54 protein-coding genes, 1 tRNA gene and 1 pseudogene (1 of these 56 cut by a window edge) are annotated in these 55,282 nt (G+C 74.4%); 32 read left to right on the plus strand and 24 right to left on the minus strand.

Annotated features, from left to right (window positions below; translation table 11 throughout):
- On the plus strand, positions 1-1,300 hold a 1,300-nt coding region (locus AB0H57_RS20525), incomplete at its 5' end, for a hypothetical protein (protein WP_357508674.1).
- A 4-nt stretch (positions 1,301-1,304) separates the two neighbouring features.
- Here AB0H57_RS20525 and AB0H57_RS20530 read toward each other — a convergent pair.
- A complete protein-coding gene (locus AB0H57_RS20530; RefSeq protein ID WP_357508676.1) occupies positions 1,305-2,015 on the minus strand; it encodes a class I SAM-dependent methyltransferase in 711 nt (236 codons plus the stop codon).
- A gap of 116 nt (positions 2,016-2,131) precedes the next feature.
- On the opposite strand from AB0H57_RS20530, the gene AB0H57_RS20535 reads away from it, so the two are divergent.
- Entirely contained in the window at positions 2,132-2,353 is a 222-nt protein-coding gene (locus AB0H57_RS20535; RefSeq protein ID WP_357508678.1) for a hypothetical protein, read from the plus strand.
- 41 nt (positions 2,354-2,394) lie between these two features.
- Here AB0H57_RS20535 and AB0H57_RS20540 read toward each other — a convergent pair whose 3' ends face one another.
- The 6 genes from AB0H57_RS20540 to AB0H57_RS20565 all read right to left on the minus strand — a co-directional run bounded on the left by AB0H57_RS20540 (position 2,395) and on the right by AB0H57_RS20565 (position 8,962).
- A complete protein-coding gene (locus AB0H57_RS20540; protein WP_357508680.1) occupies positions 2,395-3,816 on the minus strand; it encodes a carboxyl transferase domain-containing protein in 1,422 nt (473 codons plus the stop codon).
- A gap of 22 nt (positions 3,817-3,838) precedes the next feature.
- Positions 3,839-5,065, minus strand: coding sequence for a beta-ketoacyl-ACP synthase II (gene fabF, locus AB0H57_RS20545; RefSeq protein ID WP_357508682.1), 1,227 nt, complete (start codon positions 5,063-5,065; stop codon positions 3,839-3,841).
- Positions 5,066-5,067: 2 nt separating this feature from the next.
- Positions 5,068-5,307: an acyl carrier protein gene (locus AB0H57_RS20550; protein WP_088972559.1), complete on the minus strand. Its 240-nt coding sequence runs from the start codon at positions 5,305-5,307 to the stop codon at positions 5,068-5,070.
- A gap of 85 nt (positions 5,308-5,392) precedes the next feature.
- The gene (locus AB0H57_RS20555; protein WP_357508684.1) at positions 5,393-6,337 is read right to left on the minus strand and encodes a beta-ketoacyl-ACP synthase III; all 945 of its coding nucleotides are present in this window, start codon (positions 6,335-6,337) and stop codon (positions 5,393-5,395) included.
- A 120-nt stretch (positions 6,338-6,457) separates the two neighbouring features.
- Positions 6,458-7,627: an acyltransferase domain-containing protein gene (locus AB0H57_RS20560; protein WP_357508686.1), complete on the minus strand. Its 1,170-nt coding sequence runs from the start codon at positions 7,625-7,627 to the stop codon at positions 6,458-6,460.
- 135 nt (positions 7,628-7,762) lie between these two features.
- Positions 7,763-8,962, minus strand: coding sequence for a helix-turn-helix domain-containing protein (locus AB0H57_RS20565; protein WP_357508688.1), 1,200 nt, complete (start codon positions 8,960-8,962; stop codon positions 7,763-7,765).
- A gap of 203 nt (positions 8,963-9,165) precedes the next feature.
- On the opposite strand from AB0H57_RS20565, the gene AB0H57_RS20570 reads away from it, so the two are divergent.
- A complete protein-coding gene (locus AB0H57_RS20570; protein WP_357508690.1) occupies positions 9,166-9,483 on the plus strand; it encodes a hypothetical protein in 318 nt (105 codons plus the stop codon).
- A gap of 49 nt (positions 9,484-9,532) precedes the next feature.
- On the opposite strand, the gene AB0H57_RS20575 is transcribed toward AB0H57_RS20570, so the two are convergent.
- Positions 9,533-10,195: a hypothetical protein gene (locus AB0H57_RS20575; protein ID WP_357508692.1), complete on the minus strand. Its 663-nt coding sequence runs from the start codon at positions 10,193-10,195 to the stop codon at positions 9,533-9,535.
- A 298-nt stretch (positions 10,196-10,493) separates the two neighbouring features.
- Here AB0H57_RS20575 and AB0H57_RS20580 point away from each other — a divergent pair, with 298 nt between their 5' ends.
- The 5 genes from AB0H57_RS20580 to AB0H57_RS20600 all read left to right on the plus strand — a co-directional run bounded on the left by AB0H57_RS20580 (position 10,494) and on the right by AB0H57_RS20600 (position 14,597).
- On the plus strand, positions 10,494-11,033 hold the full coding sequence (locus AB0H57_RS20580; protein ID WP_357508805.1) for a copper resistance CopC family protein: 540 nt from the start codon (positions 10,494-10,496) through the stop codon (positions 11,031-11,033).
- Between the two features lie 111 nt (positions 11,034-11,144).
- Positions 11,145-11,984: an ABC transporter ATP-binding protein gene (locus AB0H57_RS20585; protein ID WP_357508694.1), complete on the plus strand. Its 840-nt coding sequence runs from the start codon at positions 11,145-11,147 to the stop codon at positions 11,982-11,984.
- Positions 11,981-12,799, plus strand: coding sequence for an ABC transporter permease (locus AB0H57_RS20590; protein ID WP_357508696.1), 819 nt, complete (start codon positions 11,981-11,983; stop codon positions 12,797-12,799). The genes AB0H57_RS20585 and AB0H57_RS20590 overlap by 4 nt, the downstream gene beginning before the upstream one ends.
- Positions 12,796-13,983 (plus strand): sensor histidine kinase, encoded by a 1,188-nt coding sequence (locus tag AB0H57_RS20595; protein WP_357508698.1) that lies wholly within the window; start codon positions 12,796-12,798, stop codon positions 13,981-13,983. Before AB0H57_RS20590 ends, AB0H57_RS20595 begins: the two co-directional genes overlap by 4 nt.
- The gene (locus tag AB0H57_RS20600) at positions 13,980-14,597 is read left to right on the plus strand and encodes a response regulator transcription factor (RefSeq protein WP_357508700.1); all 618 of its coding nucleotides are present in this window, start codon (positions 13,980-13,982) and stop codon (positions 14,595-14,597) included. Before AB0H57_RS20595 ends, AB0H57_RS20600 begins: the two co-directional genes overlap by 4 nt.
- Before the next feature lie 27 nt (positions 14,598-14,624).
- Here AB0H57_RS20600 and gltX read toward each other — a convergent pair whose 3' ends face one another.
- From gltX to AB0H57_RS20615, 3 genes are all read right to left on the minus strand, one after another.
- A complete protein-coding gene (gene gltX / locus AB0H57_RS20605) occupies positions 14,625-16,034 on the minus strand; it encodes a glutamate--tRNA ligase (RefSeq protein ID WP_357508702.1) in 1,410 nt (469 codons plus the stop codon).
- A 93-nt stretch (positions 16,035-16,127) separates the two neighbouring features.
- Positions 16,128-17,405: an MFS transporter gene (locus AB0H57_RS20610; RefSeq protein WP_357508704.1), complete on the minus strand. Its 1,278-nt coding sequence runs from the start codon at positions 17,403-17,405 to the stop codon at positions 16,128-16,130.
- On the minus strand, positions 17,402-18,736 hold the full coding sequence (locus tag AB0H57_RS20615; RefSeq protein ID WP_357508706.1) for a GH1 family beta-glucosidase: 1,335 nt from the start codon (positions 18,734-18,736) through the stop codon (positions 17,402-17,404). The genes AB0H57_RS20610 and AB0H57_RS20615 overlap by 4 nt, the downstream gene beginning before the upstream one ends.
- 188 nt (positions 18,737-18,924) lie before the next feature.
- On the opposite strand from AB0H57_RS20615, the gene AB0H57_RS20620 reads away from it, so the two are divergent.
- Both AB0H57_RS20620 and AB0H57_RS20625 read left to right on the plus strand, forming a co-directional pair.
- Positions 18,925-19,371: an SRPBCC family protein gene (locus AB0H57_RS20620; protein WP_357508708.1), complete on the plus strand. Its 447-nt coding sequence runs from the start codon at positions 18,925-18,927 to the stop codon at positions 19,369-19,371.
- 219 nt (positions 19,372-19,590) lie between these two features.
- Complete coding sequence (locus AB0H57_RS20625; RefSeq protein ID WP_357508710.1) at positions 19,591-20,289, plus strand: MBL fold metallo-hydrolase; 699 nt, start codon at positions 19,591-19,593, stop codon at positions 20,287-20,289.
- 189 nt (positions 20,290-20,478) lie between these two features.
- On the opposite strand, the gene aceE is transcribed toward AB0H57_RS20625, so the two are convergent.
- Positions 20,479-23,223, minus strand: coding sequence for a pyruvate dehydrogenase (acetyl-transferring), homodimeric type (gene aceE / locus AB0H57_RS20630; protein ID WP_357508711.1), 2,745 nt, complete (start codon positions 23,221-23,223; stop codon positions 20,479-20,481).
- Positions 23,224-23,412: 189 nt separating this feature from the next.
- On the opposite strand from aceE, the gene AB0H57_RS20635 reads away from it, so the two are divergent.
- Complete coding sequence (locus tag AB0H57_RS20635; protein ID WP_357508713.1) at positions 23,413-23,817, plus strand: secondary thiamine-phosphate synthase enzyme YjbQ; 405 nt, start codon at positions 23,413-23,415, stop codon at positions 23,815-23,817.
- Between the two features lie 40 nt (positions 23,818-23,857).
- Here the strand turns inward: AB0H57_RS20635 and AB0H57_RS20640 are convergent, their stop codons facing one another.
- Entirely contained in the window at positions 23,858-24,676 is an 819-nt protein-coding gene (locus AB0H57_RS20640) for an AraC family transcriptional regulator (protein WP_357508715.1), read from the minus strand.
- Between the two features lie 86 nt (positions 24,677-24,762).
- Between AB0H57_RS20640 and AB0H57_RS20645 the strand changes: the two genes are divergently transcribed.
- The 7 genes and pseudogenes from AB0H57_RS20645 to AB0H57_RS20675 all read left to right on the plus strand — a co-directional run bounded on the left by AB0H57_RS20645 (position 24,763) and on the right by AB0H57_RS20675 (position 30,759).
- Positions 24,763-26,181: an MFS transporter gene (locus AB0H57_RS20645; RefSeq protein WP_357508717.1), complete on the plus strand. Its 1,419-nt coding sequence runs from the start codon at positions 24,763-24,765 to the stop codon at positions 26,179-26,181.
- Between the two features lie 53 nt (positions 26,182-26,234).
- Entirely contained in the window at positions 26,235-26,714 is a 480-nt protein-coding gene (locus tag AB0H57_RS20650; protein WP_357508719.1) for a MarR family winged helix-turn-helix transcriptional regulator, read from the plus strand.
- A 51-nt stretch (positions 26,715-26,765) separates the two neighbouring features.
- Positions 26,766-27,116: pseudogene (locus tag AB0H57_RS20655) on the plus strand (transketolase); the annotation flags it as partial.
- Positions 27,090-29,507, plus strand: coding sequence for a thiamine pyrophosphate-dependent enzyme (locus AB0H57_RS20660; protein ID WP_357508807.1), 2,418 nt, complete (start codon positions 27,090-27,092; stop codon positions 29,505-29,507). The pseudogene AB0H57_RS20655 and the gene AB0H57_RS20660, both read left to right, overlap by 27 nt.
- A 112-nt stretch (positions 29,508-29,619) precedes the next feature.
- Positions 29,620-30,057 (plus strand): DUF3052 domain-containing protein, encoded by a 438-nt coding sequence (locus AB0H57_RS20665; RefSeq protein WP_357508721.1) that lies wholly within the window; start codon positions 29,620-29,622, stop codon positions 30,055-30,057.
- 80 nt (positions 30,058-30,137) lie between these two features.
- Positions 30,138-30,605: a peroxiredoxin gene (locus AB0H57_RS20670; protein WP_357508723.1), complete on the plus strand. Its 468-nt coding sequence runs from the start codon at positions 30,138-30,140 to the stop codon at positions 30,603-30,605.
- Positions 30,606-30,684: 79 nt separating this feature from the next.
- Positions 30,685-30,759: transfer RNA gene (locus AB0H57_RS20675), tRNA-Val, on the plus strand.
- A 31-nt stretch (positions 30,760-30,790) separates the two neighbouring features.
- Here the strand turns inward: AB0H57_RS20675 and rox are convergent.
- On the minus strand, positions 30,791-32,215 hold the full coding sequence (gene rox, locus AB0H57_RS20680) for a rifampin monooxygenase (protein ID WP_357508809.1): 1,425 nt from the start codon (positions 32,213-32,215) through the stop codon (positions 30,791-30,793).
- A gap of 228 nt (positions 32,216-32,443) precedes the next feature.
- On the opposite strand from rox, the gene AB0H57_RS20685 reads away from it, so the two are divergent.
- A complete protein-coding gene (locus AB0H57_RS20685; RefSeq protein WP_357508725.1) occupies positions 32,444-32,659 on the plus strand; it encodes an FAD-dependent oxidoreductase in 216 nt (71 codons plus the stop codon).
- Between the two features lie 14 nt (positions 32,660-32,673).
- On the plus strand, positions 32,674-32,952 hold the full coding sequence (locus AB0H57_RS20690) for a hypothetical protein (protein ID WP_357508727.1): 279 nt from the start codon (positions 32,674-32,676) through the stop codon (positions 32,950-32,952).
- Here AB0H57_RS20690 and AB0H57_RS20695 read toward each other — a convergent pair.
- Both AB0H57_RS20695 and AB0H57_RS20700 read right to left on the minus strand, forming a co-directional pair.
- Entirely contained in the window at positions 32,949-33,311 is a 363-nt protein-coding gene (locus AB0H57_RS20695; RefSeq protein ID WP_357508729.1) for a hypothetical protein, read from the minus strand. The genes AB0H57_RS20690 and AB0H57_RS20695 overlap by 4 nt on opposite strands.
- A gap of 97 nt (positions 33,312-33,408) precedes the next feature.
- Positions 33,409-34,071, minus strand: a complete 663-nt coding sequence (locus AB0H57_RS20700; protein ID WP_357508731.1) for a maleylpyruvate isomerase family mycothiol-dependent enzyme — start codon at positions 34,069-34,071, stop codon at positions 33,409-33,411.
- A gap of 128 nt (positions 34,072-34,199) precedes the next feature.
- Between AB0H57_RS20700 and AB0H57_RS20705 the strand changes: the two genes are divergently transcribed.
- Positions 34,200-34,997, plus strand: a complete 798-nt coding sequence (locus tag AB0H57_RS20705; RefSeq protein WP_357508733.1) for an alpha/beta fold hydrolase — start codon at positions 34,200-34,202, stop codon at positions 34,995-34,997.
- Positions 34,998-35,011: 14 nt separating this feature from the next.
- Here AB0H57_RS20705 and AB0H57_RS20710 read toward each other — a convergent pair whose 3' ends face one another.
- Genes AB0H57_RS20710 through AB0H57_RS20725 form a run of 4 tightly spaced genes read right to left on the minus strand, consistent with a single transcriptional unit; the run spans position 35,012 to position 38,574 of the window.
- On the minus strand, positions 35,012-36,454 hold the full coding sequence (locus tag AB0H57_RS20710; protein WP_357508735.1) for a hypothetical protein: 1,443 nt from the start codon (positions 36,452-36,454) through the stop codon (positions 35,012-35,014).
- Positions 36,451-36,954, minus strand: coding sequence for a SigE family RNA polymerase sigma factor (locus tag AB0H57_RS20715; RefSeq protein ID WP_357508737.1), 504 nt, complete (start codon positions 36,952-36,954; stop codon positions 36,451-36,453). The genes AB0H57_RS20710 and AB0H57_RS20715 overlap by 4 nt, the downstream gene beginning before the upstream one ends.
- Positions 36,955-37,005: 51 nt before the next feature.
- Entirely contained in the window at positions 37,006-37,944 is a 939-nt protein-coding gene (locus tag AB0H57_RS20720) for an aminoglycoside phosphotransferase family protein (protein WP_357508739.1), read from the minus strand.
- 51 nt (positions 37,945-37,995) lie between these two features.
- Positions 37,996-38,574: a dihydrofolate reductase family protein gene (locus tag AB0H57_RS20725; protein ID WP_357508741.1), complete on the minus strand. Its 579-nt coding sequence runs from the start codon at positions 38,572-38,574 to the stop codon at positions 37,996-37,998.
- Between the two features lie 91 nt (positions 38,575-38,665).
- Between AB0H57_RS20725 and AB0H57_RS20730 the strand changes: the two genes are divergently transcribed.
- Positions 38,666-39,265: a TetR family transcriptional regulator gene (locus AB0H57_RS20730; protein WP_357508743.1), complete on the plus strand. Its 600-nt coding sequence runs from the start codon at positions 38,666-38,668 to the stop codon at positions 39,263-39,265.
- 154 nt (positions 39,266-39,419) lie between these two features.
- Positions 39,420-40,565 (plus strand): polysaccharide pyruvyl transferase family protein, encoded by a 1,146-nt coding sequence (locus AB0H57_RS20735; RefSeq protein ID WP_357508745.1) that lies wholly within the window; start codon positions 39,420-39,422, stop codon positions 40,563-40,565.
- 23 nt (positions 40,566-40,588) lie between these two features.
- On the opposite strand, the gene AB0H57_RS20740 is transcribed toward AB0H57_RS20735, so the two are convergent.
- Together AB0H57_RS20740 and AB0H57_RS20745 are read right to left on the minus strand one after the other, a co-directional pair.
- Positions 40,589-40,792, minus strand: coding sequence for a hypothetical protein (locus tag AB0H57_RS20740; RefSeq protein ID WP_357508747.1), 204 nt, complete (start codon positions 40,790-40,792; stop codon positions 40,589-40,591).
- A 182-nt stretch (positions 40,793-40,974) separates the two neighbouring features.
- The gene (locus tag AB0H57_RS20745) at positions 40,975-41,847 is read right to left on the minus strand and encodes a carbohydrate kinase family protein (protein ID WP_357508749.1); all 873 of its coding nucleotides are present in this window, start codon (positions 41,845-41,847) and stop codon (positions 40,975-40,977) included.
- A 95-nt stretch (positions 41,848-41,942) separates the two neighbouring features.
- Between AB0H57_RS20745 and AB0H57_RS20750 the strand changes: the two genes are divergently transcribed.
- Both AB0H57_RS20750 and AB0H57_RS20755 read left to right on the plus strand, forming a co-directional pair.
- On the plus strand, positions 41,943-45,143 hold the full coding sequence (locus AB0H57_RS20750; protein ID WP_357508751.1) for a DEAD/DEAH box helicase: 3,201 nt from the start codon (positions 41,943-41,945) through the stop codon (positions 45,141-45,143).
- Entirely contained in the window at positions 45,140-46,033 is an 894-nt protein-coding gene (locus AB0H57_RS20755) for an SWIM zinc finger family protein (protein WP_357508753.1), read from the plus strand. Before AB0H57_RS20750 ends, AB0H57_RS20755 begins: the two co-directional genes overlap by 4 nt.
- A gap of 188 nt (positions 46,034-46,221) precedes the next feature.
- On the opposite strand, the gene AB0H57_RS20760 is transcribed toward AB0H57_RS20755, so the two are convergent.
- Entirely contained in the window at positions 46,222-46,479 is a 258-nt protein-coding gene (locus AB0H57_RS20760) for a DUF3040 domain-containing protein (RefSeq protein ID WP_357508755.1), read from the minus strand.
- A gap of 395 nt (positions 46,480-46,874) precedes the next feature.
- On the opposite strand from AB0H57_RS20760, the gene AB0H57_RS20765 reads away from it, so the two are divergent.
- Genes AB0H57_RS20765 through AB0H57_RS20785 form a run of 5 tightly spaced genes read left to right on the plus strand, consistent with a single transcriptional unit; the run spans position 46,875 to position 53,012 of the window.
- Entirely contained in the window at positions 46,875-48,821 is a 1,947-nt protein-coding gene (locus AB0H57_RS20765; RefSeq protein ID WP_357508757.1) for a DUF1800 domain-containing protein, read from the plus strand.
- Between the two features lie 8 nt (positions 48,822-48,829).
- Positions 48,830-50,209: a DUF1501 domain-containing protein gene (locus AB0H57_RS20770; RefSeq protein WP_357508759.1), complete on the plus strand. Its 1,380-nt coding sequence runs from the start codon at positions 48,830-48,832 to the stop codon at positions 50,207-50,209.
- The gene (locus AB0H57_RS20775; RefSeq protein ID WP_357508761.1) at positions 50,206-51,624 is read left to right on the plus strand and encodes a ferric reductase-like transmembrane domain-containing protein; all 1,419 of its coding nucleotides are present in this window, start codon (positions 50,206-50,208) and stop codon (positions 51,622-51,624) included. Before AB0H57_RS20770 ends, AB0H57_RS20775 begins: the two co-directional genes overlap by 4 nt.
- Before the next feature lie 15 nt (positions 51,625-51,639).
- On the plus strand, positions 51,640-52,245 hold the full coding sequence (locus tag AB0H57_RS20780) for an FMN-binding protein (protein WP_357508763.1): 606 nt from the start codon (positions 51,640-51,642) through the stop codon (positions 52,243-52,245).
- Positions 52,246-52,289: 44 nt separating this feature from the next.
- Complete coding sequence (locus AB0H57_RS20785; RefSeq protein WP_357508811.1) at positions 52,290-53,012, plus strand: FAD:protein FMN transferase; 723 nt, start codon at positions 52,290-52,292, stop codon at positions 53,010-53,012.
- Positions 53,013-53,025: 13 nt separating this feature from the next.
- On the opposite strand, the gene AB0H57_RS20790 is transcribed toward AB0H57_RS20785, so the two are convergent.
- On the minus strand, positions 53,026-53,697 hold the full coding sequence (locus tag AB0H57_RS20790) for a bifunctional DNA primase/polymerase (protein WP_357508765.1): 672 nt from the start codon (positions 53,695-53,697) through the stop codon (positions 53,026-53,028).
- A gap of 249 nt (positions 53,698-53,946) precedes the next feature.
- Between AB0H57_RS20790 and AB0H57_RS20795 the strand changes: the two genes are divergently transcribed.
- The gene (locus AB0H57_RS20795; RefSeq protein WP_357508767.1) at positions 53,947-55,179 is read left to right on the plus strand and encodes a helix-turn-helix domain-containing protein; all 1,233 of its coding nucleotides are present in this window, start codon (positions 53,947-53,949) and stop codon (positions 55,177-55,179) included.
- Positions 55,180-55,195: 16 nt separating this feature from the next.
- Positions 55,196-55,282, plus strand: the 5' end (the start) of a protein-coding gene (locus AB0H57_RS20800) for a flavoprotein (protein ID WP_357508769.1). Its footprint extends 492 nt past the window's final position; 87 of the gene's 579 nt are visible here — the first part of the coding sequence; it begins with the start codon at positions 55,196-55,198; its stop codon lies beyond the right edge, outside the window.

Consider the following 55,282-nt stretch of genomic DNA (forward strand, 5'->3'; position numbering starts at 1 on the left):
GCTGGGCCGGGGCGCGTGGGTGCTGGTGGTGCTTTTTCTCGCCGCCTCGACCGGGGCCAAGGCCAGCTCGGTGCCGGTGGTGCTGGCCGCGCTGGCGTTCACCGCCGCCGGGCTGCTGCTGACCCGGCGGTTGACCTGGACCGTGCCGCTGCTCGTCCTGCTCGCCCTGGCCGCGCAGCTCTTCGCCACCGCGGTGCTGTTCGCCTTCGCCAACCACGGGGTGGCGGTCGATCCGTTCTACAGCCTCCGGGTCTACACCGCTGCCGCCGAGGAACATTCGCCGGCGGCCCTCTGGGCCGGCACCGTGCTGGCCTTCCTGCTCAGCCTCCAGCTGCGCCTGGCCGGCATCCCGGCGCTGCTGTGGCGGCGGCGGCTCCGGCTGGAACGGGCGCAGCTGTTCCTGCTCGGCGGCGCGCTTGCCGGCCCGGCCATCCACCTGATGCTGCGCCATCCGGGCAACAGCAACCAGTACTTCACCCGGGCCGGGTTCGCCTTCGGGGTGCTCCTCTCCGCCTGGGGCTTCGTGGAGGTGGCCGACCGGGCCGCGCTGTCCCGGCGCGGCCGGGTGGCGCTCGGCGTGGCCGCGGCCGGGTTCGCCGCGCTGCTCACCGCCGTCCAGCTCGGCTACCCGGTGGCGCCGGCCGTCGGGCCGCGGTTCGACCGGCTGCTGCCGTTGCTGCGCTGGGCCGGCGCGCTGACGCTGCTCGCGCTGCTGCTGGGGGCGCTGTGGTGGCTGCTGGCCCGGCGCTGGCGGAGCCTGGCCGGCCGGGGCGGGCTGGTGCTGCTCACCGGGGTGCTGGTGGCCGGGGCACCGGGCCTGGTGCTCGACGTCGCCGCGGCCCGGGCCCAGCCCAACGGCGGGGCGTACGCGCTGGCGTCGATGCCGGCCTCCCTCGTGGAGGGCGCCCGCTGGGTGCACCGGCACAGCGCGCCCGGCGACGTGCTGGCCACCAACGCGCACTGCCGGCAGGTGCTGCGGGACGGCCGGTGCGACGCGCGGCTGTTCTGGCTGAGCGGGTACGCGCAGCGGTCGGTGCTGGTGGAGGGCTGGGCCTTCGCCCCCCGGATGGTCGGCCTGCCGGGCGGGGTGGCGGCGCCGTTCTGGGACCAGGACCTGCTGCGCCGCAACGACGCCGCGTTCACCGCGCCCACCGCCGCCGGCCTGGCCGAGCTGCGCGACCGGTACGCGGTGCGCTGGCTGGTCGTCGACCGGCAGGTCGCCCCGGAGGCGCCGGCCCTGGCGAGCCTGGCCGACCTCCGCTTCGCCAACTCCCGGGTGGCCGTCTACCGGCTGCGCTGAGCGGTCAGGACGGGCGGTGGGCGCGCAGCATCAGCGACACCCCGGGCAGCGACCGCACCGGCAGGTACCGCTCGGCGGTGATGATCGTCCGCAGGCCCAGGTTCACCACCGGGTGCAGGTCGTCCAGGTCGCTGCCGGTGGACCGGCGGCGCCGCCAGGCGGCCACCGGGCGCAGCACCACGTTCCAGCTCCACAGCCCGTCGACCACCAGGCCGGCCTTCTCCACCACCGCGCGCAGCGACTCCCGGTCGTACCGGCGGACGTGCCCGACCGCCACGTCGTGCGCCGACCACAACCGCATGTCACAGGGGACCGCGATCAGCGCGGTGCCGCCCGGGCGCAGGGTGCGGCGGATCTCGGCGGCGGCGAGATGGTCCTCGTCGAAGTGTTCGAGGATGTCGAAGGCCACCACCAGGCCCAGCGCCGCCGACGGCACAGGCAGGTGCCGGGCGTCGGCCCGGATCACGTCCAGCCCGCGCTCGCGGGCCACCCCGGCGCCGTCCGCGCTGTATTCCAGGGCCAGCGGGCGCCAGCCGTGGGCGCGCAGCACCCGGGTGTTGCCACCGCCGGCCGCGCCGATGTCCAGCGCCCGCTCCGGCCGCACGCCAGCGGCGGCCAGCCGGCGCAGCGCCCGGGCCAGCAGGGCCCGCCGCTCCCGGTACCACCAGTGGGTGTCCTCGAGCGCGGCGAGCTTGCGGATCTCGGTTGCTTCCACGGCGTACTCCTCGGCGGGGTGCTCGGCGGCCCTCACCCTAACGGCCGGAGCCCCGTCGCGCGGGCCCGGTGGAAACCGGGATGCGGCCCGGCGCCGGCGCTGGCACCCTGACCGTCATGGGACGGCAGGCGGACGGCTTCGAGTACGTCGAACGGGCGGACGGCACGGTGGTGATCACCCATCATGGCCGGCCGGCCGGCACGCTGCGTGGCGCGCGGGTCGCCGAGTTCCTCGCCGAGGTGGCCGACGATCCGCAGCTGGTGATGGCCCGGTGGACCGGCAACTACCGCCGGGGCAACGAGCGGCAGGCCCGTCAGCACCCGCGCAACCGCGGCTGACCCGCGCCCGGGTCAAACCGTCGGCGGGGTACGCGCGACTGCTACAGCGGGATGTTGCCGTGCGCGCCCCGGGCGGCGGGCGCGTCGGCGAGCGCCTCGGCGATCCGGCGCCGGGTCTCCGCCGGCTTGATCACGTCGTCCACCACGCCGATCTCCAGCGCCCGGTCGACCCCACCGGCCACCCGGATCTGCTCGGCGACCAGCTGCGCCCGCAGTGCCTCGCGTTCCTCGGCGGGGGCGGCGGCGAGCCGCTTGCGGTGCAGCACGTTCACCGCGGCGCTGGCCCCCATCACGGCCACCTCCGCGTTCGGCCACGCGAACACGGCGGTGGCGCCCAGCGAGCGGGAGTTCATCGCGATGTACGCGCCGCCGTACGCCTTGCGGGTCACCAGGGTCACCCGCGGCACCACCGCCTCGGCGAAGGCGTGCAGCAGCTTCGCGCCGCGCCGCACCACGCCGTCCCACTCCTGGCCGAGGCCGGGCAGGTAGCCGGGGACGTCGACCAGCACGACCAGCGGCACACCGAGGGAGTCGCACATCCGCACGAACCGGGCGGCCTTCTCGGCGCTGGACGCGTCGAGGCAGCCACCCAGCCGCAGCGGGTTGTTGGCCACCACGCCCACCGTGCGGCCGGCGAACCGGCCCAGCGTGGTGACCACGTTCGGCGCCCACTTGGCGTGCAACTCCACCCCGGGGGCGTCGAGCAGCGCCGTCACCACCGGCCGCACGTCGTACGCCCGGTTGGCCTGCGCCGGCATCCGCGCGGTCAGGTCGTGGTCCTCGTCGCCGACCGGCACGTCGTCCGGGGAGAACCGGCCCTGCCGGCCGAGCAGCGCGGCGAGCCGGCGGGCCGCCACCAGCGCGGAGTCGTCGTCGGCGGTGGTGACGTGGACGACCCCGGAGCGGCGGCCGTGCGCCTCCGGGCCGCCGAGGCGTTCCATGTCGACCTGCTCCCCGGTGACCGAGCGGACCACCTCTGGGCCGGTGACGAAGATCCGCCCCGCTCCGCTCATCACCACGATGTCGGTCAACGCCGGCCCGTACGCGGCACCACCGGCGGCCGGGCCGAGCACCACAGAGATCTGCGGCACCCGCCCCGAGGCGCGGACCATCGCGGCGAACACCTGCCCGACCCCGTCGAGGGCGACCACACCCTCCTGGAGGCGGGCGCCGCCGCAGTGCCACAGCCCCAGCACCGGCACCCGTTCCCGAACCGCGGTGTCGATCGCGTCCACGATGTGCCGGCAGCCGTCGACGCCCATCGCGCCACCCATCCGGGTGGCGTCGGTGACGTACGCGACCGCCGGCGTCCCGTCGACCTCACCCCGCGCCCACCGCACGCCGGAGGCGTCCCGCGGCCCGGAGAGCCGGAGCGACCCCGCGTCGAACAGGGCCCGCAACCGCACCTCGGGATCGCGATGATCCGCGGTGGACGTTCCCCGGCCGACAGCGGTGCTGGTCACTCCGGCCTCCAAGGCTGTGGTCTCAGGCCCGCGTGAAGACGAGAGCCACGTTGTGCCCGCCGAAACCGAAGGCGTTGTTCAGCGCGACGGGGATCTCCAGGTGACGCGGCTTGTGCGCGGCCACGTCCAGGGTCAGGCCGTCGTCCGGGTCGTCCAGGTTGATCGTCGGGGGGACGACCCCGTCGCGGATGGCCAGGATGGTGGCGATCGACTCCAGCGCCCCGGCCGCGCCGAGCAGGTGCCCGGTCATCGACTTGGTCGCGGACAGCACCGGGTGGTCGCCCACCGCCTTGCGCAGCGCGCCGATCTCCAGCATGTCGCCCACCGGAGTCGAGGTGGCGTGCGCGTTGACGTGCATGACATCCATCTTCGCGACGTCGGCGTCGGCGAGCGCCTTCTGGATTGCGCGGATCGCCCCCTCGCCCTCGGCGTGCGGCTGGACGATGTCGTACGCGTCAGAGGTGATCCCCGCGCCCGCCAGCCGGGCGTACACCCGGGCGCCGCGGGCGGCGGCGTGCGCGGCGCTCTCCAGCACCACCACACCGGCGCCCTCGCCGAGCACGAAGCCGTCCCGGCCCTTGTCCCACGGGCGGGAGGCCTTCTCCGGCTCGTCGTTGCGGGTCGACATCGCCCGCATCGAGGCGAAGCCGGCGATCGGCAGCGGGTGGATGACCGCCTCGGTGCCGCCGGCCACCACCACGTCGGCCCGGCCGGCGCGGATGATGTCCAGGCCGAGCGCGATGGCCTCCGCGCCGGTGGCGCAGGCGCTGGCCACCGCGTGCACGCCGGCCTTCGCGCCGAGCTCCAGCCCGACCCAGGCGGCCGGGCCGTTCGGCATCAGCATCGGCACGGTGTGCGGGGAGACCCGCCGCGGGCCCGAGGCCTCCAGGATGTCGTCCTGGGCGAGCAGCGTGGTGGCGCCGCCGATGCCCGAGCCGACGCTGACCGCCAGCCGCTCCGGGTCCAGCCCGGAGTCGGCCAGGCCGGCGTCCGCCCACGCCTGCTGCGCGGCGATCAGCGCGATCGCCTCGGAGCGGTCCAGCCGGCGCAGCCGGACCCGGTCGAGCACCTCGGACGGCTCGACCGCGAGCTGGGCGGCGATCCGGACGGGCAGTTGACCGGCCCACTCCTGGGTGAGCGCACTCACCCCGGAGCGGCCGGCGAGCATGGCGTCCCAGGTCGACGCGACGTCCCCGCCCAGCGGGGTGGTCGCGCCGAGCCCGGTGACGACGACGTCGGTGCGCGCCATGATCAGGACTGCGCCGCGATGTAGCTGACTGCGTCCCCGACGGTCTTGAGGTTCTGCACCTCGTTGTCCGGGATCTTCACGCCGAACTTCTCCTCGGCCGCCACCACGACCTCCACCATGGAGAGCGAGTCGACGTCGAGGTCGTCGGTGAAGGACTTCCCCTCGGCCACGTCGTCCGGGTTCACCCCGGCAACCTCTTCGAGAATCTCGGCGAGGCCGGCGGTGATCTCGTCACGGGTCATTGCGGTTCGTTCCTCTCATCGGGGATTCCTGACGACCGGCGACGCCGGCCGTCGTTCCTGCGGGCGCGTTCGCCCGCGGGGGTCTTCAGGGGCAGCGGACGACCTGACCGGCGTAGGTCAGGCCGCCGCCGAAGCCGAACAGCAGCACCGGGGCGCCGCTGGGCACCGCCCGCCGCTCGACCAGCTTGGACAGGGCCAGCGGCACGCTCGCCGCGGAGGTGTTGCCGGACTCGACGATGTCCTTGGCGACGATCGCGTCCGGGATGTTCAGCCGCTTCACGATGCCGTCGATGATCCGGGCGTTGGCCTGGTGCGGCACGAAGGCGGCCAGCTCGGCCGGGGCGACGCCGGCCTTCTCGCAGGCCTGCAACGCCAGCGGCGCCAGCGCGGTGGTGGCCCAGCGGAAGACCGCCTGGCCCTCCTGCGCGATGTACGGCCGCCAGCCCTCGATGCGTACCGCGTCGCTCTTCTCCGGCACCGAGCCCCACACCACCGGGCCCACCCCGGCCGGCTCCCCGTCGGCGGTCGCGGTGACCACCGCGGCCCCGGCCCCGTCGGCGAAGATGATGCAGGTCGACCGGTCGGTCCAGTCGGTGAAGTCGGAGAGCTTCTCGGCGCCGATCACGATCGCGTTGCGGGCGGCGCCGGCGCGGATCGCGTGGTCGGCGGTGCCCAGCGCGTACGCGAAGCCGGAGCAGGCGGTGTTGAGGTCGTACGCGGCCGGCGCGGTGATGCCGAGCTTGGCGGCGACCCGGCAGGCGACGTTCGGGCTGCGGTCGATCGAGGTGCAGGTGGCGACCACGACCAGGTCGATGTCGGCGGCGGTGAGCCCGGAGTTGGCCAGCGCCTTGCCGGCCGCGGCGGTGGCCATGTCGGCCACCGTCTCGTCACCGGCGATCCGCCGGCTGACGATGCCGACCCGGTCCCTGATCCACTCGTCGTTGGTGTCCACCAGCTGGGCGATGTCGTCGTTGGTCACCACCCGGGACGGCTGGTAGTGCCCGAGCGCGACGATCCGGCTGCCGGTCATCGGTGCTGTCCTTTCGTTCGCGACTGCGGGACTCGCAGGCCCGGCTCGTTCCTCGCGCTCACCAGTGCTGTCCTTTCGTTCGCGACCGCGGGGTACGCGGGCCCGGCGACGGCCGAGGGCTCACGCGGGTCCTCCGATGCGGGCGAGGGGTTGGCCCGGAGCGACCGGGTCGTCGTGGTGGGCGAGCCACTCGGTGAGCAGCCCGCTGTCGTGCGCGGTGACCTCGACCGCCCCCTGTCGGGTGGCAACCTGGCCGATCACCTGGCCGGCCCGCAGGTCGGCACCCTCGGCGAGCCCCGTGGCGGGGGCGAAGGTGCCGGCGGCCGGAGAGACGACCACCCGGAACTGGATCACCGGCTCGTGGCCGCGCAGTCCGCTGTGCCGGGCGATGAGGTCACGCGCGGCGGGCAGGTCGTCGGGGGTGTTCAGGGTGACGATCTCGGGTGCGCCGGTGGCCTTGAGCTCCCGCTTGACCAGGCCGGCGAGGGTGCCCGCCGGCGGCAGCTCGATCACCCCGGTGACGCCGAGGTCGGCCAGCGTACGCATGCACAGGTCCCAGCGCACCGGCGCGGTGACCTGGCGGACCAGCCGCTGCACCAGCTCGCGACCGTGGTTGACCGCGGCGCCGTCGAGGTTGGACAGCAGGATGCGGGCCGGGTCGGCGGGGACGATCCCGGCGGCGACCCGGGCCAGGGCGGCCTCGGCCGGGGCCATGTACGGGGTGTGGAAGGCGCCGGCCACCTGGAGCTTGATGACCCGGGCCTTCGCCGGCGGCTCGGCGGCCAGCTTGTCCAGCCCGGCGATCGAACCGGCGGCGACCACCTGGCCGGAGCCGTTGCGGTTGGCCGGGTGCAGCCCGTGCGCCCCGATCGCGGCGAGCACCTCGTCGGGGTCGCCGCCGAGGACGGCGGCCATGCCGGTCGGCTCCAGGGCGCACGCGGCGGCCATCTCCCGCCCGCGTACCCCGGCCAGGGTGATCGCCGCCTCGGGCGACAGCACGCCGGCGACGGCCGCGGCGCCCAGCTCACCGACGCTGTGGCCGGCGGTGAGGGCGACGTCGTGCAGGGGCAGGTGCTCGGCGGCGAGCAGGGCCGCGGCCACCAGCAGTGGCTGGGTGCGCGCGGTGTCCTTGATCTCCTCCGCGTCGGCCTTCGTGCCGAGGTGCACCAGGTCCACCCCGGCCAGCGCGGAGAACCAGCGCAGCCGGGCCTCGGCGCCGGCCACGTCGAGCCAGGGGGTCAGGAAGCCGGGCTTCTGGGAACCCTGGCCGGGAGAGAGTACGGCGAGCACGTCTATGACTCTGACGGATACTCATGGGTCGCGCTGTAACGAGTGCCACCAAACCGTACTAGAACCTTTGGAGGGTTCCTCCAAAGATCGGCGGCGATGATCAGTCGTCTGTACCGGTTTGCCGGCTACTGGGCCTCATGTCTGGGTCGGGGCCAGCGGGACCACCGGGTCCAGCCGGCCCACCGTCAGGGCCACCTGGAGGGCGAACGCGTCCCGGGGGACCAGCGGCGAGAAGCCGGTCACCTCGGCGATCCGGCGCAGCCGGTAGCGCACCGTGTTGGGGTGCACGTAGAGCGCCCGGGCGGCGCTCTCCAGCGTGCCGCCGGCGGCGAAGAAGGCGTCCAGCGTCTCCAGCAGCTCGCCCCCGGCGCGGACCAGCGGCGCGTACACGTCCCGGCGCAACCGCCGGCGCGCCTCACCGTCACCGGCCAGGGCCCGCTCCGGCAGCAGGTCACCGGCGGCCACCGGGCGGGGCGCGGTGGGCCAGGCCGGGGCGGCCCGGAAGCCGGCCAGCGCCGCCCGGGCCGAGTCGGTCGCCTCGTCGAGGCTGGGCACCGCCGGGCCGACCACCACCGGCCCGTCCCCGAACGCCGGCAGCAGCTTCTCCGTGGCGCCGGCCGGGTCCGCCGCGCCGCCCAGCACGATGACCAGCCGGTCGCCGTGCACGCCGCCGATCACCTCGACGCCGATCCGCCGCGCGTGCCGGTAGACGGTGTGCAACACGGCGGCGACCTCGCCGCCCGGGGAGCGGCCCACCGCCACCGCCACCGGCGGCGCGTCGGTCCAGCCCAGCGCGGCCGCGCGGCTGGCCAGCACGTCGGGGGAGTCGCCGCGCAGCAGCGCGTCCACCAGCAGGGCCTGCAACCGGGCGTCCCACGAGCCGCGCGACTCCGCGGCCCGGGCGTACACCCGGGCGGCGGCAAAGGCGATCTCCCGGGAGAAGCGCAGCACCGCGTCCCGCAGCTGCTGCTCCTCGCCCGGCGCGGCCAGTCGGGACACCTGCTCCTCGACCACCTCGATGGTCACCCTGATCAGCGCGACGGTCTGCTGGAGGGTGATCGAGCGGGCGAGCGCCTGGGGTGCGGTGGCGAAGACCTCGTCGGAGACCTCCTGGGTGCTGTCCACGGTGCCGCCGCCCGAGTGCAGCCACTGCACCAGCGACCGGACGCCGGCCTGGGCCACCAGCATGACCCAGGACCGCTGGTCGGCCGGCAGCTCCCGGAACCACGGCAGCGACTCGTCCATCCGCGCCACGCTCGCGGTGGCCAGCGCCCCCGCCGCGCGTTCGATGCGACGCAGCGTGGCCGACAGTTCACTCCCGCCCGGCTCGCTCACCCGTCCAGCCTGACACGTCGGCCGGTGGCCGCTGCACCCCGGCCCGGGCCGGCCGGCGTCCCGACCCGCGGGATGATCTCCACCAGGCGGGCCGGCCCGGGAGCAGGGGTAACCGCCGCACCAGCCGTCGGAGCCGGCCAGTACGGTGTCAGGGCACGTCGGGGCGACCGTCCGGCGGGTTGGGGACAGGTGAGGAGGCCGGCATGGCGCACGGTGAGGCCGACGGCTGCACCCAGGGCGAGTCCTGCCGCCCGGGCCACCAGGAGCACCCCAACGGCGGCAAGCACCACCGGCGGTTGCCCGGCACGCCGTACCCGGCCGAGACGTCGGGCCCGGCCGGCCGCGCCGACGAGGACCCGCAGCTGCCCCGGCAGCGCGGCGGGGAGCCACCGGCCGCCGAGCCCGAGCCGACCGGTTGCCGCAACGAGATCGCCGGCTGGGCCGGGGCGCACCGGCACGGCCCGGTCCGCCCGCGGCAGCGCGTGCACCGCCGGGAACGGCCGCCGCGTCGCTGGTGCTGACCCGCTTGGGTGCCGGCCGGGCTGGTCGGCGCTTTTCGGTGGCCGCCGCTCAGCGGGTACGGCGGCGGATCAGCCAGGCGATCCCGGCGATGCCGACGGTGATCACCAGCACCACCGAGACGTTGAGCAGCAGCAGACGGCGCAGCTCGCCGAGGGCGTCGTCGATCTCCCCGGCCGGGTTGAGCGCGTCCTCCGGGATGACCCGCTCGCCGGCGCCGACGCCGCCGGAGATGGTGTCGAAGGTCCGCTCCACCGGCACGCCCACGCTGCGCAGCGTCTCCGACATGTTCAGCCGGCCGAGGAACCAGCCGGCGTTGACCGCCCGCGCCCCGGGCTGCTTGGCCGGCCGGTAGATCCGCGGCCCGCCCTTGGCGTAGGGGTAGAGGTCGAAGCTGCGGGTGGCCTTGTCACCGACGTACACCACCACGGTGAACTTGCGCCCGAGGTCGGCCTTGGCGGGAGCCTTGGCGCGGCCCACCCGGCTGATCCAGTCGACCTGGTCGATGACGGCCAGCACCTGGGGACGCTGCTCGGGCGAGCGCAGCCGCAACGGCTCGTCCATTCCGTCGCCGCTGATCTGGACCCCGGCGGTCGGCCCCGGCTTCGACACCGGGTTCGTCGGGTCCGCCGCGGCCGGTCCGGTCACCGCCATCGCGCCCGCCAGCATGCCGCCGATCACCACGGTGGCCCACCACCTCACCCGTCGGACCATCGCTGCCTCCTCGCCCCCGGTATCGATGGATGGCTCTGCTGCCGGTCACGCGTCAGGTCGATCGCCGGCGGTCACCGGACCCTATCCGGTCACCACCAGAAAGACTCCGTGGAACGTCACTCGGTTGCATCTGCTGGAACGCCAATTGGAACTATCTGGGAACCCGGCCCGACTAACTGTCAGCCCCCCGGACCGGTGGGCGGATCGTACCGTTGCGGAGGGGTTCATGGGGGGCAGGGTCGCACGGCTTGCTCGTGAGTGGCTAGTCGTATTCGGCGTGGCGCTTGGCGTGTCGTTCATGATCCCGGCCGCGCCGGCGGCCGCGCACAATTCGTTCACCGGCAGCACCCCGGCGAAGGGTGCCCGGGTGACGACCGCCCCGGCGCAGGTCGAGCTGCGTTTCCTGGCGAAGCTGGACCCGAACAACACGACCATCACGGTGACCGGTCCGGGCGACGCGCCGGCCGCCGGGGGCGCGCCCCGCTTCGCCGGCAGCCGGGTCCTGGTGCCGCTGAAGGCGGGCCCGGCCGGGGCGTACGTGGTCGGCTACCAGGTCGGCTCGGCCGACGGCCACCCGATCAAGGGCGAGGTACGGTTCACCGTCACCACTGGCACGGCGACCGCCTCGCCCTCCGTGGCGCCCCAGCCGGCCCCGTCCGCACCGGCGCCGTCGGCCACCGCCGCCCCGACCGCCAGCGCCGCCCCGGGCAGCGCCGACCCGGTGGCGACCGGCGCGTCCACCGGGGACGGTGCCCGCTGGCGGGGGCCGCTGATCGCCGTGGCCGTGCTCGCCGTGCTGGCGGCGGCCGTGTTCGTCCGCCGGCGCCGGGCTCGCTGATCCGGTCCGGCCGGCGCCCGGCACCGACGCCGCCGTCCACCGGTCGACGGACATCGCGGTTCCGTCACCCGGTCGTCCCGGCGGGCTCCACCCCGGACCGACGATCGGAGCATGACCGGAAACCCCGCAGTACGGGTGCGCGGACTCCGCAAGGCGTACGGACCCGTGACCGCCCTGACCGACCTCGACCTGGACGTCGCCACCGGCGAGGTGCTCGCCCTGCTCGGCCCGAACGGCGCGGGTAAGACCAGCGCCGTGGAGATCCTGGAGGGCCACCGGGACCGCGACGGCGGTGACGTCACGGTGCTCGGCCGGGACCCCCGCCACGTGGGGCTCGACTGGCGGGCCGCGATCGGGATCGTCCCGCAGCACTGCGCCGACCTCGGCGAACTGACCGTACGTGAAAGCGTGCGGCACTTCGCCCGCTACTTTCCCCGGCCCCGCGACCCGGACGAGGCGATCGAGCTGGTCGGGCTCACCAGCAAGGCCGGCGCCCGGGTCCGGGCTCTGTCCGGCGGGCAGCGTCGCCGCCTCGACGTGGCGATCGGCGTCGTCGGCCGGCCGCGGCTGCTCTTCCTCGACGAGCCCACCACCGGGTTCGATCCGCAGGCCCGCCGCCGGTTCTGGGCGCTCATCCGATCCCTGACCGGCCACGACGGGACCACGGTCCTGCTGACCACCCACCACCTTGCGGAGGCCGAGGAACTGGCCGACCGGATCGTGGTGATCGCCGCGGGCCGGGTGGTGGCCGAGGGCGAGCCGGCGACGCTCGGTGGCCGGGCGGGCGCCCGTTCCGTGGTGCGCTGGGCCGACGGCGTGCGGGACACCGACGACCCGGCCGGCCTCGTCGCCGAGCTGACCCGCCGCTACGGCGGCCCGGTGCCGGGACTGACCGTGACCCGGCCCAGCCTGGAGGACGTGTACCTGGACCTGATCGGAGGCCACTCGTGAGCACCCTCGACCACCGTCGGTCCGCCGTCCTGCTCGGCCTGCACCGCGCCGGTGTGGAGCTGAGGACGTTCTTCCGCGAGCGGGACGCGGTCGTCTTCACCTTCTCGCTGCCGATCGTGATCTTCGTCCTGCTGGGCTCGATCTTCGACGGCGTCTACCCCGGCAGCGACGTGACCGCGGCCCAGTACCTCGCGCCCAGCATGATCGCCGCCGGGGTGGCCTCGACCACCTTCGTCAACATCGGCTCGGGCATCGCCGCGGACCGCGACGACGGCACCCTCAAGCGGCTGCGCGGGATGCCGATGCCGCCGTCGGCGTACTTCCTCGGCAAGGCGGTGACGGCGCTGCTGATCACCGTTGTCGAGGCGGGGCTGCTGCTGGCGATCGGGGTGCTGGGTTTCGACCTGGCGCTGCCGGCGGATCCGGCCCGCTGGTTCACCTTCGCCTGGGTGTTCCTGCTCGGGGTCACCGCCTGCACGCTGCTGGGCATCGCCGCGAGCAGCCTCGCCGGGTCGGTCCGCAGCGCCGGCGCGGTGATGAACCTGCCCTACCTGGTGCTGGCCTTCATCTCCGGCATCTATCTCACCCCCGTCGGCCACCTGCCCGCGCCGCTGGTCACCGCCGGCTCGCTGTTCCCGCTCAAGTGGATGGCGCAGGGCTTCCGGTCGGTGTTCCTGCCGGACACCATCCTGCCCCAGGAGGTCGTACCCTCCTGGGAGCATGGCCGGACCGGGCTCGTGCTCGCCGCCTGGTGCATCGGAGGCCTCGTCCTGTGTCTGACCACGTTCCGCTGGCGCAGTCGGCGGGACCGGTGAGCGGCACCACGTCGGTGCCCGCCTCGGGCTGGACGGCCCGGTTTCCCCTGTGGGACGGCTACTTCGCGGTCACCGTGCTCGGGGTCGGCGCCGCCGTGGCCGCCGACCCCACCCGACCGGGCGCCGACCGGGCCACGGCGGTGGTCCTGTTCGGAGCGCTCACCGCCTGGTATGTCGCCTTCGGCCGGCCGCTGATGCGCGACGGGGTCGAGGACCGGCGCGGCTGGCTCTACCTGGCCGGCGTGCTCGTCCTCTACGTGCCCGCCGTGCTGGCCTCCACCTCGGCGAGCTTCCTGCTCTTCGCGCTCTGCCCGCAGGCGTTCATGGTGCTGCCCGCCGTGCCGGCGGTCGGCACGGTGCTGGCGCTCAACGCCGTGCACGTGGTGGTCCTCGCGGCGCGCGCCGACGACCTCACCGACGTCACCGGGCCGGCGCTGATCGCGGCCCTGGTGGCGGCCGTGGTGTCGATGGTCGGGGTCTGGTCGCAGCACACCGTCGCCGAGAGTGAACGGCGGGCCGAGCTGATCGCCGAGCTCGGCCGGTCGCGCGACCAGGTGGCCCGGCTGTCCCGCCAGGCCGGGGTGACCGCCGAGCGGCAGCGACTGGCCGCCGACATCCACGACACCGTCGCCCAGGGCCTGTCCAGCGTGGTGCTGCTGATCCAGGCCGCCGAGGCCGACCTGGACCGCGACCGGGCCACGGCCCGCCGGCACCTGCACCTGGCGGTCGACACCGCGCGGGACAACCTGGCCGAGGTGCGCACGCTCGTCGCCGCCCTCACCCCCGGTGAGCTGGCCGGCTCGTCGCTGGCCGAGGCCCTGCGCCGGTTGGTGGAGCGGTTCGCCCGGGAGACCGGCCTGCCGGCCACCTGCGCCGTGCCGGACACCGACCGGCCGTTGCCCACCCCGGTGGAGGTGGTGCTGCTGCGCGCCACCCAGGAGGCCCTGACCAACGCCCGGCGGCACGCCGCGGCCGGCACGGTGGCCGTGCTGCTGGAGCACCACCCGGACGCCGTCGTGCTCCAGGTGGTCGACGACGGCGCCGGCTTCGACCCGGACGAGCCGGGCGGGGGGTACGGGCTGGCCGGCATGCGCGCCCGGATCGAACAGGTACGCGGCCGACTGGCCGTACGCTCCGCCCCGGGCGACGGCACGACGGTCCGGGTGGAGGTGCCGTACCCGTGATCTCGATCCTGCTGGTCGACGACCACCCGGTGGTCCGCGCCGGGGTGGCCGGGATGCTCGACGGCGAGCCGGACCTCGCCGTGGTCGGCGAGGCCGCCTCCGGCGCGGAGGCGGTGACCGCCGTGCGGGCGCTGCGGCCCGACGTGGTGCTGATGGACCTGCGGATGCCCGGCCTGGACGGTGTCACGGCGACCGCGCAGGTCCTGGTCGCGGCGCCGGCCACCCGGGTGGTGGTCCTGACCACCTACGAGACCGACGCCGACATCCTGCGGGCCGTCGAGGCCGGCGCCGCCGGCTACCTGCTGAAGGACGTCTCCCGGGCCGATCTGGTGCAGGCCGTGCGTACCGCCGCCCGGGGCGGCACCGTGCTCGCCCCGTCCGTGGCGACCCGGCTGCTGCACCAGGTGCGCCGCCCCGCCCGGGAGTCGCTGTCACCGCGCGAGATCGAGGTGCTGCGGCTCGTCGCCCGGGGCCTGTCCAACGCCGAGATCGGGCGTGAGCTGCACATCGGCGAGGCGACCGTCAAGACGCACCTGCTGCGCAGCTTCGCCAAGCTCGGCGTCTCCGACCGCACCGCGGCGGTCACCACCGCGATGGCCGCCGGACTGCTCTGACCCGCCGGCCGGGCGACCGCGGACCGGTCAGGGCAGGCGGACGCGGGCGGCGCGCAGCCGGGTGAGGGTGCGCTCCCGGCCGAGCACCTCCAGGGACTCGAAGAGCGGCAGGCCGACGGTCCGGCCGGTGACGGCCACCCGGACCGGCGCCTGCGCCTTGCCGAGCTTGAGGCCGCGCTCGGCGCCGACCGCCTCCAGCGTCGACTTGAGCGAGTCGGCGTCCCAGGACGCCAGCGCCTCGAACGCGGCGACCGCCGCGTCCAGCAGCTCGGCCGCGCCCTCCTTCATCGCCTTGGCCCAGGCCGCCTCGTCGATCAGCGGCGAGGCCAGGAAGAGGAAGTCGACGTTGGGCACGATCTCGCTGAGCACCGCGATCCGGGTCTGCGCCAGCGGCGCCACGGCGGCGAACGCGGCGGCGTCGAACTCCTCGGGCTGCCACGGCGGCGGCGCGATGGTGTCGGTGCCGGTCAGCCAGGGCTGGCAGGCCGCCACGAACTCGTCGACCGGCAGCGCGCGGATGTACTCGCCGTTGAACGCGCGCAGCTTCTTCTCGTCGAAGAAGGCCGGGGAGGGGTTGACCTCCGCCAACCGGAACTCCGCCTCGATCACCGACCAGGGCACGATCTCCCGGTCGCCGGAGGGCGCCCAGCCGAGCAGCATCAGGTAGTTGCGCATCGCGGCGGCGAGGTAACCCTCCTCCCGGTACGCCTCCAGGGCGACCTTGTCCCGCCGCTTGGACAGCTTCTGCCGCTTCTCGTTGACCACCACCGGCACGTGCGCCCAGACCGGTGGCTTGACCCCCAGGGCGTCCCAGAGCAGCTGCTGCTTCGGCGTGTTGGGCAGGTGCTCCTCGGCCCGGATGACGTGGGTGATCCCCATCGACATGTCGTCGACCACGTTGGCGAGCAGGAAGACCGGGGAGCCGTCGCCCCGGGCGATGACGAAGTCCTCGATCAGCTTGTTCTCGAAGGTCGGTTCGCCGCGGACCAGGTCGACCACCACGGTCTCGCCCTCGTCCGGGGTGCGGAAGCGCAGCGCGCGTCCCGGTCCCGCCACCAGCCCCCGGTCCCGGCAGAAGCCGTCGTAGCCCTGGTACTGGGAACCGGTACGGGCCTGCACCGCCTCCCGGGTGCAGTCGCAGTAGTATGCCCGGCCGTCCTCGTGCAGCCGCTGCGCCGCGGCCCGGTGCTCAGCGGCGTACGACGACTGGAAGTACGGGCCCTCGTAGCTGCCCCGCTCGATGCCGATCCAGTCGAGCGCCGACAGGATGCCCTCGGTCCACTCGGGCTTGTTGCGGGCGGCGTCGGTGTCCTCGACGCGGAGCACGAACACCCCGCCGTGCTGCCTGGCGTAGATCCAGTTCTGCAGGGCCGAGCGGGCGCCACCGACGTGGAACATTCCGGTCGGGGAAGGGGCGAAGCGTACACGTACCGTCACGTCCCCCAGCCTACGGCCGCCGGCCAGCGGACAAGGAGGGGCCCCTTGTTGACGCATTCTGGATAGGCGGGGCCCCCGCCTAACAGCTGAGGGTCAGGGCACCGAGCGGATCTTGAGCACCAGGACGCTGCCGAGCACGGTGACCGCGGCGGTGGCCGCGTACAGCGCCGGATAACCGCCCAGATGGACCACGATCGGGGCGGACAGCGCCGGGCCGAGCACCTGCGGCGCCGAGTTGGCGATGTTGATCACGCCGAGGTCCTTGCCCCGGTCGGTGGCGGCGGGCAGCACCTGGGTGATCAGCGCGGCGTCCACCGCCAGGTAGACCCCGTAGCCGGCGCCGAGCAGCAGCGCGGCGGTGACCGCCATCGGCCAGACCGGCGCGACGGCCAGCAGCAGCGCGGCGACCGCCATGATCCCGCCGGAGGTGATCACGAAGACCTTCCGCCGGCCGGAACGGTCCGACAGCCGCCCGGCGACCACGGCGGTGAGCATCATGCCGAGCGTGTAGAGCAGGATCAGCACCAGCAGGCCGCCCTCGGGGTCCGCCACGCCGACCCCGTCGGTGAGGAAGTAGAGCAGGTAGAGGGTGCCGAGCGCGTTGCCGAGCTGGACCAGGAACCGGGTGATCCAGGCCCAGGCGAAGTCGGGGTGCCGGCGCGGGTCGATCCACATCGAGGCGGCCAGGGCCCGCAGCCGCAGCGCCGGCCGGTGCTCCCGGGGCAGCGGGTCGTCGGCGGTGAGCAGCGCGAACGGCAGCGACAGCAGCAGCACCGCGGCGGCGATCGCGGCATACCCGGCGGCGTTGCCGGTGACCACGGCGGTGACCAGCACCGCGCCCAGCACCAGGCCGAGCGCCTGCGGGATGCCCACCCAGCCGGAGACGCCGCCGCGCTGGGCGACCGGCACCCGGTCCGGGATGGCCGCGGCCAGGCTGGCCAGCATCGCGTTGAAGCAGACCTGCGCGGCGACCCAGCCGAGCGCCACCCCGATGATGGTGTCCTGCCGGGCCAGCAGTACCAGGGCGGCCGCGCCGAGCACCGCCCCGGTGGCGGTCCAGACGTGCCGCCGGCCGAGGTGCCGGCCGGCCATGCGCAGCACCGTGCGGTCCGACAGCGCGCCGGCGAGCGGGTTCGCCAGCACCGCGGCGAGCGCGCCGAGGCCGGTGACGACGGCCAGCATCGCCTCCTTGTCGGCCGGCGCGATTCGCTCCACCTGCTGCGGCAGCAGCACCTGGATCGGAGTGAAGAAGGCCATCCAGACGCCGAGGTTCGCCGCGAAGATCAGGGCGATCCAGCTCCGCCGTACCGGCACGGTCGGTTCGGCCAGCGCCGCCGGCAGCGACGCCGGCGTCGGGTTCACCGTGGTCACGGTGCCGACCGGATCAGATCCCGGAACCAGGCGTGCGACGACTTCGGGGTACGCGCCTGAGTGGCGAAGTCGACGTGCACCAGCCCGAACCGCTTGCTGAACCCCTCGGCCCACTCCCAGTTGTCCAGCAGCGACCAGACGAAGTACCCGGTCACGTCCACCCCGGCGTCGATCGCCGCGCGCACCGCGCGCAGGTGCCCGTCGAGGTACGCGATCCGTTCCGGGTCGTGCACCCGCCCCTCGGCGTCCGGGGTGTCGTCGTACGCGCAGCCGCTCTCGGTGACCTGGATCGGCGGCAGCGTGTCGCCGTACCGGTCGTGGAGCCCCACGAGCAGGTCGCGCAGTCCGTCCGGGACGACCGGCCAGTCGAAGGCGGTACGCGGGTACCCGTCCAGCGGCACGATCTCGAACGGCAGCGGCGAGCCCTCCTCGGCGGCCCGGATGCCGGTCGGGTTGTAGTAGTTCACCCCGAGCACGTCGATCGGGGCGGCGATCACGGCCAGGTCGCCGTCGCGCACCACGCCGAGGTCGAGGCCCGGCGCGTCGGGGTAGCCGAGTCCGAGCAGCGGGTCGGTGAAGAGCCGGTTGTGCAGCGCGTCGTACGCCGCCCCGGCGGCCCGGTCGGCGTCGGTGTCGCCGGCGATCCGGACCGGGGAGTAGTTGTTCGCGATCGCCACCGGGCTGCTGCCGCGGGCCCGCAGCGCGGACACCGCGAGCCCGTGGCCGAGCAGCTGGTGGTGGGCCACCGGGAAGGCGTCGAAGAGCAGCATCCGGCCCGGGGCGTGCACCCCCATGCCGTGCCCGAGGCTCATGTGGATGAACGGCTCGTTCAGGGTGATCCAGAGCTTGACCCGGTCGCCGAGCCGGGCGGCGACCAGTTCGGCGTACTCGGCGAAGCGGGCGGCGGTGTCCCGGGCCAGCCAGCCCCCGGCGTCCTCCAGCGCCTGCGGCAGGTCCCAGTGGAAGAGGGTGGCCACCGGGTCGACGCCCCGGTCCAGCAGGGCGTCCACCAGCCGGTCGTAGAAGTCCAGCCCGGCGGGGTTGGCCGCGCCGGTGCCGGTGGGCTGCACCCGGGGCCAGGCAATCGAGAACCGGTACCCGGACACCCCGAGCCCGGCCAGCAGCGCGACGTCGTCGGCGTACCGGTGGTAGTGGTCGCAGGCGACGTCGCCGGTGCTGCCGTCGGCGATCCGGCCGGGGGAGTGGGCGAAGGTGTCCCAGATGGACGGTCCGCGCCCGTCGGCGGCTGCGGCGCCTTCGATCTGGTAGGCCGAGGTGGAGACGCCCCAGCGGAATCCGGCGGGAAACGGGGGCATCGGCGTGGTCGTCATCCACCCTCCCGCAATAAGCGAATTGTGTTCGGAACTCTAGGACTTCGGTGGGCCGGACGCCATAGGCCGCCGACGATCGGCGCGCAAGGGTTTTCGGCGTGTCTTTTCCGAACCCGTCCGGGAAAGTCCGATTTAGCGCATACAGTGACGAATATCGCGGATGTGTTTTAAGTGGGGGAAAGACAGAAATGATCCTCGTGGAACGCAGCGCCCATGTCGAGGCGCCGGTCGAAGTGGTGTGGGACGTCGTGCAGCGCGCCGAGCAGCTGCCGGCCTGGCTGGCCGGGGTCCGCGCGGCCGAGGTGCTCTCGGGGGAGGGCTTCGGTCGACGACAACGGGTGCAGGCCGGTCGCGGCGCGGCGCACGAAGCCGAGGTGATCGCCTACCAGGAGCCGACCCTGATCGGCTGGCGGGAGCGGGCCAAGGGCGCCGGCGCCCGGGCCGAGGCGCGCACCGAGATCTACGTCCAGCTCACCCCCGACGAGGAGGAGGGCGGGACGGTCGTGCGGCTGATCGTCGTACGTTGGCCGGCTGGCCCGGTCAAGGCCGCGCTGCTGCGGCTCGGTCTGCGTCGGGTCGGCGCCGACCTGGAGGACTCGCTGGCCCGGCTGACCGACCTGGCCGCCGTCGGCTGAGCGGGCCACGTCCTCCGGCGTCACCCGCGACAACGGTGGTCCGGCGTCCCCGCCAGGGGCACCGGACCACCGTTGACTGCACCGCGAGCATCTTCGGTGCAGGTGCCGCCTGCGGGCCGCTTCGGTGAAGATGCCGTCTTCGGGGCACGGGGTGGGTCGGGGTTCTGCCTTGGGCAGAGCAGGGGTGGGGCGGCGGTGGACCGCTCGTAGGCTGGGCCGATGACGCACCAGCTCGGCCCGCGGCTGCACCGGCTGCCGCTCGGCGGCTTCCAGGCGTACCTCTGGCTCGACGACGACGGCGCCACCCTGGTCGACACCGGTCCGGCCGGCTCCGGGCCGGCCATCGAGGCGGCCCTGCGCGGGCTCGGCCGCGCCCGCGCGGACGTGCGCCGGGTGGTGCTCACCCACTTCCACGACGACCACGCCGGGGCCGCCGCCGAGGTGGCCGCGTGGGGTGACGTGGAGGTCGTCGCGCACGCCGCGGACGCCCCGGTGCTGCGCGGCGAGCGGCCCGGCCCGCCGCCGGCCTTCACCGCCGCCGAGCGTGAGCTGCACGCCCGGGTCGCCGCCGGACTGCCGCCGGCACCGCCGGTACGGGTCGACCGGGAGGTGGTCGACGGCGACCTGCTCGACCTGGGTGGCGGCGCGGAGGTGGTGGGCACGCCCGGGCACACCGACGGCAGCATCGCGCTGCACCTGCCCCGGCACCGGGTGCTCTTCACCGGCGACGTCGCGGCCGAGTACGAGGGACAGGTGATCTTCGGCGTCTTCCACACCGACCGCGCCCGGGCGGCCGAGTCCTTCCGCCGCCTGGCCGGCCTCGACGCCGACCTGGCCTGCTTCGGCCACGGCGAGCCCGCCCTGACCGCTGCCCGCGACCGCCTCCGCGCCGCCCTGCCCACCCTCGCCCCCGCCTGACCACCCCCGTCCGCCCCCGCGCCCTGCCGAGATCGCGCACCTTCCGAGAGGTAGTGGCCCGGTGTGAGGTCGAGGCCGGCCACTACTTCCCGGATCGAGCGTGACCATGGACGTGGCCTGGCGCCGCCGGAGCTCGGGGACGACGAAGGGCCCGGCGCCGAAGCAGCCGGGCCCTTCGTCGGGGACGATCTAGCTGTCGCCGCCGGTCTCGCCGACCGGCGCGGCGTTGACGTCGTCCAGCGCGTACTTCTTGGCGGCCTCGGCCGGCACGTTCGCCGGCACCGCCTTGCGCAGGGCGAGCTGCCGCAGCGTCGCGACCACCACCGACTCGGCGTCCACATGGAAGTGGCGGCGCAGCGCGTGCCGGGTGTCGGACATGCCGAACCCGTCGGTGCCGAGCGAGGTGTAGTCGCCGGGTACCCAGCGGGCGATCAGGTCCGGCACCGCGCGCATCCAGTCGCTGACCGCGACCTTCGGCCCGTCCGCGTCGGCCAGCTTCTGCGCCACGTACGGCACCTGCGGCTCGCTGCCCGGGTTGAGCAGGTTGTGCTCCTCGCACACCACCGCGTCCCGGCGCAGCTCCGTCCAGGAGGTCACCGACCAGACGTCGGCGGCCACCCCCCAGTCCTGGGCGAGCAGCTGCTGCGCCTTGAGCGCCCACTGCATGCCCGTGCCGGACGCCAGGAGCTGCGCCTTCGGCGCGTCGCCGGCCAGCTTCGGGGCGGGCGAGTAGCGGTAGATGCCCTTGAGCAGGCCCTCCACGTCCACGTCGGCGGGCTCCGCCGGCTGGTGGATCGGCTCGTTGTAGACGGTGAGGTAGTAGAAGATGTTCTCCTGCCCCTCGCCGTACATCCGGTGCAGGCCGGCCTCCATGATGTGCGCCAGCTCGTACGCGAACGCCGCGTCGTAGGCGACCACCGCCGGGTTGGTGGCGGCGAGCAGCAGCGAGTGGCCGTCCTCGTGCTGGAGGCCCTCACCGTTGAGCGTGGTCCGCCCCGCGGTCGCGCCGAGCACGAAGCCCCGCGCCATCTGGTCGGCCGCCGCCCAGAAGCCGTCGCCGGTGCGCTGGAAGCCGAACATCGAGTAGAAGATGTACAGCGGGATCATCGGCTCGCCGTGGGTGGCGTACGAGGTGCCGGCCGCGGTGAACGAGGCCACCGAACCGGCCTCGTTGATCCCCTCGTGCAGGATCTGCCCGGTGGTCGACTCCTTGTACGACAGGAACAGGTCCCGGTCCACCGAGGTGTACCGCTGGCCGTGCGGGGAGTAGATCTTCTGGGTCGGGAAGAGCGAGTCCATCCCGAAGGTGCGGGCCTCGTCCGGGATGATCGGCACCCAGCGCTTGCCGAACTCCTTGTCCTTCAGCACGTCCTTGAGCAGCCGGACGAAGGCCATCGTGGTGGCCACCTTCTGCTTGCCCGAGCCGCGCTTGACGTCGGAGAACCGCTCGCTGCCCGGGATCCTCAGCACCTGGTGACTGGTGTTGCGCGACGGCAGGTAGCCGCCGAGCTGCTGCCGGCGCTCCTTCAGGTACGCCAGCTCCTCGGACTTCTCGTCCAGGCTGTAGTACGGCGGGAGGTACGGGTTCTCCTCCAGCTGCTTGTCCGGGATGTCCAGGTAGAGGCGGTCGCGGAAGAGCTTCAAATCCTCCAGCGTCAGCTTCTTCATCTGGTGGGTGGCGTTGCGGGCCTCGAAGTGCGAGCCCAGCGTCCAGCCCTTGATGGTCTTGGCGAGGATCACCGTCGGTTGGCCGGTGTGCTCCATCGCCGCCTTGTAGGCCGCGTAGAGCTTGCGGTAGTCGTGGCCACCCCGCTTGAGGTTCCAGATCTCGTCGTCGCTGAGCTGCTCGACCATCTTGCGGGTGCGCGGGTCCCGGCCGAAGAAGTGCTCCCGCACGTACGCCCCGGACTCCGCCTTGTAGGTCTGGTAGTCACCGTCGGGCGTGGTGTTCATCAGGTTGACCAGCGCGCCGTCGGTGTCCGCCGCGAGCAGCGGGTCCCACTCCCGGCCCCAGACGACCTTGATCACGTTCCAGCCGGCGCCCCGGAAGAACGCCTCCAGCTCCTGCATCACCTTGCCGTTGCCGCGGACCGGTCCGTCCAGGCGCTGCAGGTTGCAGTTGATCACGAAGGTGAGGTTGTCCAGCTCCTCGCGGGCGGCCACGCCGATCGCGCCGAGCGACTCGACCTCGTCCATCTCGCCGTCGCCCAGGAACGCCCAGACGTGCTGCTGGGAGGTGTCCTTGATGCCGCGGTGCTGCAGGTACCGGTTGAACCGGGCCTGGTAGATCGCGTTCAGCGGGCCGAGGCCCATGGACACCGTCGGGAACTCCCAGAAGTCCGGCATCAGCCGCGGGTGCGGGTACGACGGCAGCCCGCCACCCGGGTGGGAGAGCTCCTGGCGGAACCCGTCCAGCTGGTCGGCGCTGAGCCGCCCCTCCAGGAACGCCCGGGCGTACATACCGGGGGAGGCGTGCCCCTGGTAGAAGATGTGGTCGCCACCGCCCGGGTGGTCCTTGCCCCGGAAGAAGTGGTTGAAGCCCACCTCGTAGAGCGAGGCCGAGCTGGCGAAGGTGGAGATGTGCCCGCCCACGCCGATCTCGGGGCGCTGCGCCCGGTGCACCAGCATCGCGGCGTTCCACCGGATGTAGGCCCGCAGCCGCCGCTCGATGTGCTCGTCACCCGGGAACCAGGGCTCCCGCTCCGGCGGAATGGTGTTGATGTAGTCGGTGGTGGTCAGGGACGGCACCCCGACCTGGCGCTCACGGGCCCGCTCGAGCAGGCGCAGCATGACGTACCGGGCGCGCTTGGTTCCGCGCTCGTCGATGACACCGTCGAGCGACTCGACCCATTCGCCGGTCTCTTCGGGGTCGATGTCCGGAAGCTGGCTCGGTAGACCAGCGGTGATCACCGGGCGCTTGCGTTCCGTAGCCACAGGCGTTCCCTCGGTTGTGTGTGGGACAGGTCTCTAGCGCCATCCTGCCCTCTCATGGCACCTGGCGTCACCTCTCCCTCCCTCAGACGCGACGCTGAACACAGGTACCGGCCAGTAACCTCCGCCCGCTGGCGGTCCCGCCGGTCGGGGCGGCCTCGATTGCCGGGTCGGTGCGGCAGAATGCGGCGTATGCGTAGTGAGGTGATCACCGTCCGGACCGGGTCCCGGCCGACCGTCCGGGACATCACCAGCGAGGCCGAGCGGTTCGTCGCCGGCCAGGGCGACGGCCTGCTGCACGTCTTCGTGCCGCACGCCACCGCCGGCCTGGCGATCATCGAGACCGGCTCGGGCTCCGACGAGGACCTGCTGCGGGCGATCGACGACCTGCTGCCCACCGACGACCGGTGGCGGCACCGGCACGGCTCGCCGGGGCACGGGCGCGACCACGTGCTGCCCGCCTTCGTGCCGCCGTACGCCACCCTGCCGGTGCTCGGCGGCCGGCTCCAGCTCGGCACCTGGCAGTCGGTGTGCCTGGTCGACACCAACGGCGACAACCCGAGCCGCCAGGTCCGCCTCTCCTTCCTCCCGGCCTGACCGCTCGCCCTCGCCGGCCGGCCTCGCGGTCGGGCAGGCGTTAAGCGGGGGCCGCTGCTCTACCGGAGGCGTTAACCGGGGGTCCCTCCTTGCCCAGCAGGCGGCGGAGCTGGGCGGGGGTGTGGTCGAGGTGGGCGCGCAGGGTGCGGGTGAGGTGGGCCTGGTCGGTGAAGCCCAGCTCGGCGGCGAGGCCGGCGAGGCTGGTCGCGCCCTCCTCCAGCCGGTCCAGCACCCGGCCGACCCGCAGCCGGTTCCGGTACCGGGTCAGCGGCACCCCCACCAGCGCCTGGAACTCCCGACTCAGCCGGTACGGCGACACCGCCAGCGCGCGGGCCAGCGGGATCAGCCCGGCGGCGGCCGGATCCTCGTCGTGCAGCGCGGCCCGGGCTCGCTCGACCACCCGGCCGTCCCGCCCGCCGCCGGTCGGCCCGGTGGCCGCGCCGACTAGCCGGACCAGGCGTTCGGCGACCGCGTAGTCCGGGTCGCCGGCGGCGGCCGAGCGCAGCAGCAGCCGGTGCGCCAGGTCCAGCCGGGCGTCCACGTGCCGCACGGCCGGCGCCGGCCGGTCGGCGAAGAGGTCCCGCCACAGCCGGGCGGAGAGGTGCAGCGAGGTGCAGTCGTCACCGCCGGCCGGATGGGCGAACCGCTGCTCCTCGTCCGGCACAGTCAGGTAGGCCACCGTGCGGTCGACGAACTCCTCGCCGCCGCGCCCGCGCCGCCGGAACCCGCCCCGGCGGGTGAGCACCACGCCGTGCACCCGGCTCGGCTCCGGCGCCGACCAGCCGGCGTGGTCGTCGCGGCAGCGCACCGCGGCGATCCGGAAGTCGGGGTGCCGGGCCAGCGTCGTGACCGTCCGCATGCGGTCCAGCGTAGGCCGCCGGACCCGCCGGGCGGGCGCAAGGATCGACAAGACCGGCGACGGTACGCCCCGGCAGGGTGACGGCCATGACCGAGCCGAACCGCCGTACCGGCGCCCTGCTGGCCGTGCTGCTCACCGGCCAGGCGATGGCCTCCATGGACACCTCGATCGCGGCGGTCGCCGCGCCCGCCATCCGGGCCGACCTGGCCGGGCCGCCCGCCGTGCAGCAGTTGGTGCTGGCCGGCTACACGCTCACCTTCGCCGTGCTGGTGGTGGTCGGGGCGCGGCTGGGCGCCCGGCACGGGTACGCCCGGATCTTCCGGTTCGGCCTCGCCGGGTTCACCCTCGCCTCACTGGCCTGCGGGCTGGCCCCCGGGGCGGTGGCGCTGGTGCTGGCCCGGGCGGTGCAGGGCGCCTGCGGGGCGCTGATGGTGCCGCAGGTGCTGTCGATGATCCAGGCGTACCTGGGCGGCGCCGCCCGGGCGCGGGCGATCGGGGCGTACTCGATGGTCCTGGCCCTCGGTGTCGCGGCCGGGCAGGTCGCCGGCGGGCTGCTGGTCAGCCTCGACCTGGGCGGCCTGACCTGGCGGACGGCGTTCCTGGTGAACGTGCCGGTCGGGGTGGCGCTGCTGCTCGCGGGCCGGCGGGTCCTGGCCGGGCTGCCGGCCGCGCCGGGCCGGCGGCAGGGCCTGGACCTGCCCGGCGCGGTGCTGCTGGCGGCGGCCATGCTGACCCTGGTGCTGCCGCTGGTGCTCGGTCGGGACCTGGGCTGGCCGGGCTGGACGGCCCCGGCCGCGGTCGCCGCCGGGATCGCCGGGGGCGGCCTCTTCCTGCGGTACGCGGCGCGGCGGGCCGCCCGGGGCGGGGATCCGCTGCTCGACATCACCGTGCTGCGGTATCCGGGCGTGTGCGCCGGGCTGCTGGCCTGCTGCGTGGTGATGGGTTGCTACGCCGGCTTCCTCTTCGTGTTCACCCTCCGGTTGCAGGACGGGCTGGGCTTCAGCGCGCTCGCCGCCGGGCTGGCCTTCCTCCCGTACGCCGCGGGCTTCGCGCTGTGCGGCCTGGCGGTGCCGCGGCTGCCCGAGCGGGTGCGGGACCGGCTGCCGGTGGCCGGGCCGCCGGTCCTCGCGGCGGTGGTGGTGGCGGTGGCGGTGCTGGCCCGGGACGGGTGGCCCTGGCTGCCGGCCGGCGCCCTGCTGCTGGCCGGCGGGGCGGCGCACGCCGCCTCGTTCAGCCCGCTGGTCACCCGGCTGGCGGGGGCCGTGCCGGCGACCGCGGCGGCCGCGCTGTCTGCCCTGGTCTCCACCGGCACGCTGCTCGCGGCGGTGCTGGGAGTGACGGTGATCGGCGGGCTGCACCTGGCCCGGGTGCCGGCCGGCGTGCCGGCGGCGACCGCGCTCCTGCTGCTGGCGGGTGCCGGCTGTGCCCGGCTCGCCAACCGGGCGGCGCCGCCGCAGCCGGCGGTCGCCACGTCGCCGCCACCCCGCGCCCCGGCGGATGCATGAACTAGCCGATCATCGAAAATCTCCACTATTGGGGCGCCGCTACCATGTGGGGTATGGCGCCCACCGCTCCCCCCACCGGCCCCGTCGCGACGGACCGCTCGGCCCTGGCCGGGGAGACCGTGCGCCGGATCCTGCACATCGCCGCGGCCATCCGGCACCACCAGGACGAGGAGATCGGCGGGCTCGGCCTCACCCCGGCCGCCGCGCGCGCCCTGGGCGAGCTGGACCCGGACCGCCCGCTGCCCGCCCGGGACCTCGCCGAGCAGCTGCGCTGCGACCGGTCGAACGTCACCGCGCTGGTCGACAAGCTGGAGCAGGCCGGGCTGGTCGAGCGGCGGGTCGACCCGGCCGACCGGCGGCAGAAGACCCTGCTGGTCACCGAGGCCGGCCGGGCGGTGCGCGACCGGGTGCACCGGGTGATGTCGGACTCCCGACTGTTGGCCGGGCTGGGCACCGACGAGCTGGCCGCGCTGCGCGAGCTGGTCTGGAAGGTCTCCGACGGCGGGTGCCCGGAGTCCTGCGGCCCGGAGTGAGCCAGGTCGGGGTGATCGTGTCCGACTGGGCGACCCGGCCCTGATTCGGTAATGCTGTCCCACGTGACCACGCCGCAAGATCTCGACGACCGGCTCCGGGCGGCCCTGGCCGCGCTCGCCGCCGGCCCGGACCGGCGGGACCCGGGCGAGCCGGTCTCCGGCGCCGCGCCGCTGACCGGGCAGCAGCTGCTGGAACTCTTCGACGCCCAGGTCACCAGCCGCCAGTTGGACCTCGCCGGGCGCTGGCTGCGCAGCTTCGGCGAGGGCTTCTACACCATCGGCTCGGCCGGTCACGAGGGCAACGCGGCGGTGGCCGCCGCGCTGCGGCCCACCGATCCCGCGCTGCTGCACTACCGCTCCGGCGCGTTCTACTGCCTGCGCGCCGCCCAGGCGGCGGGCCGGTGGCCCTCGGCCGACCCGGCGGATGGGGCGTCGTCGGCGAGTCGCCCCGACGATCCCTCGGGACAGCGGGGTGAGGCCGGCCCCGCCGGGGACCGGGTCGACGCCGAGCCCTCCGCTCAGCCGGCCGACCTGCCCGGCGACGCACCGGACCACCCGACCGGCGGCGCGCCCGCCGAGCCGGCCGCTGCCTCGACCGGCGCCGCCTCGACCGCCGCCGCCTCGACCGCGGCCGAGCCGGCCGGCGCCGAGCCGGCCGTCGGGGCCGCCGACGAGCCGGCTCCGTCGGGGCCCGGGGAACCGCGGGTGGCGCCGCCCGCCGCCGGGATCGCCGTCGATGCCACCGGCGAGGCGGTGGTCGGAGCCGGGCCGCCGCCGGTCGCACCCCCTGGACCGGAGCCGCCCGGGGACGTGGCGGACGCGTACACCGAGGCGGCCCGGGACGTGCTGCGCGGCATCATCGCCTCGACCCGGGAGCCGATCGCCGGCGGACGGCACAAGGTCTTCGGCCGGGCCGACCTGGCGGTGGTCCCGATCACCTCCACCATCGCCTCGCACCTGCCCCGGGCCGTCGGGATGGGGCTGGCGCTGGAACGGCTGCGCCGGCTGGACGGCGCCGGGCGGCGCGACGGGGCGGAGGCCCCGGCCGGCCCCGGTGACGACGCGACCCGTCCGCCCTGGCCACCCGACGCGATCGTGGTCTGCTCGTTCGGGGACGCCTCGGTCAACCACGCCAGTGCCACCGCCGCGCTCAACACGGCCGGCTGGTACGACCACACCGGGCTGCGCATCCCGGTGCTCTTCGTGTGCGAGGACAACGGTCTCGGCATCAGCGTCCGGTCCCCGGAGGGCTGGGTGGCGACGGCGCTGCGGTCGAAGCCGGGGATCCGGTACTTCGCCGCGGACGGCACCGACCCGGTCGGCGCGTACGCGGCGGCGGCCGAGGCGGCGGCCTGGGTGCGCCGGCACCGGCGACCGGCGGTGCTGCACCTGAGCACGGTACGGCTGATGGGGCACGCCGGGGCCGACGTGGAGAGCGCGTACCGCAGCGCCGACGAGATCGCCGCGGACCTGGCCCGCGACCCGCTGCTCGCCACCGCGCGGCTGCTGGTCACCGCCGGGGTCGCCACCGGCGAGGAGCTGCTGGGCCGGTACGACGCGCGGGGCTGGCAGGTGCGCCGGATCGCCGAGGAGGTGCTCGGCGAGCCGAAGCTGGCCGGCGCCGCGGAGGTGGTCGCCCCGCTGGCGCCCCGCCGGCCGGTGCGGGTGTCCCGCGCGGTGGCCGACGCGGCGGCCCGGGCCGCCGGTCCGCACGCCGCCGCGCGCGCCGAGGCGTTCGGGGGCAAGCCGCCCGAGCTGGCCGGCCCGCTCACCCTGGCGCAGAGCATCAACGCCGCGCTCGCCGACGCCATGCTCGACCACCCCCGGCTGGCCGTCTTCGGCGAGGACGTGGCAGCCAAGGGCGGGGTGTACGGGGTGACGAAGGGGCTGCGGGACCGGTTCGGGCCGGCCCGGGTCTTCGACACGCTGCTCGACGAGACGTCGATCCTCGGGCTCGGGCTGGGCGCCGGGCTGGCCGGGCTGCTGCCGGTGCCGGAGATCCAGTACCTGGCGTACCTGCACAACGCCGAGGACCAGCTGCGCGGCGAGGCGGCCAGCATGCAGTTCTTCTCGCAGGGCGCGTTCCGCAACCCGATGGTGGTGCGGGTGGCCGGGCTGGCGTACCAGGAGGGGTTCGGCGGGCACTTCCACAACGACAACTCGGTGGCCGTACTCCGGGACGTGCCCGGCCTGGTGATCGCGGTGCCGGCGCGGCCGGACGACGCCGCGCCGCTGCTTCGGACCTGCCTGGCCAGCGCGGCGGTGGACGGCAGCGTCTGCGTCTTCCTGGAGCCGATCGCGCTCTACCACACCCGCGACCTGTACACGGCCGGCGACGAGGAGTGGCTCGCCGGGTACGCCGAACCGGGCGCCTGGGCGAGCGGGCACGTGCCGGTCGGCCGGGCCCGGGTGTACGGGGTCGGTTCGGCCGAGGACGTCACCGTCATCACCTTCGGTAACGGGGTGCCGATGTCGCTGCGGGCGGCGGCCACCCTCGCCGACGAGGGGGTGGGCAGCCGGGTGGTGGACCTGCGCTGGCTCGCCCCGCTGCCGGTGGCGGACGTCATCCGGGAGGCCACCGCGACCGGCCGGGTGCTGGTGGTGGACGAGACGCGGCGCTCCGGCGGGGTCGGCGAGGGGATCATCGCGGCCCTGGTGGACGCCGGATATGTCGGCGCCGTACGCAGAGTGGCCGCAGTTGACTCGTTTGTACCATTAGGTCCGGCGGCGCGTCAGGTTCTGGTCTCCGAGGAGGCCATTACCCAGGGTGCCCGTACGCTGCTGGCACGGTAAATTCCGTTCCACCCGGTGCGCCACTTGCGCGGGGCGGGTTTGGTGTGTGGACTTTGCCTGACGGCGTCGTGGCGACGTCGCGAGCAGGGACGAGATGAGGAGGCACGCGACAGTGAGCGCGACCGCTGGTCAGGCCGCCGACGGGGTACGCAGCCTGGCGGACCGGTTCGGGATCGAGCCGGGGATGGTCGTCATGGAGATGGGGTACGACGACGACGTCGACCAGGATCTCCGCGACGCCCTGACCGACCGCTGTGGAGAACTGGTCGACGAGGACACCGACGAGGTGGTCGACGCGGTGCTGGTGTGGTACCGGGATGGCGACGGTGACCTGTTCGAGGTGCTTGTCGACGCCCTCGGCCCGCTGGCCGACGCCGGTGTGGTGTGGCTCCTGACGCCCAAGGCCGGGCGGGACGGGCACGTCGAGCCGAGCGAGATCGCCGAGTCCGGGCAGACCGCCGGCCTGCAGCAGACCTCCACCGTCAACGCCGGTCGGGACTGGAGCGCTGCCCGGCTCGTGCTGCGTCGGGGCTCCAAGGGCCGTAAGTGACGCGGCGGGTCCACCCCGGTCCCGCCGGGCCGGGTGTGGCAGGCTGAACCCACCCCAGACGTGACCCGAGGAGTTCCCGTATGCCCATCGAGGTTGGCGCCGAGGCGCCGGACTTTGTGCTGAAGGACCAGAACAACCAGGAGGTACGGCTCTCCGACTACCGGGGCAGGCGCACCGTGCTGCTGGTCTTCTACCCGCTGGCGTTCACCGGCATCTGCCAGGGCGAGCTGTGCGAGGTGCGGGACAACCTCAACGAGTACGTCAACGACGCGGTCCAGGTGCTGACGGTCAGCGTGGACTCGGTCTACGCCCACAAGATCTGGGCCGACCGGGAGGGCTACCAGTTCCCGCTGCTGGCCGACTTCTGGCCGCACGGCGCGGTCGCCCAGGCGTACGGCGTCTTCAACGACGTCGCCGGCATCGCCAACCGGGGCACCTTCGTCATCGACAAGGCCGGCGTGGTGCGGTTCGCCGAGATGAACATGCCGGGCGAGGCGCGGGACCAGGAGGGCTGGCGCAAGGCTCTCGCCGAGACCGCCGCCGCCTGACCGACACCGGCACACGGTTCGACCGGCCGGAGGGCGGCAGGTAAGCTTGCCACCCTCCGGCCCGCCGTACGGGCGTTCCGGGCGCGTAGCTCAGTGGGAGAGCACTCGCCTTACAAGCGAGGGGTCGCAGGTTCGAAACCTGCCGCGCCCACCACCAACCACCCGCGGAAACCGCCCCGAGACGATCAGTTGGCGGGCTTGCCGAACCAGCGGGAGAGGTGGTCGTCCAGGTCCGGCTGATCGTCGCCGATCCAGGCGACGTGGCCGTCGGGGCGGAGCAGGACGCCCGGAACATCCAGTACGGCAGTGGGATCCGCGAGGTAATCGACCCGGTCCGACCAGCCGCCGACGGTCAGCCGTTCGGTGCGGTCCAGCAGCAGGCCGCGGCCGCGATGCAGCAGACCGTAGAGATGGCCCTGTTTCACGTCGATGTCGCGCAGGCGGCGGCCGAGCAGGTCGGGGCCCGCGCCGAAGTCGTAGCGGATGCCGATCCCGGTGATCTTCTCCAGCAGGTGGCGGTTCACCTCGTCGAAGTCCATCAGCTCGGTGAGCAGCCTGCGTACGGCCTGCGGGCCCGGTCCGGTGGACAGCAGTTCCATCTGGGCGCGGGTGTTGTCCAGCACGTCCTCGGCGACCGGCTGACGTTCGGCCTGGTAGGTGTCCAGCAGTGTTCCCGGCGCCCAGCCGCGGACCTGTGCGGCCAACTTCCAGCCGAGGTTGAATGCGTCCTGAACGCCCAGGTTGAGGCCCTGTCCGCCGATGGGGGGATGGATGTGTGCCGCATCGCCGGCCAGCAGCACCCGCCCGACCCGATAACGGTCGGCCAGCCGGGTGGCATCCCCGAAGCGGGACAACCAGCGCGGGGAGTGCACGCCGAAATCGGTTCCGGCGATGGTGCGCAACTGTTGTCTGAAATCCTCGAGAGTGGGCGGGACCGCGCGATCGCTGACTCCCGCGGTGGGGACTACGACGCGATAGACCCCAACGCCTGCGGGCCCGAGGCTGAACCGCTTGTCGGTCTCGCGCATCTCGGCCACCTTGGCGGCGATCTCCTCCGGCGGCACACCCACTTCCATCTCGCCCATCAGCGTCTCGGTCCGCGAGGGCTCGCCAGGGAAACCGACGCCGAGCAGTTTGCGCACCGTACTGCGCCCGCCGTCACAGCCGACGAGATAGCGCGCACGCAGCTGTTCCCCGTCGGCCAGCTCGACGGTCACACCGTCGTCGTCCTGCTCGAGATCGGCCACCGCACAACCGTGCCGGACCTGCGCACCCAGTTCGATCGCATGTTCTTCGAGCAGATGGACGATCACCGGCTGCGGGATGCCCAGCAGATAGGCGTACGCGGAATCCAGGCCCTCGGGCGCCGGTTTGTTGATGGCGGCGAAGAAGCCGGCGGCCGGACGCTGCCTTCCGCGTTCGAGAATGCGCTCCAGCAGCCCGCGCATTGCCATCAGCTCGATACTGCGAATATGCAGACCGACTATGCGGACGAACGACACGGGCTCGGTTTCCTTCTCCAGGACGAGTACCCGCACATCGTGCAGCCGCAGTTCGGCGGCCAGCATGGCACCAGTCGGCCCACACCCGGCAATGATCACGTCGAACATGAGGGGCGCGCGATCGGTGCCGGAGGCGGGCGATGGGAGCCCGGGGACGTCGACCACGGTGGAGTCGCGCTCGGCCGTGTCGGTCGACGACGGCGCGGCGGTGAACTGCGGAGAGTGCATAGGTGTTGCCTTTCGGGAGTGCCGTGTTGGCGAGGCGCTCCCGGCGACACCTACGTCAATCGCCCGACCGTGACGGGAAGGGGGAGCACCCACATCGATACAGCGTTCATGGGTCTCACCTCCTCGGTCGGTGTCACGGGCAACCGCAAGCTACAAGCCCGGCAGCATCCCGTCCAACCCTTTCAGCCACATGATCACGACTCGGTGGTGCACAGCTACGGCCACGCCGGCAACGGCGTCATGCTGTCATGGGGCTGCGCCCGCGACGCGGCGGCGCTGGCGCTGGGTGGACAGACCGGCGGATCCGACCGGTCTGACGAGTGAGGGGAGCAGCCGGCATGCCGACCGAGCCAAAGCCGGGCCTCGCGCCCGAGGACGAGCGCGTCCGCCACCGCGGTGAACCGGTGGCGCTGACGGTCGACGGGCAGGAGTTCCGCGTACGCCTCCGGGAGGGCGAGCCCCGCACGTACGACTTCGACTGGCTCAGCGGGCCGCACGAGTACGGCTTCGCACTCTCCGGTCCGCGCGACCGGGCGCTGAGCCGAGCCGAGATGGCGCAGGCCGCCCGCGACTTCCTCGCCCAGATCGACCCCGCCACCGGATACCTGGCGGACTAACCGACCTCGTCCGCGATGACCCGGCGCGTCTCGCGCCGCGCCATCAGCGTGGAGACCAGGAAGGTCGCCGACAGCACGCCCACCGCCCAGCCGATCCGGTCGACGCGACGCGCGGTGCAGGACCGGTACGCCTGTTCCCAGTAGAGCCGTCCCTCCGACAGGTTGCCGTGGCGGGCCCACCGTCCGAGGTCCATGTGCAGGGCGTTGCCGCAGCTCGCGTAGTCCTCGTGGTCGCCCGGTCCGATCCGGATCGGCAGGAGCAGCAGCAACGTGACCACCACCGTGCCGAGCAGCACGACGAGCGGTGGGCGCAGCCAGCCGAGGCGGCTCGGCGGGTCGTCGCGGGGGCTGGTCGTCACGTGGCGATGGTAGAGCGCCGGCCCTCAGGCCGTGGGCCCGCGCGTCCGCCCCGGCGGGCTCCGTACTCTTCCTCGCGCCGCCGTCCGGTGCCTCCGATCATGCCGGCCCCGAGGCCCCCGGACCGGCCTCCCGGCGGGCGGCGCGGGCGCGGAAGGTGTCCGCCCCGTCGCCGGTCAGCTCGGGCAGCACGACCGGCCGGCCGGTGAGGGCCATCATCAGGGCCTCCGCGCTGCCGCGTACCTCCGGGCCGTCGCCCCGGGCCCACTCCAGGTCGGTGGCCGCGAACCGCAACCCCCGTCGCGGCCGGCGCGGACCGAACGCGACGGACCGGCGGCTGACCAGGAAGTCCAGCGAGACGCGGGCGTGCGCCGGGTCGAGCTGGTGGGGCAGGCCGAGCGGACGGCGTACGTCCTGACCGTGCACCTGAAGGTCGGTGAGCTGGCCGTACAGGCCGACCACCGGTGGCACGAACGGGTTGCGTTCGTTGCGCCGCAGCTCGGCCGCCAGCTCGGCGGCCGGCCGGCGGGCGATCATCCGGGCCAGCTCGGCGTTGGCCCGGTGCAGGCTGAAGCGGCTGCGCAGGATCAGCGGCAGGAACCAGCGGGGTGGGGTGGCGAACGGGGCGATCAGGTGGGCGGCCACCTCCTTGACCGTCCACGCGCCGCACAGGCTGGGGGTGTTCAGCTGCGCCGGGGTCAGCGAGTCGATCAGGTCGGCGAACCCGCGGCGTTCCGCCGCCACCATGTCGAGGAGAGCCACCCCGCCGACGCTACCCACGATGGTCCGCGCCCGCTGCCCCCGGCGCACCGCGACGGCCGGTGTTGAGCGAGGCCCCCGCCTGTACGAAAAGCGTTAACCGGGGGCCCGCCTTGCCGGAGGATCGGGTGGTGGGCTACGCGGAGGTGAACGGGGTACGCCTCTGGTACGAGGTGCACGGCGCCGGCCGCCCGCTGGTGCTGCTGCACGGGGGTTACGGCGCCGTGGAGACCTTCGCGCCGATCCTGCCCGCCCTGGCCGCCCGGCGCCGGGTGGTCGCCGTCGACCTCCAGGGGCACGGCCGCACCGCCGACGTGGACCGGCCGCTGCGGTACGAGGCGCTGGCCGACGACGTCGCCGCGCTGATCCGGCACCTCGGCCTGGTCGAGCCGGACCTGATGGGCTATTCGCTGGGCGGGGCGGTGGCGCTGCGTACCGCGATCCGGCATCCGGGGCTGCCGCGCCGGCTGGTGGTGGTCTCGGCCCCCTGCCGCCGCGCCGGCTGGTATCCGGAGGTGCTGGCCGCGATGGCCGGGCACGACGAGCGGACCGCCGAACGGATGCGGGGCACCCCGGCGCACCAGCTCTACGAGCGGGTGGCGCCCCGGCCGGGGGACTGGCCGGCGCTGTGGGCCAAGAGCGGCGAGCTGCTGCGCCACGACTACGACTGGTCCGCCGAGGTGGCCGCGTTGGCACTGCCGGTGCTGCTGGTCTTCGCCGACGCGGACTCCGTGCCCGTGAGCCACGTGGCGGAGTTCTTCGGGCTGCTCGGCGGCGGACACCGGGACGCCGGGTGGGACGGTGCGGGCCGCCCCTCGGCCCGGCTCGCGGTGCTGCCCGGCCACACCCACTACGACGTCCCGGGCTCGCCGGCCCTGCCGGCCGCGGTGCTCCCGTTCCTCACCCACACGGTCCGCGAGCCGAGCTGACCGGTCGGGAGGCGTCACCCCCCGTACGCCCGCCGGCGACGCCACCGCGCAACGCCCCACACCGCCAGCCCGGCCACGCCGGCCAACCCGGCCCCGAGCCAGAACCGGGGGCCCAGCCCGGCCGGCGGGTCGGCCTCGCGGACCCGGCCGGCGCGCACCACGTCGTCGGCGACGTCCACGGCGACCACCTCGTCGGGGGCGGTGAGCAGGGTCCGCGCGGTGGCGGCACCCGGTTCCAGGGCCAGTACGCGGACCGTGCCGACGTTGCCGTACGCGCTGCGCTGATCCATCTCCAGTGGCCCGTCGAACCGGGCCGGCGCGTTCGGGTGCGGCAGGTAACTGACCACCATCGCCGCGCCGGCGTCCGTCCAGCCGAGCAGCCGGATCGCGGTCACCCCCGACACCCAGGGCAGTCGTGCCGCGCCCGCCTCCCCGCCGGTGGCCGGGTCGATCATCCGGACCTCCCGCCCGTTGGCCGGGTCGACGTGGCGCAGCCGCCAGGTGTAGCCCTGCCGCACCGCCAGGGTCAACCACCGGCCGTCGGGCGTCCAGGCGCCCTTGCCGGCCAGCCAGGTCGACGGGGGAAGGGTGAAGGAGGAGACCTCCCGGCCGTCGAGGTCGGACACCCGTACCGTGGCCCCGGTCGGGTCGGCGGGGCGCCGGCCGTCGGCGGAGTCCAGCGGCGCCGGGCGGTCCACCTCGTAGGCGAGCCGGCGGCCGTCGGGCGCGAACGCGACTGTCCGGCCGAAACCACCGCTGTGCGGGCCGACCGCCAGCTCGACCCGGGGCCCGCCGCCCAGCGGGAGCAGGCTGAGCACCGAGCGGTAGTCGGTCCGCTGCTCGTCGATCGCCACGGTGTCCCGGACCACGAGCCGGCGGCCGTCCGGCGACCAGGCCACCGGCGTGCTGGTGACGCTGCCGGCCACCCCGGTGGCGAGGTCGCGGGTCCGGCCGGTGACCAGGTCGATCACCGTCACCCGGGGCTCGCCGGAGCTGCCGGAACCGTGCGCCACCCGGCGTCCGTCGGCGGAGAGGACGACGTCCTCGCCGGTGCGCGCCTCGTATCCGACGGTGAAGGTCCGGTACCGGTCCGAGTCGGCGCCGACGGCCACCACCCGGCTGCCCTCCTCCCGCCAGACCAGGCCGGGCGCCTGGCCGCTGAAGATGACCGAGGCCGGGCCGAGCCGGGGCCGGTCGGTGGCGTGCAGCTCGCCGAAGGCCGGCGAGCTGACCCGGTCCGGCAGCGCCCCGCCGGCGCCCGTGGCGGCGGCGGTCGTCGGCGCGCCACCGGCCCGCAGCCCCACCGGCACCAGCGCGACCAGGGCCAGGGCGGCGAGGGCGGCGGCCACCGACCGGCGCCGGGTCCGCCGCGCCGTCGCGACCGCCCGGTCGTGCACGTCGTACGCGGGCACGGCCTCGGCGGTCTCCCGTAGCGCGTCGCGCAGCCGGGCGGTCATCGGACGCTCCTCTCCGCCGGCCGGTCCACCAGCTCGGGGGCGATGGCCCGCAGCCGGCGTACCGCGTCGTGGCCGTGCCGCTTGACGGTGCCGATCGAGCAGCCGAGCACCTCGGCGACCTGCGCCTCGGTGAGATCCTCGTAGTAGCGCAACACCAGCACCGCCCGCTGCCGCGGGGTGAGCCGGCGCAGCGCGGCGTCCAGGGTCAGCCGCAGGGCGGTGGCGTCGCTGTGGTCGTCCCGGGGCCGCTCGGTCGGCACCGCCTCCAGCCGTTCGGCGACCCGGCGCCGCCGCCACCAGGACACCTGCTGGTGGTACATGGCCCGGCGCACGTACGCCTCGGGGTCGCCGCCGTGGATCCGCCGCCAGTGCCGGTAGGTGCGGGCCAGCGCGCTCTGCAGCAGGTCCTCGGCGAGCTGGTGGTCGCCGGTCAGCAGGTACGCGGTGCGGGACAGGGCGGGCGACCGCTGCACCACGAACTCGTGGAACGACTCCGACATGCCCACCCCCTCGCCTGCTATGAACGCCGCCGCACCGCGGAAGGTTGGGGGTCACCGGTCGAGCCGGCGGGCCAGCCACGGCAGCAGCGCGTCGCCCTGCAGGCGCTGGAACGCCCGCACGGTGGGGATGCCGGGCGGGGGTGGCTGGCGGGCGCCGTCGAGGAAGAAGCCGGTGAACCCGGCCAGCGCCCCGGTCAGGTCGGCCGGGTCGACGGCCGCGGTGAGCCGCCGGGCGGCCAGCAACGCGTCCGGGTCGTGCCCCCCGTACACCTGCACGTTGACCACGGTCAGCAGGGTGTCCAGCCAGGCCGGCCCGCGACAGGCCCAGGGCCAGTCCACGACGGTGACCGTGCCGTCCGGGGTGAGCAGCAGGTTGTCGGCCCGTACGTCGAGGTGGCAGAGGGTCTCGCCGGCCAGCGCGGCGAGCCCCCGGTCGGCGGCGGCGCACAGCTCCGGCAGCCGGGCCCGGGCCCACGGGTCGAGGTCGGCCGGCGGGTCGGCGGCGATCCGCCGCCAGCCGGCGAAGTCGGGCGCGAGCGCTTGCGCCGCGGTGCCGGTCATCCCGGCCGGGGCCGGGGTGAGCGCCGCGGCCATCGCCTCCAGGGTGGACAGCACGGCGGCCAGCTCGCCGGCGTCCCACGGGGTGACCGGGTGCCGGCCCTCGACGTCGGCGAAGACCAGCGCGATCCAGTGGCCGTCGTCGTGGCTGCCGAGCAGCCGCGGCGTCGGCGCGGTCGGGGGCAGCGCGGCGGCGATCCGCGCCTCGGCCCGGTGCATCGTGGGGCTGTGGTCGTTCTGCGCCGGGCTGACCGCCTTGACGAAGGCCCGGCCGCCCCGCGCGGTGCGGACCCGGTCGGCGGTGCCGGGGGAGAAGCCGCCGCGCTGCGACTCCGCGGCCACCACCCGGTCGCCGAGGATGGCCTCGACCGCGTCCCGGACGTGGCCGGGCAGGTCGGTCCAGCCGATCCGGGTCCGCGTCGTACCGCTCATCTTCGACAGCGTCGGCGATGCCGGGCGGCCGGGCAACTGAATTGGCGACCCTCAGGGGGCCGGCCGGAGGTAGCGCAGCACGACCACCCCGCTGTCGAACGGCCGGGCGTCGGCCAGGGTGAACCGGTGTGCGGCGAAGTCCCGCGCGACGAGCCGGATGCCGCTGCCGGCCACCACCGGGTTGAGCTTGACCACGAGTTCGTCGACCTCGTCGAGGAGTTGCCCGGCGAGCTGCCCGCCGCCACAGAGCCAGATGTCGCCGCCGGGCCGGGTCTTCAACTCGCGGACGAACGCCACCGGGTCGCCGGCGACGATCTCCACCTCCGGGTAGTCGGCCGGGGCCAGCGAGCGACTGAAGACGTACTGCGTGAGGTGGGCGTACGGGCTGGGCATGCCGAGCTTCAGGCCCGGCTCGTAGCTGCCACGCCCCATCAGCACGGCGTCGAAGCGGCCGGCGGGCGGGGTGTCGATGCCGAGTTGGGCGTGGGCGAAGGTGGGGAAGGTCTGGGGCCACTCGGCGGTCAGGTGGGCGGCCAGGTCGGGCTCCAGCGGAAAGAAGTCGTACGACCCGTCGGGGGCGGCGATGAAGCCGTCGAGGGTGCTGGCGACGTAGTACACGAGCTTGCGCAAACCGGCTCCGATGCTGAGGACGAACCACGACGGCTGTCGTGGTCGAGGTTGAATGTACAACACCTGTCGTGGTTGTTGCTAGGGTGTTCGCATGGCCCGGAACCCGCACCGCCGTACCCTGCTCGCCGACGCCGGGTTGCGGGTGCTCGCCGCCGGCGGCGCGCGGGGCCTGACCCACCGGGCGGTCGACGCCGAGGCCGGCGTGCCCACCGGCACCGCCTCCAACTACTTCCCGTCCCGGGCGGCGCTGCTCGCCGGCCTGGCCGAACGGATCTTCGACCGGATGGCGCCCGACCCCGCGGTGCTCGCCGAACTCGGCCGGCGGGAGCCCTCCCTCGCGCTGGTCACCGACTACCTGCGCGACATCGTCGACCGCACCACCCGCGAGCCCGACCTCACCCGGGCCCTGTTCGAGCTGCGGCTGGAGGCGGCCCGCCACCCGGAGCTGCGAGCCGCGCTCGGCGTCGTGCTGCGCCGCGGCTACGCCGACGACGTCGCCCACCACGCCGCGGCCGGGTTGCCGGGTGGCGCGTTCGAGGTCGCGCTGCTTCACTACGCGGTGGACGGGCTGCTCCTCGACCTGCTCACCACCTCGACCGACGCCGGATTCGACGTCGACCAGGTGGTTTCCGCCCTGGTGTCCCGTCTGGTCGGCGGGGTGGCCCCACCCCCGGAGGGAGATCACCCGTGACCGTGACGCTGGTGCCGATGACGGCCGAGGACCTTCGAGGTGACCAGCCAGCAGATGGCCAAGCAGGTGCGGCCGGCCGCCGGCTGACGCAGGTATGTCCATCCCCGCACCGGGAAACCGGTCGCGCAGCATCCGCGGCGGGGAGGAGCGACGGATGGCCAACGGCCTGTGCATCGGCGTACTCGGCTCGTACGGTGGCCGCAACCTGGGCGACGAGGCGATCCTCAGCGGCCTGCTGGCGGATCTGCGCAACCAGGAACCGAACGGCCGGATCATCGTCTTCTCCCGCAACCCGGCACACACCGCCCTCACCCACCCCGACGTGGAGGCGGTGCCGTGGGAGGGCGTCAGCCGCGTCGACTCGGCACAGGTGCTGGCCCAGCTCGACCTGTTGATCCTCGGTGGCGGCGGGATCCTCTACGACAGGGAGGCCCGGCGCTACCTGCGGGTGGTGCGGGTGGCCCAGGAACGCGGCCTGCCGCTGCTCACGTACGCCGTCGGGGTGGGGCCGCTCAACGACGGCGTGGACTCCGGCATGGTCCGGGAGACCCTGGCCGGGGCGATCGAGGTGACCGTCCGCGACCAGGAGTCCCGGATGGTGCTGGAGGAGGCCGGGCTGGTCAACCCGATCACCGTCACCGCCGACCCGGCGTTCCTGCTGGACCCGGAGGAGTTCCCCCGGGAGCACCTGCGCGAGGAGGGCGTGCCGGCCGGGACCCGGCTGGTCGGGATGAGCGTGCGCGAACCCGGGCGGGCCGCCGAACGCCTCGACGTGGACGGCTACCACCGGCTGCTGGCCCAGATCGCCGACTACCTGGTGCACCGGATCGACGCGCACGTGCTCTTCGTGCCGATGGAACGCGACGACATCCGGCACTCGCACGGGGTGATGACCCACATGACGGCGGCCGACCGGGGCCGGATCCTGCACAACGACTACTCGCCCCGGCAGGTGCTCGGCCTGATGCGGCACTTCGACCTCGCGGTCGGCATGCGGCTGCACTTCCTGATCTTCGCCGCCATGGTGGGCACGCCGTTCCTGCCGCTGCCGTACGCCGGGAAGGTCTTCGACCTGGCCCAGCGACTCGGCGTGCCGGCGCTCAAGGGGGTGGAACGGGAGGTGGAGGGCCCGCTGCTGGCGGAGGTCGACCGGCTCTGGGACGAGCGGGAGGCCCGGGCCGCGGCCACCGCGCGGCGGGTGGCCGAAGTGTGCGAGCAGGCCCGCGGCACCTCCGAGGTCACCCGGGGCGTGCTGGAGAGCCTGCGGGCGCGGGCGCTGACCCGGATGCCCGCCTCCTGACCCCGACGGGCCGGCGGGGACGGTCAGACGGCCGGGCCGCGCCAGGCGTAGACCCAGGGGTGGTCGCCGTGGTCGGACTCCAGCTCGTAGATCTCCGCCGCGGCCAGCCCCTCGGGGCCGAGATGGTGGTGGGTCAGCGGCGGGCGGCCGTTGCTGTCCAGCTCGACGACGACCGTCTCGCCGTCGGCCGTGCCACCCTCCAGGGGGATCTCTACCGTGGTCGCCATGCGCCCATCCTGCCGCCCGGGGTGATCGTCGCGCAGGAATTGCGGGGCGGTGGTCCGGGACGTGGACGGCTACGGTCCACCTATGGCGGCGATACCGATCGATTCCACCCGGCACTCCGGGCACGCCGACCTCCTGCGCGAACTGACCGACGGCGAGACCGGGGCGCTCTGAGCCGGCCGGCTCAGCCGCGAGGCAGCAGCCCGGTCGGGTACTCCATCCCGTCGTGGGTGCAGGCCGCGGCGGCCACCCGGGCCGCGTACGCCGCCGCGTCCGGCAGGTCGGCGCCGCGCAGCCGGCCGGCGACCAGCCCGGCCGCGAACGCGTCACCGGCGCCGTTGGTGTCCACCACCCCGGCCGGCGGGACGGCGGCCGGCAGGTGGGTCACCGTGCCGTCGCCCCGGTACAGGTCGGCGCCGTCCGCTCCCCGGGTCACCACCACGGTGCGCGGCGCCAGGGCGGCGGCCACCGCCGGTGCCCGGTCGCCCAGCCGTACGCCGCTGACGAAGACCAGCTCCGCCGCGTCCGCGAACGGCCGGTGGTACGGGTTCTCGCCGTCCCAGTCATGCAGGTCGGTGGAGAGGGTCACCCCGTCGGGCAGGGCCTTGCGCAGCACGGGCAGCGCGTCCCGGGCCCAGTCCATGATCGACACGTGCAGGTGGCCGGCGTCGCCGACCAGCGCGGCCAACTCGTCGTCGGTGAACGGCGGCGGCCCCGACCAGGGGCTCGGGTCGTACAGCGACATCCGCCGCCCGGCCGGGTCGACCAGGTTCACCGACTGCCGGGTACGGCCCGGGCCCTCCGCCAGCACCGCCGACACCGAGGTACGCCCCAGCGCCGCCCGGACGACGGCACCGGCCGGGTCGGCGCCCAGCACGTCGACCAGCCCCACCCGCAGCCCGAGGGCGTGCCCGGCCAGCGCCACCCCGGCGCCGGTGTTGCCGATCCGGGCCTCGATCGCCGGGACGGTCAGCGAGTCGGCGGCCGGCAGCGGGATCGCCGGCACCCGTACCCGCAGATCCACCCCGAGCCCGCCGATCACGAGCAGGTCCACCATGGCGGAGACGGTAGCCGACCCGGCCCGCCGTGCTCCCACGGCCACCGGCGGGGCAGGGCCTAAGCTGGCCCTCGGTCGTCGGCGAGGGGGAGTGCGTGCTGGTCGTTCACGGGGCGTGGCTGGTCGGTGCCGGTCTCGCCGTCTGGGCCGAGGACAGCGCGCTGCCGGCCCGCGCCCCACGCCGCCCCGGCCGGGCGCCGCGCGAGCGGCCGCACCCGTTCGCCGCCGACCACGACGCCCTCGCCGCCGCGCTGGGCGACCCGCCGGCCGAGGCCGGTTCCGTGCTGCTGCGCCTGCCGACCCGGGCCGGCTCGCCGCTCGACTCGCCGGAGCTGGTCCGGGCCGCCGTCGCCGAACCGGTCCGCGGCCCGGTCACCCTCGCCGGTTGGCGGGCACCCGCCCTCACGTACGCCCCGGACACGGCGCTGGCCCTGCTGGCCGCGCTCGACGACCACCCTGCCGTGCCCGGCGCCACGCTGCGCCACCTGGCCCGGATCGCCGAGTTCGCCGGGGACCTGGTGGCCCGGGGCCGCCTGCTGCCGGGCCTCGCCCCGGCCCACCCGGGCGGTGCTCACCGGCCGGGTGGGTCCGCCGGCAGCCACCGGCCCGGCGGTGCCGCCGATGATCACTCGGACGGCCTGGCCCGGGCAGTGTGGCGGCCCCTGCTGACCGGCACCGATGCCGGGTGGGCCCGCTCGCTCGCCCTGGCCCTGCCGCCGGCCGCTCGCGCCGCTGGCGCCGCTGGCGGCCCGGCCCCAGCCGCGAGCCCGCCGAGCGCCGGTGCCGCCGGGTCCGGGGCCGGGGAGCCGGGGCCCGGGGCGGTGGTCGCCGATGCGCTGGACGCGTTGACCGACGCCGCCGCGCGGGCCGGGCTCGCCGACGTCGACCTGGCCCGGGGCGGGCGGCGGGACGGGGTGGTGGCGGCCTGGCTGCGGGCGCTGACCGGGCCGGACCGGACCGTCGCCGCCGACCCGGAGGCGCTCGGCACGCTCCGGCGCGAGCTGGACGCCTGGCAGCGGGACGCGGCCGGTGGCTCGGTCCGGGCCAGCTTCCGGCTGGTCGAGCCGGACCCCGACGAGGTCATCGAGGCGCTGGTGGTGGTGCCGGCCGACCCGGCGGCCGTGGTCCACCCGGTCGGTCCTTGGCGGCTGGAGTTCGGGCTCCAGGCCGCCGACGAGCCGGGCCTGCACGTCGCCGCCGGCCAGGTGTGGCGGGAGCCGGCGAGCGTCGCCGCGCTGGCCGGGCCGGGCGCCGACCCGCAGGAGACCCTGCTGGCCGAGCTGGGCCGGGCCAGCCGGCTCTGGCCGGAGCTGGAGCGGGCGCTGCGTACCGTCACCCCGGAGGAGGTGGAGCTGGACGTCGAGGGCGCGCACCGGTTCCTGCGGGACGGCGCGCCGGCGTTGCACGCCGCCGGGTTCGGCGTGCTGCTGCCCTCCTGGTGGCGGCGCCCGTCGTCCCGGCTCGGCGCGCGGCTGCGGGCCAGCGGCCGTACCGCGCCGGGCACGGTCGCCGGCACCGCCGGGGGCCTGGGCCTGGACGCCCTGGTCGACTACCGGTGGGAGGTGGCGCTCGGCGACCAGCCGCTCTCTGCGGCCGAGCTGGAGTCGCTGGCCGCCGCGAAGGCGCCGCTGATCCGGGTACGCGGTCGCTGGGTCGAGCTGGACCCGAAGCGGCTCGCCGCCGGGCTGCGGCTGATCCGCTCCGGTGGCGAGCTGACCGTCGCGGACCTGCTGCGGCTCGGACTGGCCGAGGCGGACCGTTCCGACGAGCTGCCGGTGCTGGAGGTGACCGCCGACGGGGCCCTCGGTGAGCTGCTGGCCGGGCAGGTGGAGCGGCGGCTCATCCCGGCCGACCCGCCGGCCGGCTTCCGGGGCACGCTGCGGCCGTACCAGCGGCGGGGGCTGGCCTGGCTGGCGTTCCTCCAGTCGCTCGGGCTGGGCGGCATCCTCGCCGACGACATGGGGCTGGGCAAGACGGTGCAGCTGCTCGCCCTGCTCGCCGGGGACCCGCCGGAGGCCGGGCCGACCCTGCTGGTCTGTCCGATGTCGCTGGTCGGCAACTGGCAGCGGGAGGCGGCGAAGTTCACGCCGGAGTTGCGCGTACACGTGCACCACGGCGCCGAGCGGGCCCGGGGCGAGAGCTTCACCGCGGCGGTGCACGCCGCGGACCTGGTGGTGACCACCTATTCGGTGGCCGCCCGGGACGCGCTGGACCTGGCCGGCGTCGACTGGTACCGGGTGGTGGTGGACGAGGCCCAGGCCATCAAGAACGCCGCCACCCGGCAGGCCGAGGCGGTCCGCGCGCTGCCCGCGCGGCACCGGGTCGCGGTCAGCGGTACGCCGGTGGAGAACCGCCTCGCCGACCTCTGGTCGATCATGCAGTTCGCCAACCCGGGGCTGCTCGGCCCGGCCGCCACCTTTCGCAAGCGGTTCGCCGAGCCGATCGAACGGCACGGCGACGCCGAGGCGGCCGAGCGGCTGCGCCGGATCACCGGCCCGTTCGTGCTGCGCCGGCTCAAGACCGACCCGTCGATCATCTCCGACCTGCCGGAGAAGCTGGAAATGGAGGTGCTCTGCAACCTCACCGCCGAGCAGGCGGCGCTCTACCGGGCGGTGGTCGACGAGATGCTGGCGAAGATCGAGTCCGCCGAGGGCATCGAGCGGCGCGGGCTGGTGCTGGCCGCCATGACCCGGCTCAAGCAGGTCTGCAACCACCCGGCCCAACTGCTGCACGACGGCTCGCCGCTGGGCGGGCGCTCCGGCAAGCTGGAGCGGCTGGAGGAGATCGTCGACGAGGTCCTCGCCGCGGGGGAGAAGGCTCTGCTCTTCACCCAGTACGCCGAGTTCGGCGGGATGCTGCGCGGGCACCTCTCCGCCCGGGTGGGCCGGGAGGTGCTGTTCCTGCACGGTGGGGTGGGCAAGGCCGACCGGGACGCGATGGTGACCCGGTTCCAGTCCCCGCAGGGGCCGCCGCTGTTCGTCCTCTCGCTCAAGGCGGGCGGCACCGGGCTCACCCTGACCGCCGCCAATCACGTGGTGCACGTCGACCGGTGGTGGAACCCGGCCGTCGAGGACCAGGCCACCGACCGGGCGTTCCGGATCGGCCAGCGCCGCCGGGTGCAGGTACGCAAGTTCGTCTGCGCCGGCACCGTGGAGGAGAAGGTGGCGGCCGTCATCGCCGACAAGCGGCAGCTGGCCCGCAGTGTGGTGGGCAGCGGCGAGCAGTGGGTCACCGAACTGTCCACCGGCCAGCTGCGTGACCTGTTCGCGCTGGAAGCGGGGGCGGTGATCGAGTGACTCCACAGGAGAACGGCGACGGCCGGTTCGCCGACTTCGGCCCGCCGCTGCCCGTCGACGGCGGGTTGCGGGCGCGCAGCACCCGCGGGGCGATCGGCGTCTCCTGGTGGTCCCGGCGCTTCCTGGAGGTGCTGGAGTCGTTCGCGCTGGGCACCCGGCTGACCCGGGGCCGGTCCTACGCGCGCCGCGGCCAGGTGCGCAGCCTGGAGATCACGTCCGGCCGGGTGACCGCGACCGTGCAGGGGTCCCGGCCGCAGCCGTACCGGGTGACCATCGGGCTGGCGCCGTTCCCGCCCCGGGTCTGGGCCCGGCTGGAGCGGGACCTGGCCGCCCTGGCGTTCTTCAGCGCGCGGTTGCTGGCCGGGGACCTGCCGGCCGAGCTGGAGGAGGTGTTCGCGGCGGCCGGCGCGCCGCTCTTCCCAGCCGAGGTGGACGAGCTGACCCAGCGGTGCAGCTGCCCGGACTTCGCGGTGCCCTGCAAGCACCTCGCGGCCACGTTCTATCTGCTCGCCGAGGCGTTCGACGCGGACCCGTTCGAGCTGCTGCGGTGGCGCGGCCGGGGCCGGGCCGAGCTGCTCGACCGGCTCCGCGCGCTGCGCGGTGCCGCCGACCGCGAGCCGGAGCCGGGCGGCGGCGGGGAGTCCACGGTGGAGCGTGCCCGGCCGGCCGTCGGCGCGGCGCGGGCGCTGGACGGGCTGCCGGTCGCCCCGCTCGACGAGGCCGTCGACGTGTTCTGGGGCCTGCCGGTGCCGTTGCCGGACCGGCCGCCGAGCCTGGTCACCGAGCCGGACCTGTTGCTGCGCCAGCTCGGCGCGCCGGCGCCGGCCATCGGTGGGCCCGGTCTGGTGGAGCGGCTGCGCCGGGCGTACCGCGCCCTCGGCTCGTCGTAGCCGGCCGGCGGTGACCCGGGCGGCCCGGCGGTGGTCACTGTGGGTGACCTGGCGGGAGCGATGGTGCCACCCTGCGGGTGATACCTCTCAGGTATCAATATGACTCAGAGGTATCACGCTCGATCGCACTTCGTCCCCCACCCTGTGTTCGACCAGCCGGCGCGGCCAGCGGCAGCCGGCTGCGGCGCTCACAGCCACCTGCGGCGGAAGCGCCACATGAGACCGGCGTTGGCCACCAGCACCACGGCGCAGACCGCGCCGGCCAGCCGGCCGGCGAGCACGGTCATCGCCGGCAGCGAGGCCCAGAGCACGATGGTCAACAGCATCAGGTACCGGCCGCGGCGGGCCTTGGCCCGCTGGTCGAGGCGGGCGAAGAACTGCGGGTCGCTCTCCCGCAGCTGACGGGTGATCTGTTCGAACCTGCGCTGATCCTCTTTGCTGAGCATGGCGGTGCCTTCCCCTCACGGCTTCAGCGGTCCGGCGGCATACCCGCTGGGGCGGCGGCTCACGCTCGCCCACCGCTGCTACTTTCGCTGCGCGGGGTGGCCACGCTCGCGGGGCCGGGTGCAACTCCGGCTTATCCGCGGCTTAAGTTTGGCTGAGGGGTGGAACGCGACAAACAGCGCCGGTCGGGCGCGGAACGTTACATCCGGGCCGATCGGGGTGACGTCCGCCCAGTTCCGGGCACCCCGGCCGGCCACCTGCCCCCGGCCCGATCCGGGGACGGCCGTTGAGCGGTGTCTTAAGTGCCCTGTCCCGCCCCCGGCGTACGCCTTGAAGGCCACAATCCCCGTCACTACCGTCCCGGGCAACTTCGCCTTCACGAAAACGGGATTGGTACATGGCCGACCAGAACGTGCCACCGCATCGTCCGTGGGACGCCCCGCCCACCCCCACGGTAACGACCGCCCCGCAGTGGGTCGGCCCCGAGGGCCTGGCCGGACAGAACCTCGCCGGCCCGCCCGGCACCGGACTGCCCAACCTGGACGACGACGAGCCGGGCGGCCGGCGTGGTGGCCGCCGCCGCGCCCTCGCGGTGCTCGGCGGCGCGGCCGTCATCGCCGGCGGCACCGCGCTGGCCATGTCGCCACAGGTGCGCGGGCTGTTCACCGACGACGAGCCCGACCGGGTGGCCGGCGACGCCACCCCCACCACCACGACGGACGGCACCGCGGCCCGCCCCAGCGGCCAGGAGCCGCGCACGGTGCGTACCTACACCGAGCAGAACGAGAGCTACATGGGCTCCCGGGCCGGCGCGGTGCTGAAGAAGAACGCGCCGACCAGTGGGCGGACGTTCTCCGGGCCGGCCGCCGCGGCGGCGGCGACCAAGGTGACCGTACGCACGGTGCTCGCCAAGGACCCGGTGCGGCACCTGGCCAGCCGGGCCACGTTCGGCCCGACGCCGAAGGTGCTGGCCGACATCCGGCGGCTGGGCATCGACGGCTGGATCCGCTGGCAGCTGGAGCCGGAGAAGATCGCGCCGACGAAGGCGGAGCTGAAGCTCACCGAGCTGAGCACCCTCACGCTGACCGCCAAGCAGCTGGCGGAGCAGCGCGAACAGCTCAACCAGCGGGGCGCCCAGCCGGACCGGGAGATGGTCGACGCGACGATCGCCCGGCAGATCTGGTCCGACCGGCAGCTGTTCGAGGTGATGGTCGACTTCTGGAACGACTTCCTGCACGTCGCCGCCGACTTCGACGGCGGGGAACTCCACCGCAACTCCTTCGACCGGGACGTCGTCCGCCGGCACGCCATGGGCAGCTACCCGGAGATGCTGGTCGCCGCGAACCGGCACCCGGCGCTGCTGCTCTACCTGAACCAGAACGACTCCCGCGCCGACGCGGTCAACGAGAACCTGGCCCGGGAGAACCTCGAGCTCTACTCGGTCGGCGTGGACGGCGGCTACACCGAGAAGGACGTCCGCCAGGCAGCGCTGCTGCAGACCGGCCGCGGGGTCAACGACGGGGAGTACGTCTTCCGCCCCGACCGGCACTACCTCGGCAAGGTGAAGATCCTCGGGTTCAGCCACCCGAACGCCTCGGACGACCCGGTGCGGGCCGACAAGGTGATCGACCAGTACGTCACCTACCTCGCGCTGCACCCGTCCACCGCCCGGTACGTCGCGCAGAGCCTGGCCACCAGGTTCGTCTCGGACACCCCGCCGAAGTCCCTGGTGGACCGGCTGGCCAAGGTCTACACGGCGAACCGGGGCATGATCCGGCCGGTGCTGATGTCGCTGTTCAGCACCTCCGAGTTCTGGGCCTCGGTGGGGCAGAAGGTGCGCCGCCCGATGGAGTACCTGGTCGCCACGTACCGGACGCTGGGCGTCAAGCCGGACGCGGCGCCGGAGCACAAGCCCGGCGACGGCCGGCGCACCCCGTACGCGGAGGGGCTGCGTCAGGTCCAGGACAAGCTGCGGGAGCTGGGCCAGTACCCGATGGGACAGCCCACCCCGGACGGCTACCCGGACGTCTACGTCGCCTGGACCTCCGCCGGCACGATGGTCAACGGCTGGAACGAGGCCGGCGACCTGGTCGGCGGGTGGCGCACCCACTTCACGTTCAGCAAGCCGGAGAAGCTGGTGGCCGACCCGCCGGCGACGGCCGGGGCGTACCTGGACGCGCTGGCGAAGCGGCTGGTGCACCAGCAGCTGACCGCCCGGGAACGGGCGCTGATCCTGGACGTGGCCGGGGTCGAGGCGAGCACCAAGGTTGACGAGACGTTCCAGGGAGCGATCAGCGCCGTCGCGCGGGCGCTCCTCGCGTCCCCCCAGCACCACCTCCGGTGAGGCACCCGATGGAGAAGACTGTGCACCCGTACCCCCTGCACCCCGAATGCCCCGACCTGCGCCGGCTGGCCGACAACCCGGCCGAGGCGGTGCTGCGCGCCGAGGCCGACCTGGTCGCGGCGGAGAACGCCGCCGAGCGGGACCGCTACCGCCGGCTGGAGGAAGTGGAGGAGGCACAGCAGGACGGCCGGGGGGTCACCCGCCGTACCTTCGTGGCCGGCGCCGCGGCGACCGCCACCGCGCTGGCCACCGCCCAGTTCGTGACCACCTCGGCGTCGTTCGCGGCGACGAAGACCGGCACGCTGATCCACGTCTTCCTCTACGGCGGGCTGGACGGGCTCAGCCTGGTCGCCCCGGCCGACGACCCGGTGCTCGGCAAGGCCCGGCCGGACCTGCTGCTCGGCAACGACTCCCTGGCGCTCGGCCGCGGCTTCAAGCTGACCAGCGCGTTCCGGCCGCTGGAGAAGTGGCTCGGCGCCGGGCAGCTCGGCTTCGTCCCGGCGGTCTCCGACGAGCGGCTGTCCCGCAGCCACTTCCAGGCCGCGGACGCCTGCAACCTGGGTGGGCTGCCCAGCGAGACCGGCGGCCGGGGCTGGTTGGACAGCCTGGTCGACACGCTGGGCAAGGGCACGGCGTTCCGCAGCGTCGGCATCGGCAGCACGCTGCCCCGCTCGCTGGTCGGCACGAACGGGGCGCTGTCGCTGAACAGCGTCGGCTCGCTGCGGCTCAACGGCGACGAGAAGTACCGGGCGGCCACCGAGAAGGCGATCCGGGGCCTGTTCACCGGGATCAACCACCCGGTGGAGGAGGCGGTACGCGACGGGGTGGGCGCGCTGGCCACCGCGCAGCGGCTGGCGGCCAAGCCGTACCAGCCGGCGCAGGGGGTGAGCTACCAGGGCGTCGGGTACGCGTTCCAGCAGCTCGCCCAGCTCATCAAGGGCGGGGCCAACGTCCGGGTGGCCACCGTCGGGATGGGCGGCTACGACACCCACGAGAACCAGGGCACCCAGGACGGCGGCCAGCTGTGGCGCAGCCTCAACGAGCTGGCCGGCGCGATGGCGGCGTTCTTCACCGACCTGGGTGACCGGGCCGCCGACGTGACGGTCATGGTGTCCAGCGAGTTCGGCCGCCGGGTCGCCTCCAACAGCGGCGGCACCGACCACGGCCACGGCGGGGTGGTCACCATCCTGTCCGGCCGCAAGCTGGCCGGCTCGCTGCTCGGCCGCTGGACCGGGTTGAACGATCTGGACAGCGGCGACGTACCTGAGTACAACAACATGTTCGACGTCTACGGTTCGGTCGCTCAGGGGCGCTTCGGGCTGACGACCGGGCAGGTGGACAAGGTCTTCCCGAGGCAGAAGTTTTCTCCGATGAAGTTGTACGCGTGACATACCAGGAACTCGACGCCGCCGGCCGTCGTACCGGGACACCCACCCCGTACGGCGGCCGTTCGGCTGCCCCGCCCCCGCCGCTGGCGCTGCCCCGTCGCGGGCCGGCCGGCCGGCGCACCCTCGGCGCGCTCTTCTGGCTCGGCCTGGCGGCCGCGGTGCTGCCCTGGTGGCTGGGCACCCCGCCGGGCTCGCTGGCCGGCACGGCCGACGCCCTCACCGCCGCCGGCCGGATCACCGGCCTGGTCGCCGGCTACCTGCTGCTGGTGCAGGTGCTGCTGATGAGCCGGCTCGGCGTGCTGGAGCGGCTGCTCGGCGGGGAGCGGATCTCCCGGTTGCACCGCGACCTGGGGGCCACCCTGCTCGTCGCGGTCGTCGCCCATCTGGCGCTGCTCGTGGTCGCCTACGCCGAGCTGGAGGGCAACTCGCTCGCCGCCGAGGTGGGCGTGCTGCTCAGCGACTACCAGGACATGGTCTCCGCGTTCGTGGCCGCCGGAATCATGGTCGCGGTCGGGGTGACCGGGGTGCGTGCCGTGCGCCGGGTGCTGCCCTACGAGCTCTGGTACCACCTGCACCTGACCAGCTACCTGGCGCTGCTGCTCGGCTACGGGCACCAGTTCAGCAACGGCGCGCAGCTCTACGAGCCCGGCCCGGTCCGCACCGGCTGGACCGCCGCCTATCTGGCGTTGGTCGCCGCGCTGCTCTGGGGGCGGCTGGTCCGGCCGCTGCACTTCAACCTCCGGCACCGGTTGGAGGTGGCGGACGTGGTCGCGGAGAGCACCGACACCATCTCGATCTACCTGACCGGGCGCCGGCTCAACCAGATCGACCTGCTCGGCGGCCAGTACTTCCGCTGGCGGTTCCTCAACGCGGGCGGCTGGTGGCAGTCGCACCCGTTCTCGGTCTCCGCCGCCGCGAACGGGCGGTGGCTGCGGCTGACCGTCAAGGTGGTCGGCTCGCACACCGCCGACCTGCGCGACCTGGAACCGGGCACCCGGGTCTGGGCCGAGGGGCCGTTCGGCACGTTCACCGCCGCCCACCGGACCCGGGAACGGGCCCTGCTGATCGCCGGTGGCAGCGGGATCGCCCCGCTGCGGGCGATGCTGGAGGAGCTGCCGGCGGGCGCCGCGCTGATCTACCGGGCCCGGCAGCCGGCCGACGTGCTGCTGCACGAGGAGCTGGACTGGATCGCCCGGGCCCGGCAGACCTCGGTCTGGTACGTCATCGGCAGCCGGGACGATCCCGGCCCGCGGCAGGTGATGAGCCCGCCGGGCCTGCGCCGGCTGGTCCCCGACCTGCTGCGCCGGGACGTCTACCTGTGCGGGCCGCCCGGCCTCGTCGAGCACGCGGTGCAGGTGCTGCGGGAGGCCGGCGTGCGCCGCCGCAACATCCACCTCGCCACGTTTGAGCTGTAGAGGGGCATCCCTGCCATGCGTCGCGCTCTGCTCGCCATCACCGGTCTGGCCGCCGGCACCACCGCGTTGGTGGTGCTCAAGGGTTCCCCCGGCGCCACCCCGGTCGCAGCCGGGGAACTGCCGGCCGGGCCGGCGGCGGTGCCCGGGCAGTCCGCCCCGGCGACCCCGGGGGCGACCCGGCCACCGTCCGCACGGCCCACCGGCACCCCCACGCCGAAGCCGAGCGCCAGCCGTACGCCCCGCCCGAAGCCCAGCGCCAGCTCCGGCTCGAAGGCCGCCACCAGCGCGCCGCGGCGGACCACCGCCGCGCCCCGGACCACCACGGCCGCCCCGCCGGCGACCAACCGCAAGGTGACCGGGCCGGTGGTCGCCAACGAGTTCGGCAACGTGCAGGTGCAGATCACCCTCTCCGGCACGAAGATCGTCAACTGCCTCGCCCTGGAACTGCCGTCAGGCGGCCAGTCCGGGCAGCGCAGCGACCGGGTCGACGCGGCGTACAGCGGCACCTCGGGGCAGGTGGTGCAGCGGCAGAGCGCGAGCCTGGACACCGTCTCCGGGGCCACCTACACCAGCCGGTCGTACCAGCAGTCGTTGCAGGCCGCGATCGACCAGGCCCGCTGATGACCGCCGCGACCCGGCCCGGCCTGCGCCGGGTCGAGCAGGTCATGGGTACGGCGATCAGCCTGGACCTGGCCGACGACCTGCCCGCCGCCCTCCTGCGGGAGCTGGCCGACGAGGTGTTCGGCTGGCTGCGCGAGGTGGACGCCCGGTTCAGCACGTACCGGGCGGACAGCGAGGTGTGCCGCTTCGACCGGGGCGAGCTGTCGTTCGCGGAGACCTCCACCGACCTGCGTACGGTGCTGGAGCGCTGCGCCGAGCTGTGGGGCGCCACCGACGGGTTCTTCGACGCGTACGCCACCGGGCGGCTCGACCCGTCCGGGTACGTCAAGGGCTGGTCGGCGCAGGTCGCCTCGGACCGGTTGCGCGCCGCCGGGGCGGCCAACCACTGCCTGAACGCCGGCGGCGACGTGCGGGTACGTGGGCACTCCGTCACCGGCCGGCCCTGGCGGATCGGGGTGCGGCACCCGTGGGAGGCGACCGCCACCTGCCTGGTGCTCACCGGCACCGACCTGGCGGTGGCCACCTCCGGGGTCTACGAGCGCGGGCCGCACGTGCTCGATCCGCGCCGTGGCGCGCCCGCCCGTGGGCTGCGCTCGGTCACCGTGGTCGGCGCCGACCTCGGGCTGGCCGACGCGTACGCCACCGCCGCCGTGGCGATGGGCCCCTCCGGCGTCGGCTGGCTGGACCGCCTCCCCGGCCACCTGCACGCGGTCGTCACCGACGACGCCCGCCAGTTGCACTCCACCGCGCTGCCGCTGGCCGACTGACCCGCGCCGCCGGTCAGCTCGCCCGGCGGGGCAGCGGTAGGTGATGGGGTAGGGGGTCGGGCGGCAGCGCGATCCCGGCGGTCCGCAGCGTCTCGATCAGCGCGTTCTGCACCAGGTACGAGTCGGGCACCTGCCAGCGGGCCTGCTCCGGGGCGACCGCCCAGCGCACCACCCCCTCCGGCAGCCGGGTGGGCGGCGCGGGCACCCAGGAGCCGCGGTCGTGCCGCACCACCTGGTAGCAGTGCTCAAGCTCGGGGCGGAGCGGGTCGCCGGGGCGGACCAGGAACATCCAGCGTCCGGTTGGGGTGACCAGGACCGGCCCGCGTACGCCCGCGCCGGCCGGATGGGAGCGGACCGCCTCCAGCACCTGCCGGCCGAGGTGGGCCGGCACCTCCAGCACGTCGAACGCGCGCCCGGTGGGCAGCAGCACCCCGTGCGGGAGGTTGCGCCACCAGGTCGCCACCCGGGCCGGGTCCCGGCTCGCGCCCTGCTCCCAGTCCTCCAGCGCGGGGTGACAGCCGACCGTCGGACAGCCCGCCCGGCCGCAGACGAACCGGCTGCGCGCCAGGCAGGCGCCGGGGGTCACCTCCCAGCCGTGCACGGCGTAGCGCACCGCGACCCGGCGCAGCCGGACCCGTTCCAGCGGTGTCAGCTGAACGACACGTGGACCCACATTCCTCCACATTGGTGCTATCTCCCTCCGCCCCGAAGGCCGAGAGCCGTCAGAGCACGCGTCGAGCCCCGTCACTGCCTAGACCCGCGATCGTTGAGCTGACGAACGGCTGATGCAAGTTGCACGAAAACTACGAGGACAGTCCTTACGGCTGACGTACAGGCTGTGCGACCAGCGAAAACCTGGAGACGGACGGATCGTGTACGGCCCGGGGACGGCCGGGCGGTGGAGCCGTCCGGGCGACGAGGGAGGGGTGGACGGATGGACGAGTTGCCCATTGGTCGTCGGGTGGCCTACTGGCGCAGTCGCCGCAAGATGTCCCAACAGGTCTTCGCCGATCGGCTCGGCAAGTCCAAGAGCTGGGTCGACAAGGTCGAGCGCGGGGTGCGCCGGCTGGACAAGTTCTCCGTCCTCTACGAGATCGCCGACATCCTCGCCGTCGATGTCCAACTGCTGCTCGGCAAGGACCCGGAACGCCGTATTGACGCGTTGAACTGCATCGACCAGGTCGAGGTCCAGGAGATCCGGGCCGCCCTCGAACGGTACGACTCGATGAGCGCGTACTTCGACGCGGCGCCGTACCCGCCGCCGCTGGTCGACATGCGCAAGGCGGTCAACCACGCCTGGCTCACCTACCAGTACGGCCGGTACGGCATGCTCACCCGGGCGCTGCCCAAGCTGCTGCGCGACGCTCAGGCCGCGGACGCCGGCTACGGCGGCGGTGAGCCGGCCCGCGAGGCCGCCCACCTGCTCGGGCAGGTCTACCAGATCGCCTCGTCGGTGCTGCGCAAGCTGGGCGAGTGCGAGCTGGCCTGGCTGGCCGCCGACCGCTCGATGGCGGTGGCCCAGCGCGCCGACGACCAGCTGCTCGCCGGCATCGCCACCACCCGGGTCTGCAACGCGCTGGTCGCGATGGGGCGCCCCCGGCCGGCGCTGGAGCTCAACGTCGCCATCGCCAACCGGCTCGCCCCGGGGGGCGGCAACGACGCCTCGCCGGCCCGCCTCTCCGTCTACGGCATGCTGCTGCTCCAGGGGGCGATGGCGGCCTCCCGGATTGGCGACTCGGCGACGGTGGACGACCTGATCAACGGCGCCCAGGAGGCGGCCACCCTGCTCGGCGGCGACCACAACCACTACTGGACCTCGTTCGGCCCGACCAACCTGGAGCTGCACCGGGCCGCCGCCGCCGTGGAGCTGGGCGACGGCGGCCGGGCGGTGGAGATCCACCGACAGCGCATCCCGGAGCCGGACTTCAACGCGCTGCTGCCCGAGCGCCGGGCCCACCACCTGCTCGACATCGCCCGCGGTTACGCGCAGATCGGCGACGTGGCGAACGCCGGGGAGATGCTGCTGCGCGGCGACCGGCTGGCCCCGTCGGAGGTCCGCTGCCGGCCGATCGCCCACGAAGTGATGTCGGACGTCCTGCGTCGCACACGGGGTGCGCCGCCTCCGCCGATTGCGGAGTTGGCTGAACACATGGGAGTGGGAGTGTGAAGGCGGTGCCAGCCGGATGAGCGGCACCCCGAACAACGGGCACCGGGAGGTGCTCTACGTCATCGCCTGCGGCTCGCCGCTGGCCCGGCACGTCGGCCGGCTG

Source organism: Micromonospora sp. NPDC050686, from assembly GCF_040654475.1.
Lineage (GTDB): Bacteria > Actinomycetota > Actinomycetes > Mycobacteriales > Micromonosporaceae > Micromonospora.

Excerpts from the sequence above, each read along its gene's own strand:
- AB0H57_RS20785 (WP_357508811.1), top strand. The coding sequence starts at position 52,290 with ATGGGTACGGCGATCAGCCTGGACCTGGCCGACGACCTGCCCGCCGCC.
- AB0H57_RS20730 (WP_357508743.1), top strand. The coding sequence starts at position 38,666 with ATGGCCCGGAACCCGCACCGCCGTACCCTGCTCGCCGACGCCGGGTTG.
- rox (WP_357508809.1), bottom strand. The coding sequence starts at position 32,215 with ATGTTCGACGTGATCATTGCCGGGTGTGGGCCGACTGGTGCCATGCTG.
- AB0H57_RS20720 (WP_357508739.1), bottom strand. The coding sequence starts at position 37,944 with ATGAGCGGTACGACGCGGACCCGGATCGGCTGGACCGACCTGCCCGGC.
- AB0H57_RS20535 (WP_357508678.1), top strand. The coding sequence starts at position 2,132 with ATGGGACGGCAGGCGGACGGCTTCGAGTACGTCGAACGGGCGGACGGC.
- AB0H57_RS20790 (WP_357508765.1), bottom strand. The coding sequence starts at position 53,697 with ATGTGGAGGAATGTGGGTCCACGTGTCGTTCAGCTGACACCGCTGGAA.
- AB0H57_RS20635 (WP_357508713.1), top strand. The coding sequence starts at position 23,413 with ATGCGTAGTGAGGTGATCACCGTCCGGACCGGGTCCCGGCCGACCGTC.
- AB0H57_RS20760 (WP_357508755.1), bottom strand. The coding sequence starts at position 46,479 with ATGCTCAGCAAAGAGGATCAGCGCAGGTTCGAACAGATCACCCGTCAG.
- AB0H57_RS20550 (WP_088972559.1), bottom strand. The coding sequence starts at position 5,307 with ATGACCCGTGACGAGATCACCGCCGGCCTCGCCGAGATTCTCGAAGAG.
- AB0H57_RS20570 (WP_357508690.1), top strand. The coding sequence starts at position 9,166 with ATGGCGCACGGTGAGGCCGACGGCTGCACCCAGGGCGAGTCCTGCCGC.
- AB0H57_RS20670 (WP_357508723.1), top strand. The coding sequence starts at position 30,138 with ATGCCCATCGAGGTTGGCGCCGAGGCGCCGGACTTTGTGCTGAAGGAC.
- AB0H57_RS20625 (WP_357508710.1), top strand. The coding sequence starts at position 19,591 with ATGACGCACCAGCTCGGCCCGCGGCTGCACCGGCTGCCGCTCGGCGGC.
- AB0H57_RS20770 (WP_357508759.1), top strand. The coding sequence starts at position 48,830 with ATGGAGAAGACTGTGCACCCGTACCCCCTGCACCCCGAATGCCCCGAC.
- AB0H57_RS20645 (WP_357508717.1), top strand. The coding sequence starts at position 24,763 with ATGACCGAGCCGAACCGCCGTACCGGCGCCCTGCTGGCCGTGCTGCTC.
- AB0H57_RS20615 (WP_357508706.1), bottom strand. The coding sequence starts at position 18,736 with ATGACGACCACGCCGATGCCCCCGTTTCCCGCCGGATTCCGCTGGGGC.
- AB0H57_RS20735 (WP_357508745.1), top strand. The coding sequence starts at position 39,420 with ATGGCCAACGGCCTGTGCATCGGCGTACTCGGCTCGTACGGTGGCCGC.
- AB0H57_RS20765 (WP_357508757.1), top strand. The coding sequence starts at position 46,875 with ATGGCCGACCAGAACGTGCCACCGCATCGTCCGTGGGACGCCCCGCCC.
- AB0H57_RS20740 (WP_357508747.1), bottom strand. The coding sequence starts at position 40,792 with ATGGCGACCACGGTAGAGATCCCCCTGGAGGGTGGCACGGCCGACGGC.
- AB0H57_RS20585 (WP_357508694.1), top strand. The coding sequence starts at position 11,145 with ATGACCGGAAACCCCGCAGTACGGGTGCGCGGACTCCGCAAGGCGTAC.
- AB0H57_RS20580 (WP_357508805.1), top strand. The coding sequence starts at position 10,494 with ATGATCCCGGCCGCGCCGGCGGCCGCGCACAATTCGTTCACCGGCAGC.
- AB0H57_RS20710 (WP_357508735.1), bottom strand. The coding sequence starts at position 36,454 with ATGACCGCCCGGCTGCGCGACGCGCTACGGGAGACCGCCGAGGCCGTG.
- AB0H57_RS20640 (WP_357508715.1), bottom strand. The coding sequence starts at position 24,676 with ATGCGGACGGTCACGACGCTGGCCCGGCACCCCGACTTCCGGATCGCC.
- AB0H57_RS20650 (WP_357508719.1), top strand. The coding sequence starts at position 26,235 with ATGGCGCCCACCGCTCCCCCCACCGGCCCCGTCGCGACGGACCGCTCG.
- AB0H57_RS20575 (WP_357508692.1), bottom strand. The coding sequence starts at position 10,195 with ATGGTCCGACGGGTGAGGTGGTGGGCCACCGTGGTGATCGGCGGCATG.
- AB0H57_RS20685 (WP_357508725.1), top strand. The coding sequence starts at position 32,444 with ATGGGTCTCACCTCCTCGGTCGGTGTCACGGGCAACCGCAAGCTACAA.
- fabF (WP_357508682.1), bottom strand. The coding sequence starts at position 5,065 with ATGGCGCGCACCGACGTCGTCGTCACCGGGCTCGGCGCGACCACCCCG.
- AB0H57_RS20690 (WP_357508727.1), top strand. The coding sequence starts at position 32,674 with ATGCCGACCGAGCCAAAGCCGGGCCTCGCGCCCGAGGACGAGCGCGTC.
- AB0H57_RS20555 (WP_357508684.1), bottom strand. The coding sequence starts at position 6,337 with ATGACCGGCAGCCGGATCGTCGCGCTCGGGCACTACCAGCCGTCCCGG.
- AB0H57_RS20745 (WP_357508749.1), bottom strand. The coding sequence starts at position 41,847 with ATGGTGGACCTGCTCGTGATCGGCGGGCTCGGGGTGGATCTGCGGGTA.
- AB0H57_RS20715 (WP_357508737.1), bottom strand. The coding sequence starts at position 36,954 with ATGTCGGAGTCGTTCCACGAGTTCGTGGTGCAGCGGTCGCCCGCCCTG.
- AB0H57_RS20795 (WP_357508767.1), top strand. The coding sequence starts at position 53,947 with ATGGACGAGTTGCCCATTGGTCGTCGGGTGGCCTACTGGCGCAGTCGC.
- AB0H57_RS20620 (WP_357508708.1), top strand. The coding sequence starts at position 18,925 with ATGATCCTCGTGGAACGCAGCGCCCATGTCGAGGCGCCGGTCGAAGTG.
- AB0H57_RS20780 (WP_357508763.1), top strand. The coding sequence starts at position 51,640 with ATGCGTCGCGCTCTGCTCGCCATCACCGGTCTGGCCGCCGGCACCACC.